Source organism: Bradyrhizobium sp. AUGA SZCCT0283, from assembly GCF_018130385.1.
Lineage (GTDB): Bacteria > Pseudomonadota > Alphaproteobacteria > Rhizobiales > Xanthobacteraceae > Bradyrhizobium.
The window spans coordinates 1-57,671 of record NZ_JAFCLU010000040.1 but is presented as its reverse complement, the minus strand read 5'-3'; the positions used below and the strand labels follow the sequence as shown (position 1 = coordinate 57,671).

Here is a 57,671-nt window from a genome sequence, read left to right as displayed (position 1 = left end):
TCTCCGCTCGCGTGCCGGGACCCGAGCACCATTTCCTCATCAATCCATACGGCTGGATGTTCGAGGAGATTACCGCGTCTTCGCTGGTCAAAGTTGATCTTGAAGGCCGCAAGGTGATGCCCTCGGAATATGATATTAATCCCGCCGGCTTTACCATTCACAGCGCGGTGCACGCTGCGCGCCTGGACGCATTATGCGTGATGCACACTCATACGCCCAATGGTGTCGCGGTATCCGCGCAGAAGAACGGCCTACTGCCGATCTCGCAACAGTCGTTACGCGTGCTTTCTAGACTCGGCTATCACGACTACGAGGGCCTCGCGCTCAACGAGGACGAAAAACCGCGCCTCGTGCGCGATCTCGGCGATAAGAACTTCCTGATGCTGCGCAATCACGGCCTGCTCACCGCGGCCGCCTCGATCGCCGACGCATTCGCATTCATGTACTTTTTTGAAGCGAGCTGCATGATTCAGGTCCGCGCGCAATCCGGTGGCAGCGAGCTGATCCCTATCCCGCAGCCCGTTCTCGACGGCTTTCTGATGGCTGCGAATAAAGCCAGTCGTGGGGCCGGCCCCGGCGCACTGGCCTGGCCAGCACTCCTTCGCAAGCTGGATCGGCTGGACCCGTCATTTAGGGATTAGCTATTGCGTGTCGGTGGCCAGACGAAAGGCCATAGCCGCGGGTCTGGCCAAACCCTCGCCACTGACCGGACTAATCCGGCTTGCTGCGGTGTGTGAGTCCGAAACTGGCACCTTTGAGACATGTCGGCACACGGCAACGATGTCTGTTTATGAGGGTAGAGCGAAAGTCGTCGGTATACAACTAGACAGGCTGTCTCGCTGGAGGGATCATGCAGCGCGAGGAGAATTGGGGCGCCGACCGCCCTTGGGCAGGCCCCAAACGGCCGTCACCCAATGCGTCCGCAAGCAAAATACCTTTGGTACCTTGATGATCATCGGGCATTCGCAGGCTGGTAAATGGCGATAGCCCATCGCCTGCCAGTTCGCTCCAACTGGAGTGACGAAACATGGATCCATCGGTCACTGATTTCATCGCGAGGGAAGCGCGCTTTGGCGCCCGGAACTACGAACCGCTCGGCGTCGTTCTGTCGCGCGGCGAGGGCGTCTTTGTTTGGGATACGCAGGGCCATCGCTACCTCGATTGCCTCTCCGCCTATTCCGCGGTGAATCAGGGCCACTGCCATCCGAAGATCTTGGCCGCGATGGTGGAGCAGGCGGGCCGGCTGACACTGACGTCGCGCGCCTTTCACAACGACCAACTGGCCCCCTTTTACGAAGAGATCGCGGCGCTGACCGGCTCCCACAAGGTGCTGCCGATGAACAGCGGCGCCGAAGCGGTGGAGAGTGCGATCAAGTCGGTGCGCAAATGGGGCTATGAGGTGAAGGGGGTGCCGGACGGGCAGGCCGAGATCATCGTCTGCGCCGATAATTTTCACGGCCGCACCCTTGGCATCATCGGCTTCAGCACCGACCCGGCGGCACGTGACCATTTCGGACCCTTCGCGGCGGGCTTCAAGATCATCGCCTTCGGCGATGCCACGGCGCTGAAGGAGGCAATCACGCCAAACACGGTCGCCTTTTTGGTCGAACCGATTCAGGGAGAAGCGGGCGTCGTCATCCCACCGCCAGATTACTTTACAGCAGTGCGCCAACTCTGCACTGCGCACGACGTGATGCTGATTCTAGACGAGATCCAGACCGGGCTCGGCCGCACCGGCAAGCTGCTCGCGGAACAGCACGAGGGCATCGAGGCGGATGTCACGCTGCTCGGCAAGGCGTTGTCCGGCGGCTTTTACCCAGTGTCGGCCGTGCTTTCGAACAACGCGGTGCTCGGCACCCTGAAACCTGGCCAGCACGGGTCGACCTTCGGCGGCAATCCGCTGGCCTGTGCGGTGGCTCGGGCCGCGCTGCGCGTGCTGGTCGAGGAAGGGATGATCGAGAACGCAGCCGCCCAGGGCAGCCGCTTTCTCGATGGCCTGAGCAGCATCCGCAGCAACACGATCCGGGAAGTGCGCGGACGCGGGCTGATGCTGGCCGTCGAGCTTCAGCCGGAAGCAGGCGGTGCACGTCGCTACTGTCAGGCCCTGCAGGCCCGAGGCATCCTCGCCAAGGACACACATGGGCACACGATTCGCATCGCCCCGCCGCTCGTTATCTCCAGCGATCAGGTCGACTGGGCGCTGGAACAGATCGCCGCCACTTTGTGGCAGGATTTCTCGTGACTGCTGGCCAGCGCCGCCGATTGCCGTCGTTCTGTTGGTCTCAATAGACGCCCGCATGCCTCATCTTCTGGGTATACCGAAAACCCATTTTAGAACTCACGTGCGGATGCACGCGCTTACTGAGCTATTTCCCTTCCCCGAGCTACTGGTGTCGAGTGCTTGCTGATGGAGGGATACAGCTCGGCGATCTCTCGCGCGGGGGATCGCTGATGACGAAACCGTCGGTCCGATGCGAAGCTGGTTCGAAACAGTCCTTCGGCCTTTAGCCGGTTCAGCCGGTCTGCGCGAATTTGATCGTTGAGACGGGCCACTTTCCATCGTGGCCCCTGATCGAAATTCGTAGGCCGTGCAACTCGTCAAGCCAAACGTTCTCTACTGTCCCGGCCTTTCCATCAGTGAGTACTACGGCCTTGCCGACAAGCTCTGACCGGGCCTCATCGAGCGCGCCAAGGATTGTAAGTGCATGGAGTTTCGCCGTAGGCATGGTGCCTCCGAAATCAGGCCATGCGGGGGCTGCGGATCTCGTCGTCGACGCTCTGGACGCGCGCCCTCACTCTCGCTCCGACACAGGACCGGGTCATCAAGAGTTTAAGCTATAGCTTAGGCCGATGGTGCGGGAGCTTTATTGGCCTTAGGGGAGGGTTGCGGGGCACAACGCTATCGATCTAGGCTGTCACCCTTGCTCAATGGGAGATCGTCAGTGGCAACAGGTACTGTGAAGTGGTTTAACCCAACGAAGGGATATGGATTCATTCAACCCGACAACGGTGGCAAGGATGTCTTCGTGCACATCTCGGCAGTCGAAAAAGCGGGACTGAGTAGTCTCAATGAGGGTGCTAAGGTGAGCTACGAAGAAATGAGCAACCGTGGCAAGACGTCTGCCGAAAATCTGAGAGTCGGATAAAATCAATTTCCTAGGTGACAAAGCGAACAGACTCTTGTGGCTATTCTGACCTAAGGTGTTCGCTTCATCACGTTCGGAATGTTTGCGAATCGCCCGGCCAAAAGCCGGGCTTTTCGTTTGGGAAAGAAACGGCCCCAGCTGGGAGATGGACTGGGGTCGTCACTCCAATGCGCCAGGCGGGACTGCCGGCGCCATGACCTGATCGCTTGCTGTCAGATGTCCGGCTTGTTTGCGCCGACCGCTGGCCGAGATGGTGTTCGCTACGCGCGCTCCAAGCACATGGGCGACATTGGTGGTGCCAGTGCAATCTTCGGAAGCTCGCGCCTATCGACCGATCGGTCCTTCCATCTACAGCGTCCCTGCAAGTTCGTGGGCTAGTCGCCGATACCTCAAGCTTTAAGCATCATAAGAAAAGAGCCGAAACCTGCACCGCGAAATGGATCTTCCAAAGTGGTGGAAAGAAGGTAAGCGAAATCCAGCGCTTCAGCCGCCCCATCGCCCCAGCGGTTCCGCTTCGGTTGGAGGAGCAAACGAAAACACTGGAAGTGACGCATCACTGGCGTGAGGGCCGTGCACGGGCCGACTTTTGGGAGCGCGACCCGACTGAAACCAGCGCAGGGAAACTAGTCAGTCGATTGGCACGAGCCGTTCGTCCCACTGCGCCGCAAGGTTCTTGATCTGCTCGAAATTCAGGATCGCCGGTTCACCCTCGCGGACGATTGTTGTCCGCTTGCGTTCCTTGGGCAGCAACGTCATCGCGCGCAATACGGCCGCGCGCAGTTTCATCGAGCCGTGATTTGTCAGGGTGACGAACTCTTCGGGGTCAAGGGCCATGGGTCCACGCCTACACTACCGGCCGGCCCGCAAGCCGGCACACGCGCCCCGAATGCCCAACTGTCCAGATAATCCAACTTGGTTAATAGCTAGTTATCATTCGGCTCTGTCATTTTGAATTGGCGCGCGCGGTACGCCCGTACTTGCACCTCGACCCATGCGCCTCCCGATTTCAAATGGTTGGCTTAAAGGAGGCGGCTGCCGTCAAGCTCACAGCAGGGGTGTTCGCTCGTGCCTGCCACGGTAGCACCCAGTGAGCCATGGCAATCGCAATGGATCAGGCTACCGCTGTCAACCTGCCATCAGCATCCGGGTTTGCGCAAAGCAGACGCTTGCGAATGGCCTCTTCAACGAGCGCGAGCGCCTCCTTGGCTTGTCGCGCTTCGGCTTCAGCAACTTCGGCACGAAACTCTACGGCCGTCAACTTATCCTTCTGAGCTTCAATACAGGACCGGGCTTGTTCCAGCGCTCGGCACGCATGTTGCAGCTTACGTTCGGCGGTGACGATGAGTTCACGTTGTGCCCGCTCGGCGGCCTCCGCTCGCATTTCGGCAAGCCGCAACCTTTCTAAGGCGCTTGTGCAAAGCGACTGGGCACGGGCTTCGGTATCGCGGGCGTGCTTCTCCATACCGCGGAACACATCGGCCGCTTGATATACCAGATCGAGGGCCGTTGCTCCCTTGTCTGGTGCTAGCGGTGAGGGAAAGCTCACGACGTCCTCCTCCCCTCCAACTGACGCTCTGGAATTACGCTGCGCCATGTCGTTCAAGCTCGTCGCGAACACACACGAGCAGCATCATGAATAGCTATGGTTAACGGATGGTTAAACAGTTGTACGCCGTACCTGTGAAGCCCGAAGGCCTCACCACAGTCCGTCATTTGCTTGAAGATCAAAGCGTGACCGGCAGTGGTGAGGGGGCCCGGCGTATGTCGTCCGGAACCGTCGTACGCCGGACCTTCGTTGCAGCTTGCGGTTAGGCTGTGCTCGTGAATCTCAGAATGGTCTTGTTGGCATCGTCGCAGAGAGCATTTCCAAGGCGGACAGCTCTTCCGCAAGCCGCTTGGAAACAAACTCGCGTTCGAAGTCGGTCAGGCTGGTTTCTAACAGGTGGCGATAGCGCTGAATGTTGCCGCGACGCGTTCGAAGCCGAGCAAAATTCTCGTCAATCATTTTGTACTCCTAATTACCATTCGAAAATTGATGGCCGAAAAACTGAAGTCTCCTGTGCTCACCCTCCGTGGTCAAGTATGAATCGGGCCACCTCCCTGACGTAATGCTTCAGGGCTACAGCTTCGCGACGATGAAACGAAATGGCGCTCGGGCGCTCACACGGTTTTGCCACTTTATCCTGGCATGGTGATTCGGCGCTCGAAAGAGAGCATCTTGAGGAACGGCTCTGGCACATTAGCCCCCAGCCCCGCCAGAGCCGTTTCATCAGGCCCGCACTACGGAAGTCCGGCCGCACGTCAGCCCCGCGCGCTATGCAGCGATCTCGTTTTGCGATCGTCTTGGAAGTCATCACCACGGCGGCAATGGTCGCGCTCGTGCTGTACGTGCTATTCCCGCCCAACTAGCCATCGATGCCAGACGCCCGCGCTGCGTTGGGCGAACAAAACTCTACCTATCGGGTGGCTCTAGGCGAACAGCTCGGCGTCGGCCGCAGTGAAGATGACGAAGGTTCCAGATTCGTGCATCACTAGCCAACCCCGCTCAATGACGAGTTTCATGCCGGCGCCATATTCCGCCGGACTGCCGCCATCGCGAAACAGAAACGTCTCGTTGACCTTCTCAATGTGGATGCGGCCCTGCAGTACCTCGACGGCGTTGGCGATCTCGAGGATCCGGCGCGCCGCCTTTTCGGGCTCGGCGTAGGGGCGGGTGGCGGCGTATTTCATGCGGCGGCTTTGTCTTCCTTTTCTGCTCCTCGAGCGACGATCCTGATCGCATTGTCCGGCAAGGGCCGCTGCAGCGCCTTGGCCTCATCCCACGGCGCGCATCCTTTGGCGCGGGAAAGTCTGCCGTCTCCTAACATTTTGGTGTAGGCTACAGTCGGACAGAGGGAAGCGCGGCGATGCCTAAAGAGAATTGCGCTGCCAAGCAGCAACGGATCGGCGAGCGCCTGACGCGTGCGATGGCCAAGGCCCACATGGATCGCCGCGAGCTTGCCGAACTGACGGGCTACAGTGAGGCACAGATCGTGAGCTGGGAGCGCGGGCGCGCGCGGCTGTACCCGATCGAGCTGATAAAGCTGTGTCATGCGCTCGACGTGATGCCGGAGTGGCTGCTGTGCTGGGAGCGCCGCCTCCATTGATCAGCAGCGCCAGCGTTTTCCACCGTTATCCGCCATGCTGCAGCCCTGTCTTCCTTGTCCCCGCCGCGCATCACCGACGTGAGCGCATCGTCCGGCAACGGCCGCTGCAGCGCTTTGGCCTCATCCCACGGGGCGCGCGTCCAAACATCGCAACGGCGGTTACGGCTGGCTGGAGATCGAATGCTGCCGATGCAAGACACGAGCAAGCATGCCGCTGGATGCGATCCGCGGGGCGCTCGACACGCCGATCTGGAAGCTAGAGCGGTCGTTCCGATGCCGATCCTGCGGCGTGCCGTTACAAGCCGCCCGTTCGCACGATCAAGTTGACCGAGCAGGGGGAGATTGCGCCGTACAAGTGGGTGCATCCTGATGAAGAGCGTTGAGGCCGTGTCGTAACGAAAGCGGACCTCGGCGTCGGTGCTTTGCCTGTCCGCTAATGACCCCTGAACCGACCTCGCGCTGCTTTGGCTTAGGTGCAAAATTCAAGCCATCTTGGCCATTAGAATTGCAGAAAACGCAACAACACTCGATGTCGGTTCGGCGGGCTTTCAATCGTCTTTAAGCAGGGACTAGCGCCCTTTGTGCCACTCGCTGGAGATTGGCATCCCAACAGGTAAAGGAAAGAGTGATGAGCAAGATGATTTTTGTGAGCCTGCCGGTCACCGACCTCAAGGCGTCCATGGCTTTCTACGAAGCCATCGGTTTCAAGAACAATCCTCAGTTCACCGACGAGACGGCTGCGTGCATGGTGTGGAGTGAAGCGATCAACTTCATGCTGCTCACCCATGCCAAATGGCGCACCTTTACAAGCCGCCCCATCCCACCAAAAACGTCGAGCGAAGTGATGCTTGCTCTGTCGTGCGACAGCCGCGACGCTGTCGATGCGATGAACGGCGCAGCCGCCGCAAATGGCGGCACCGCCGACATCAATCCAATAGAAGACCATGGCTTCATGTACACCCGCGACCTCGCTGATCCCGACGGCCATGCTTTGGGAGCGATGTGGATGGACATGTCCGCGATTCCTTCGGGCGACAAGGTGGGCTGACCGAGCTCACCCGATCCGCCTCTCAAAAGACCTGCGGCCCGGTGTGCAGAAATCAACAATTCTGCACCGAAAATTCGATCCATCAGTTCTAACGGGTTAGCCCGTGCAGAAATTAGGTGTAAGTCGCCGCCATGTCGCATGTTGACACCTTTGAGACATGGCGACCGGCCCTGAGGATGTCCGTTTCCAGGGGAGGACCGGAATAGTGTTTAAACCCCGGCCAGCGGCCGCGCGGTTGGTTCGCATCTGATATCCTGCTCGCGAGGGCTAGCCCATACTCCCACTCAGCTACGCGTTAGGGCATATTGATGTGTTGCATGCGCAGACATTGAACCAAACGATCATCGTTCGTTTATCGCGGGAGCGATCATGAATAGGTGTCTTCTGGTGATCATTCTTGTGGCTCTCACCGGCGGGGCGGCGGCAGCGCAGGCTCCCACCAGAGAGGTGCTCATCGCTCGCGCGAAATCATTCGAACTCGATACGCCCTATGTGCCGCCGCCAGGCGATCCCTTGACGCATCATGCCGCCGGATTTGCGAAGGTAATGTGCTCAGCCGTGTTCCTGACCGGCCTGGCACCCGATTTCGCGGCCGAAAATGTTGGGTTTTTCACTGCGCCCTACGGGCTACGTGCAAAGTTCGGTAAGCCCGTGATCGATCGCGCCAACAAGGAGGTCTATGTCACGCTTCCTAGCGGCGTGACCCGTACCGCCAAATATCTCGGGAGCCAGGGGTGCGTCACGCTTCCGATCGGCCAGAGCGCCGTGAATTTCGAGCCGGTCGCCGTCAAGAGCCGTTTGCCCGATCCCGCGACCCAAGCGTGGCCCATGGGCGACATGCTGCCGCAGGAGCCGCTGCCGACAGAGATCGATGCGGGAAAACTCAAAGCTGCTGTGAATGCCGCATTCCAACCGGCCGAGGCATTGACCGCGGCGTTCGTCGTGACGTGGAAAGGCCGCCTCATCGCCGAGCGTTACGCGGAGGGTCTTACGTCGCAGACGCCGCTCGAAAGCTGGTCGATGGGCAAGAGCGTTACGGCAGCACTCCTTGGCATTCTAGTCAAAGACGGCGTCTATGATTTGGACCAGCCAGCACCGATTCCTGAATGGCAAACGCCCGGCGACGCGCGCGCCAAAATACGCGTCGCCGATCTCCTCCGCATGTCGAGCGGGCTTCGGATCAGGGCGCCCCAAGACCCGGACTACGACCCGACGGGGCCTTACCCGGATCACGTTTACCTTTATACCGGCGGTATCGATGCCTTTCACTACGCGGCGACACGGCCATTGCAATGGCCTCCCAACACGGTCGGACGCTATCGCAACACCGATCCGGTCCTGATCAACTACCTGATCCGGCTCGGTGTCGAAAAACGCGGCGAGGAGTATCTCTCATTTCCTCAGCGGGCGCTGTTCGACAAGCTCGGCATCCGTACCATGGTCATCGAAACTGATCCGTTCGGAAATTTTCTGGGGCAAGGTTATGAGGTGAGCTCCGGGCGCGATTGGGCGCGGCTTGGCAATCTCTTTCTTCAGGGGGGCGTTTGGGACGGTGAGCGCATTCTCCCTGAGGGCTACACCACATTCGTCAGCACGCTTGCGCCCGCCTGGGCCGCGGACAATCGGCCGATCTATGGAGCCTTTTTCTGGCTCAACGGCGACGGGCAATATCCAATCCCACGCGATGCCTATTACATGGCGGGCGCTGGCGGGCAGATCACGCTGATCATTCCCTCGCACGATCTCGTCGTCGCGCGTCTCGGGCACTATCGGGGCGCATCTTACGCCGATTCAGGCTTCAGCAAAGCGCTCGCGCTGTTGATCGAGGCGGTGCCACAAGCACAAAAGGCCCGGGCCCAAGAATTGGACAACAGAGGGCACAACGAGCGGGGAAAGTAAAAATTTAGAATCGCGCCAACGAGTCTATCGGTCCACCTGTTGGGAAATGAGACATGCCAATCATGCTGTCCCGACATCCGGTCATCAACGAGCCGGCTGATCTGGCGAAGCATCAGATCGTTTCAATGACGCATTTCGGTCAGGACTCCTGGAGCTTTCCGCCTGTGGAAAACTCTTCAGTGCCGAGGACGGTGCAGTTCACGCCAAGGCTCATGCTCAATATGGTGCGCGCGGCGGTGGCCTCGGCCGCGGAAGGCAACGGTGTCACCCGCCTGTTTTCCTATCACATTGCCGAGCAGATCCGGGACGGACGGCTGAAAATCCTGCTCGACAAGGACGAGCATCCGCCGTTGCCGGTGCACGTGCTCGCGCCACAAGGACGCTTCTCCGTGCCGAAGGTGCGCGCCTTCGTCGATTTCGCCGTGCCGCGCTTCAAGCGCTATTTCAAGCAGTTGTCGCGCGAGGCCAAGGGAAACGTAAAGGGAAGCGCCAGCGCCGAAACTATTCGTTCGCGCCGCGGAAGAGTGACTGCCGAATAGCGTGTATTCGCTACGATCCGCGATCGATCTAGCCTCCATGGTGTCACGAGGCGGCGGTGGTCGCCGTCTCAGCATCATGGAGGCCCTCATAGGTGGAGAGCAGAAAGTCGCGATCATCACCGACGCATCGCAGGGTATCGGCGAAGCCCTGGTCAAGGGATATCGGGACCGCAACTACCGCGTTGTCGCGAGTTCCCGTTCGATCAAGCCGTCGTCCGATCCGGACGTCGTGACGGTTGCCGGCGATGTCGCCGACCCCAAGACCGCGGAACGTATCGTGTCGCAGGCGCTCGAGCGCTTCGGCCGCATCGACACGGTCGTGAACAATGCCGGCATCTTCATCGCCAAGCCGTTCACCGACTACACGGACGAGGATTACTCCAACATCCTCAGCACCAATCTTAATGGCTTCTTCAACGTCACCCGACGCGCAGCCAGGGAAATGGAAAAGCAGGGCTCGGGTCACATCGTGCAGATCACGACCAGCCTCGTCGATCAGGGCAACAGCAGCGTGCCGTCGGTGCTGGCGTCGTTGACCAAGGGTGGATTGAACGCGGCAACCAAGTCTCTTGCGATCGAATACGCAAAGAAGGGTATCCGCGTGAACGCCGTGTCGCCCGGCATCATCAAGACGCCGATGCACGGACCGGAGACGCACAAATTCTTGGCGAACCTGTATCCGGTCGGACGGATGGGCGAAATGCGCGATATCGTCGATGCGGTGCTTTATCTCGAAGGCGCGGGCTTCGTGACCGGCGAGATCCTGCATGTCGACGGCGGACAGAGCGCCGGGCACTAGCAAAGGATCACCACCATGCCGATCATCACCATTCAGGTCACGCGAGGGTACCGCGCCTGGGGGCAACCTCCGTTACGCCAGAGCAGAAGGCGGCTCTGATCAAGGGAGCAAGCCAGTTGCTGCTCGATGTCCTCAACAAGCCGCTGGAAGGGACCTTTGTTGTCATCGAGGAGGTCGAGATGGAGAACTGGGGCTGGGGCGGTCTGCCAGTCGCCGAATATTGAGAGAAGCTCGCAAAGGCATCCGGCGCCTAGTGTTTTTCAATTTGTTTGCAGCCGGCGGACGGTAGCGCGCCGGCTGACATGCATTCCAGTCGCCGCCCGGGGGGCCTTCTGGAAGGCGATCTTTGCGTCTGAAACGCACCTAAACTCTTGGTCCATCTCCGCAAGTCATTGAAATTACGACAAATGCGACCGCCCTCCGAGCGCACCAAACGCAATAACCCATTGATGCGAAAAGCGTTTTCGCAATCCTTTATTCCCGCATTGTTACCCGCAGCAGGTGCTGCAATGCTGATCCGCTAATCTCCGTGTTTGATCTCGCAGCCGAGTGTCGCTCTCGTGGTTGTGGCAGCCCTCTTTGGACCAATGCTCCGCCAGGGAAAACTGCTGTTTGGTGACGAGAGGGCAGTGGCGTAGCCCAAAGTAGAAATCGGCGGGCTAGCAACATTAGTGAGCGCCCCGCTATCGCATCTTACACAACCATTCATCGCGGTCCGGCACCTTCGGCGCGGCTCTCGAGCACGCTCCTTTCGCTAGTTCGTCGAGGTCAACAATGGCTGAACTGTATCAAGTGCGCCCTCTCGTCTCACCTAACGGTCCAGCAGGCCTCGGGCATGAACAATATAGTTTGCTGATCTGGATCAATTTTGCCCTCCAAGTCGGAGCATTTCGATTGCCGCACACCTGCGGACGGCTTGGCGGGTCTGATTGCCCATTCCGCAACGCTGGATTGACATAGCTCAAACGATTCTCTCGCGCTCTCGTTAGGCTGCGGCCGCCCAAACAAAGGGGGCTGGACATGCAAGCGCGGGACGTGATGGTAGGTGGGGTTATCTCGGTTGGCCCCGATATCCCCGTTCAAATCGCGGCGAATGCGATGGTCAGCAGCTGCGTCAGCGCGCTGCCGGTCATCGATATCTACGCGAAGCTGGTCGGCATCGTTTCGGAGGGCGATCTGATCCGGCGCGTCGAGATCGGTACCGAACGGCGCCGTTCCGGGGAAGGCGAAACACTCATCTCAAGCGACGCGCTGGCGAAGGAGTTCGTCAAGTCGCGCGCCAAACGGGTAAGCGATGTGATGACGCGTGAGGTGATAACGGCGCAGCCGGAAACACCGTTGCGGGAAATCGCGAACCTGATGGAGAAGCACAGCATCAAGCGGGTGCCGATCGTTCGGGGCGAACTGGTGGTCGGTATCGTCAGCCGTGTGAACCTGTTGCAAGTCCTGGCACGCGCCAACTACAATACTGGTTGGGTTGAAAGCGACCGCGTGCTGCATCAACGCTTCGTCGACAGCATCAAGGATCAGCCGTGGGCGGGCAGACCCTTCAATATCATCGTCAATGACCGCTGCGCCGATCTCTGGGGATTTGTCTACAGCGTGGATGAGAAAACCGCCGTTCGCGTTGCGGCCGAGGCAACGCCCGGGATCGAGTCGGTATCGGATCATCTGGGCATCGCGCCGCAAACTTCCGGGACCTAACTGCCCCACCGCCGAAGCCCGGTACGGTCGGGGCTTTCTGCTCTTGAACATGCGACCGCTGAACGCCTCGGGGACTACTCCGGTCTCGCGGCAATTCAAATTTGATCATGGCAATATTTCACTCGATGTCTTCGAGCCGGATGGCCGGCTGCCCGCAAGCTGAAGAAGCTTGGCTTCACCCCGCAAAAAGCGCACGAGCTGCTCGGCATCGGCCGCAGCTCGGCCTTCAAGTATAGTATGCGTCCGGCGAGAGCGAGATCCCCAAGAGCCATTCAGGTCGAGTGCCGCCGGCTGCCGCTCACGTTCTTGCCGACGACCTCGCGAATAATCGTCAGGGTTTCTTTGGCGGCTTCCTCCGGCGGCAGAGCGGTATCTGCGACATTGCTCACCAACCTTGTGATGTCGTGATCGATCTTCTTCTGCGCCCAGACGTTGCCCTGTGCCACCGTTATGTAGACCGAATAGGCGTGATGCATCGTTCCAGGCCGTTCGCCGATGATGTGAAGGACACCTCTGAAACTGTTGGGGTTCGCGCGCTCGAAAAGCGTCTCGCCGATCCGGTAGCCGACACGGACCCGCCCGCTGGTGACCAGGATGTTCTTGTCGGCGACCGAGACGCCCGCCGCGCGAAGAAGCCGGCGCATTTCCAATAGGTACGGCTCCAGGTGCCCCTTGTCCATGATGGCGTTGGCGTTCAAACCATCCGAGATGACGATCTGAGCTTTCGGGACATTGTCGCCCCACGAATCCCGGAGCCTGACAATCGCAGCAAGGGACTCTGGATCCAATATTTCGCCAGTCGGCGGATGAGCGATGTAATCGTTTCTGTCCTTGGACTGCGTCCGGACCGGCAGGACATCCGGAACCGCATTGATGAATCCGGGCGTCAGCTCGGTCCAGAGGGATTTCTTGGCGTCGTCGTAGAGACTGTTGACCTTGGCCTGAAGCGCCGGGTTGAGATCCCAGATCTCCCGGCCGTGACCCGTCGCGAGATCGACACCTCTTTGTTCGACCTCGGTCGTCATGCGCCGGCCTTCCGCATACACCGCCTCCTTCGGCCTCGAGTCGCCCTTGGCCAGCCGGTATTGATAGTATACCCAGACAGGATCGCCATAGTTGCTGGTGTAATTGTTGGCGTCATCGACAATCCCGATCCGCTTGTAGAAGTCCCACATCGCGTCGTTCACTTTGAACCCGAATTTCTTCCGCAGCCTTACGTGGTCTTGGAACGACGTTGTGAGGTAGCCCAGCATCGGATCATTCTTGGTAGGCAGCGCGATGAGATACACCGGGCTGGCCGGCATAATCTGATCCTGGCACCAATCCAGGTCTTCCAAGGTCACCGCCATGTGCAGCGTCGAGCAGATGTCCAGGCCGATGGTCAGACCGTGCAGCTTCCCCATGACGATGTCTTCGAGGCAGCATCGAACCAGCTGCTCACGGCTCCTGAAGACCTCGGGCCCTATGAACCCTGCGACATCGTTGATGTGTAGCCAGGCGCCGCTCGGTTGCACCTTCGCGAGCTCCTGCCCGACGGCGCGGCTGAAGCCATACTTCCGGGATTCGAGGATCATCATGTCGACGCCGTTCGCGGCGCCGTTGGTGAACTCGGATCCTTGTCCCGTCTCGAAATAGAGCCCGTAACGCTCGCCGGTCTTGGACTTTGCGTAGTTCAGGATCTTCTCGACGGTGATGTCGAAGGTCTTGTTGCAGTCATCGGTGCCCGCGAGGCTCTGAAACATCGTGGCGACCGTGCCAGGGTTGCTCTCAGCGACTGCCGCCTGGACATCGATATGGGCGAGCACGCACCACGGGACAGTGTCCTGAAGTCCGAAGGTGTCGACGATATCCTTGAGCGCGTGTTCCACGGCGGCGACGCTTTTCACCGTGCTGTCGACCGGGTTGGTACCGATGACAATGTCACCGGTTGCATAGGCGAAGGCGTTGAAGACCTGCCAGATAACGTCTTCTGGATGATCCGTCGGTGAGTTGGGTTGGATGCGGGCGCCCATATACCCCTGGGCGCCCATCTTCGTTCCTGGGAGGACGTTGAAGATCTTTTGGCCGACGATGATCAGCTCCTCGTTGCTCATCAGCTTCGGGACACAACCGATCACGTCGCTATTCAGGCCGTTCATGACGTCCTTGATCTGGTCCTCTGATCCGGTCAGGAGGAACTGCTTCAACCGGCCCATGGTCCAGTCCTGAACCTTTGCGTACCGGTCCTTGTCTGTGGTCTGCCAGATCAGTCTCTGCAGATCGTCCACGTGAAGCGGATGCTCATGAATATCGCGGATCCTGGTATTCACCAGCAGGGTGCGGGCATTCTTGCGAGAAGCCTCGTCCTTGGCGCCGACGCCAATCGCCTGATCGCCCTCCTTGAAGTCATTCGCGGCGCCGATGATCTGTTGGTAGAGGGATTGATCGAATTTGCCCTTGACCCGGCTGACATGGGCGAAGACGTCCTCGCTCGGCTTGACCTCCTCGATGGCGATGGCGCTTCTGTCCGACGCGGCCTTCGCGACAGTGCTGTAGCCTGCCGCAATGGCTCCGGAAGCAGCGCCCATTATCGCGATGACATCCCTCCTCGAGAGCCCCTGGTACCCTTCGGACCGTGCTTGGCTGCGCATGTTATCTCACCCCGGGTGGAGAGCCGCCGCCACATGTCCGCAGATGCGTGGGTGGCGGTCGGCCGGGATGGACCCAGACGGGCCCTATCTCGCCTAAATTTTCATAACCACACGACCGTCGATCTTGTTGTCGCGCATGCGGCCGAAGATGCTGTTGATGTCTTCCAGCCGCTCGGTCGAGTAGTGGACCTTCACCTTGCCTTCGCCGGCGAACTGCAGGCACTCGGCGAGATCAAGTCGCGTCCCCACAATCGATCCTCGAATGGTCTTGCGCATCAGAACGGTGTTAAAGATGTCCAGTTCGAAAGAACCCGGTGGAAGGCCAACGAGAGCCATGGTGCCCCCCTTGCCGAGCATTCCGAGAGCTTGGCTGAACGCTTTGGGTGAGACGGCGGTCACGAGCACGCCTCGCGCCCCGCCACAGAGCTTGTTCACCTCGGCCACCGCATCGGTCGTCATGGCGTTGACCGCCGCGTCGGCGCCCATCTTGCGGGCCAGGGACAGCTTCTCGTCCGAGATATCGACGGCGATGACCCCGAGGCCCATGGCCTTCGCATACTGGACGGCGACGTGGCCGAGTCCCCCGATGCCGGAAATGACCACCGTATCGCCGGGCTTGGCCTCAGTCTCCTTCAGCCCCTTGTAGACGGTCACACCGGCGCAGAGGATCGGAGCGGCTGGTTCGAAGTCCAGGCCGTTCGGCAAGTGGCCCACATAGTTCGGATCAGCGATGGCGTATTCCGCGAAGCCGCCATTGACGGAATAGCCCGTGTTCTGCTGCGAGTCACACAGGGTTTCCCAAGCAGCGAGGCAATGCCTGCAATGACCGCATGCCGTGTGCAGCCAGGGCACGCCGACCCGGTCGCCTTCCTTCACTGCGGTTACGCCCCCGCCCACGGCAGAGACAGTACCGACGCCTTCATGACCGGGAATGAAGGGCGGGTTGGGCTTGACCGGCCAGTCGCCATCTGCGGCATGCAGGTCTGTATGACAGACACCGCACGCTTCGATCTTCACGAGGATCTGGCCCCGTCCAACCTCGGGGACCGGCACCTCTTCGATTGACAGCGGCTCCTTGAACTTACGCACCATCGCCGCCTTCATCGTCGTTGCCATGGCGTCCTCCCTGATCCAGACGTTGATTTCGGATTTCGATAAGATGTCCGGTGTCTCGCCCCCTCTCGTTGCCTTGATGATCGCTTGACGTCACCCGGTCGGATTCAACCACTATGCACCGGCTGCACCAATGTCGCAGCCGCACATGCTGATTTAGGTCGCACCGCCGACGGTTATCCAGATTAACCGTTCTTAGTGACCGTTCCCCGAGCGCGCCCGGCAACCCTTGATCCAGATCAAAGTAGTCATTCGGTTGCGGGATGACCGTCGCGCGCGCGGACCAAGAGCCGGCGGTCCGCTGCGCGGGAAGATTGATGCTGGCGAGAAGACTAGCTGCAAGGCGGCCCCGATGAAGGTCCCAATCAAGCGCCCAAAAGAGGTCCTCGCCTATCGATTTTTCGCAGAGATCGTCGAGCTTGGCCGCGCTGCTATGTAGCGGGCCTGTTCGACGTGCCCAACACCGAGCCTCCGGTGCCTGCATTGGTGCCGGTCGGGCGTCGCTGTGAAGAGGAGAGGCAATGATGGCAAGCACGCTTTCCAATAAGGAGCGGGGATTGATGGATGCGTACTGGCGGGCGGCCAACTACCTGTCGGTCGGCCAAATCTATCTCTACGACAATCCGCTGCTCAAGCAATCGCTCACTAAGGATCACATCAAGCCGAGGCTTCTCGGCCACTGGGGAACGACGCCAGGCCTGAACTTCATCTACGTTCACCTCAACCGGGTGATCAAGAAGCACGACCTCGACGCGATCTACATCACCGGCCCCGGGCATGGTGGTCCCGGCCTGGTCGCGAATGCTTACCTCGAAGGGACTTACAGCGAGGTCTATCCGAACATTTCTCTCGATGAAGGGGGAATGAAGCGCCTGTTCACCCAATTCTCTTTTCCGGGCGGTATCCCGAGCCACGTTGCACCGGAGACGCCCGGCTCAATTCACGAAGGCGGCGAACTCGGCTACGCCCTCTCGCATGCCTACGGAGCGGTTTTCGACAACCCGGACTTGATCGCAGCCTGTGTGGTCGGCGACGGCGAAGCGGAGACAGGACCACTGGCAACGAGCTGGCATTCCAACAAGTTCCTGAACCCGGCGACCGACGGGGTGGTTTTGCCGATACTGCACTTGAACGGCTACAAGATTGCTAATCCCTGCATTCTTGCCCGCATCAGCCACGAGGAGCTGGATCAGTTATTCCGCGGTTACGGTTACACGCCGTATTTCGTCGAGGGGAATGAGCCGGAAAAAATGCACGAGCTGATGGCGACGACCATGGATAAGGTCGTCGGAGAAATTCAGCGCATCAAATCGGCTGCGCGTCGAGATGGTTTTAGGGAACGCCCCCGCTGGCCGATGATCGTGCTCCGCACACCCAAGGGCTGGACCTGTCCGAAAGAGATCGATGGCAAGCGCACCGAGGACTACTGGCGGTCGCACCAGGTCCCGATGGGCGAGATGCACGGGAACGAGGCCCACGTACGCCTCCTCGAAGCGTGGATGAAGAGCTACCGACCTGCAGAGCTGTTCGATGACATCGGCCGGCTCCGCCCCGAATTGGCCGACCTTGCGCCTCGAGGCACCCGTCGCATGAGCGCCAATCCGCACGGCAATGGCGGGTTGCTCCTGCGCGATCTGCGGCTGCCAAACTTCCGCGATTATGCTGTCGACGTGACCGCACCCGGCGCCGTAACCGCCGAATCTACCCGGGTCATGGGCCGGTTCCTGCGCGATGTAATGAAGCTAAATATGGAGGCACGAAATTTCCGGCTCTTCAGTCCGGACGAGAACAACTCGAACCGCTGGCAGGATGCACTCGAGGTCACCAATCGTGCCTGGGCCGCAAACACCTATCCCTGGGATGATCATCTGGCGCCCGACGGGAGGGTCATGGAGATGCTCAGCGAGCACCAATGCCAGGGCTGGCTCGAGGGCTATCTCCTGACCGGCCGGCACGGCTTTTTCTCTTGCTATGAAGCGTTCATCCACATCATCGATTCGATGTTCAATCAGCACGCCAAGTGGCTGAAGGTTTGCAATCACATTCCATGGCGACGGCCCATTGGCTCGCTGAACTACCTATTGTCGAGCCACGTCTGGCGCCAGGATCACAATGGCTTTAGCCATCAAGACCCGGGGTTCATTGACCACGTCATCAACAAGAAAGCTGAGGTCATCCGCGTCTATCTGCCGCCTGACGCCAATTGCTTGCTATCGGTCACCGACCATTGTCTGCGCAGCCGAAACTACGTCAACGTCGTCGTCGCAGGGAAGCAGCCTGCTCCTCAGTGGTTGACAATGGACGAGGCGGTCAAGCACTGCGAAGCCGGATTGGGTATTTGGGAGTGGGCCAGCAACGACTACGGTAGCGAGCCAGATGTCGTGATGGCTTGCTGTGGCGACGTGCCAACGCTGGAGACGCTCGCCGCTGTCGACCTTCTTCGAAGGTACGCGCCCGATCTAAAGGTCCGCGTCATCAATGTCGTTAATCTGATGAAGCTGCAGCCCCCGAGCGAGCATCCGCACGGTCTGTCCGATCACGATTTCGACGCGCTGTTCACGACCGACAAGCCGATCATCTTTGCCTTCCATGGCTACCCGTGGCTGGTTCACAGACTGACCTACCGGCGCACGGGCCACGACAACCTGCATGTGCGCGGCTACAAGGAAGAGGGCACCACCACGACACCGTTCGACATGTGCGTGCTCAACGATCTCGATCGCTTCCACCTCGTAAGCGACGTAATCGATCGCGTGCCGAAGCTCGGATCGCGGGCTGCCTATGCCAAGCAGGCCATCCGCGACAAGCTCATCGACCACAAGGCGTTCATCGCCCGGTATGGCGACGATATGCCGGAGATCACCGGCTGGAGGTGGGGGCAGGAGGCGGCTTCTACGGGCGTTCGCTCGACCGAGGCCGACAACATCTAAACCTGCTGGCGGAGCCGAACGTGAACGTGTTCGCGATTAGACATGGCGAGACCGCGTGGAGCCTCAACGGGCAGCACACCGGCAAGACGGACGTTCCGTTGACTGACAACGGTCGCCGGCTTGCGGCGCGGATGCGGCCGGTGCTCGCCGCCAACCCATTTGGCCTTGTTCTCTGCAGCCCGATGCGGCGGGCGCGAGAGACCTGCGAGTTGGCAGGCCTTGGCGATAGAGCCATCATTGACTCCGATTTGGTCGAATGGAACTACGGCAAGTACGAGGGATTGACGCCCAAGCAGATCGACGAGGTGGCGCCGGGCTGGTTGATCTTCCGGGATGGGTGCCCTGGCGGCGAGGCGCCGAAACAAGTTAGTGCGCGAGTAGACCGGGTGATAGCCCGCTCGCGCGACGTTTCCGGCGACACCGCGCTGTTCGCGCACGGACACCTGTTGCGCGTATTTGCGGCCCGCTGGATCGGATTGCCCGCGCGTGGCGGCCAGCACTTTCTGCTGAACACGGGCACCCTGTGCGTGCTCGGCTACTACCACGAAATACCGGCTGTTCGGATTTGGAACAGGCCTCTCCTCGACGAGGCTACGTGATGTCGGGCGATCAGAAGGCTGGAACACTATTGACCGGGAGCTTGAACAGTAAGGCTGCGATCCAGTCCTGTGGCAGCAACCCGGTGAATTGCTGAGGGCACACGAGCGGTTCAGGTGGGGCTGCAGCCGAGTGAGGATGTCCTTTGGTAAACCGGAGGGAGACCATGCGGCAGCACAGTAGGCGCGTCGGCCGCGAACAGTATGACGCCGTCCTCTTTGATCTCGACGGTGTGGTAACGGACACCGCCGGCCTCCACGCGAAGTGTTGGAAACAGATGTTCGACGAATATCTTCAGAAGCGTGCGAGGCAAAGAGGGGAAGCGTTTCGCCCCTTCGATCTCACCACAGACTACCGGCTGTACGTGGACGGCAAGCCTCGTTTCGACGGCGTTCGAGACTTTCTGAGCTCACGCGGTATCCAGCTTCCCGAAGGAAACCCTGACGATCCCGCAGAGGTCGAGACAGTGTGCGGACTCGGCAACCGTAAGAACGACCTGATCAACCAGATTATAGCGGATGTGGGCGTAGAACCCTACGAGGGAACCGTGCAATTCATCCATCAGCTTCGCCGCAATGGGTTCAAAATTGCCGTTGTCACCTCAAGTCAAAACTGCACGGCAGTGCTCAAGGCCGTAAAGCTAGACGAGTTCTTCGAGGTGCGGGTCGATGGCAACACGATCCAAGCGCAACGCCTTGCCGGGAAGCCCGCCCCGGATACGTTTTTGATTGCGGCAAGGCTACTGGGGGTCGAACCGATACGAACGGTTGTCATCGAGGATGCCATCTCGGGAGTGCAGGCCGGCATTAGTGGGAAATTCGGGCTTGTAATCGGTATCGCGCGCAAGGGGAATTTCGAGGAACTGAAGCATCATGGCGCTCATCTGGTAGTCGAAGATTTGGCCGAACTGCTGGACTGACCAACGCCTCGCGGTGCCTTTGGAGAAAAAAGCCCGATGCTGCATCATGAACGTCTCAGACCGCCATCCCATGATTATCCGGCCGACGAATGGAACGTCGTCGAAAAAGCGTTTCACCCCGAATTCCTGGCTCAGCTCGAAACTATGCTGGCGCTCGGCAATGGGTACCTCGGCATGCGCGGGTGCCCAGAGGAGGGCGGCCCCAACGCTGAAAACGGCACGTTCATTAATGGGTTCTATGAAGAGCGGCCGATCATCTACGGAGAAGAAGCTTACGGTTTCGCAAAAACTGGTCAAACGATCTGCAACGTGACCGATAGCAAAATCATCAAACTTTTCGTCGACGACGAGCCTTTCTGGCTGCCCAATGCGCATCTTTTGAATTACGACCGGCGGCTTAACATGAAGTCCGGAACACTAGACCGGGAGATCCTCTGGGAAACTCCATCTGGCAAACAGGTATCGATTACATCTCGACGTTTGGTCTCCTTCGTCAATAGGCACGTGGCCGCCATCTCCTATTGTGTGACAGTCCTTAATGCGCACGCTTTTGTCGTGATCTCTTCGGAGACGAAGACGAATGAATGCAGCACCCGCGGCAATGAGGACGATCCACGACTGGCGAGAGCTTTCCCGGGCCGCGTGCTGCATCTGCGGGCCAGCTATTCCAAAGACCGCCGCGTCGTGCTGTGCCATGCGACTGAAAAGAGCCGCTTCACGGTCGCATGTGCGACTGACAATGCGCTAGAGAGTTCTTGCCCGTACTCCTACAAGGCTGCCCACACTGGTGACTTCGGCCAAGTCGCCTTCACCATCGAGGCGCGGCCGGGCTGCTCCATCCAACTTACCAAATATTTGGTCTATCACACCTCGCAGACGGCCTCCTCCGAAGAGCTCTGCGGCCGTGCTGAGTGGACTATGGATCGCGTGGTGAGCCAGGGATTCCAGAAGCTGCTCGCCTCCCAAGAGCAGTACATGAACGATTTTTGGCGCCGAAGCGATGTCCGGATCAAGGATATCAGGGAAGACCGAACAAAGCGCAGCACCATCGAGATTCAACAGGCGATCCGTTTCAATCTGTTTCATATCCTGCAGGCCTCGGCGCGCGCCGAAGACACGGGTGTGCCGGCGAAGGGCCTAACCGGGCAGGCCTATGAAGGGCACTACTTCTGGGACACCGAAATCTACGTGCTGCCGTTTCTGACCTATACGTCTCCCCGCATCGCCAGGAACCTCTTGGTGTTCCGGTACAAGATGCTGCCTCAGGCACGAGCGCGCGCCAAGGAATTAGGCCACCGAGGAGCCATGTTTCCGTGGCGCACCATCAGCGGTGAGGAAGCATCGGCATACTACGCGGCCGGTACCGCACAATACCATATCAACGCAGACATCATGTACGCGCTTCGCAAGTATGTGCAGGCAACGGGCGACGAATCGTTCCTGCGGGACTACGGCGCCGAGATGCTCGTGGAAACCGCGCGCCTGTGGGTGGATCTAGGATTCTACTCGGAGGCAAAGAGGGGAAAGTTCTGCATCAACGGGGTCACCGGGCCCGACGAATACAATGCAGTCGTAAACAACAACGCATACACTAACTTGATGGCCCGCGAAAACCTGCGCTACGCAGCTCAGGTTGTCGAATTCTTGCGGGAAACGGAACCGGACGCATACAACGCGCTTGTGCACAAGACAGCGCTCGAGCCCTCTGAGGTGACAGCATGGATTCGCGCGGCGGAGAACATGTATGTCCCATATGACGAGAAGCTGGAGATTATCCCGCAGGACGACAATTTTTTGGACAGAGAGCCCTGGGATTTCCGGAACACGCCGCGCGACCGTTATCCGCTCCTCCTATTTTATCATCCGCTGAATATTTACCGGAAGCGAGTGATCAAACAGGCGGACGTGGTCTTGGCCATGTTCCTGCTGGGCGATGCTTTCCCACCCAAAATGAAGAAGCGTAACTTTAACTTCTACGATCCATTGACGACAGGCGACTCATCTTTGTCGTCGTGCGTCGAAGCGATCATCGCCGCACAGACGGGCGATATGGATAAAGCGATTCGGTACGGAATGGCGGCGCTCCTAATGGACTTGGCCGACGTGGGCGGCAACGTGAAAGACGGCTGCCATATCGCCTCGATGGGCGGCACCTGGATGATGCTCACCTATGGTTTCGGAGGTATGCGGGACTCTGACGGGATGTTGTCGTTCTGGCCCCGTCGTGCGCCCGAGGAGAATGCTATCCTTCGATTTCCCTTAATCTACCGCGGCCAGATGCTGGAAATCGAAATCGGCCTGGACAGGGTGGAGTACGCGCTGCGTGAAGGTGAGCGCCTCGTAATCCGGCATGAAATGGAAGAAGTCGAGTTGACTCGGGAAAATCCGCTCGCCGTCCGGCCGGTTAGTAGGGGACGGACGATCTGAATACCCAATGGGCGGAACGCAAGGGGCACTTATTGGAGCAAACTTGGATGGCGACCACACAGCGAACATGAATTTGGCGGAGAGGCCATGAGCGACAAGTCGTCGCTCGCCGGCAAACGCAAGCGTGCGGCAATGCGGCGAGATCAACCGAATGCAGTGAGGTCCTCCATCAAGCTCGCGGCTGTAGGTCGGCCCCGAGTGAAAGGCGTTCTGGTCATCGATGTGGGTGGCACTTCGGTAAAGATCCTTGCTACCGGGCAAACAGAAAGTCGGTCGTTTCGATCCGGACCGAAGCTCACTCCGAGGCAAATGGTGTCAAAAGTGAAGAAGCTTGCTGCGGACTGGACATATGATGTGATCTCGATCGGCTACCCCGGCCCAGTCTTGGGAGGCCGGCCGGCTGCTGAACCTGTGAACCTGGGGCGCGGTTGGGTCGCGTTTGATTTCGCGCAGGCGTTCGGCCTTCCCGCAAAAGTGCTGAACGACGCCGCCCTGCAGGCCTTGGGGAGCTATAAAGGAGGTAAGATGCTGTTCCTGGGCCTTGGGACAGGACTCGGCACCGCCTTGGTCGTCAACGGCGTAGTGAAGCCGATGGAGCTCGGCCATTTGCCGTACATGAAGGGCACCTACGAGGATTACGTCGGTCGGACCGGCCTGGAGCGCGACGGCAAGACGATGTGGCGCCGTCGTGTGGCCGACGTCGTCGAGCGTCTCATGGCGGCTATGCGGCCGGATGAAACGGTGATCGGCGGGGGCAACGTCAGGAACCTCGACGCACTACCACGGCGGTGTCGTGCGGGCGAAAATGCCAACGCCTTTCGCGGCGGATTTCGCTTGTGGGCGGGAGCCGTTGTTCGCCCGTCGAATATAGAAAGCAGAGGGGCTCGCTCCAGGCGAAAAAGCTGACAACTGAAAAGGGTGTGGCTCAGATTGCTGGATCGGAGAGCTTCGTCGACACAGTCGATGTGCTCCAGGATGGCCAAAAAAATGATCCGGCGTCTTGGGCCGGGATGCGGTTAGGCCAAGCATGGAGGAGGGACCTATGGGATCTGCAATCGCGAGTGATTCCGGAGCTAGCGCACCCAGCCCGATTGCTCTCACGAACGTTCGCACCGGCCTCGGAGCGGATGCGATCGCCGCAGCCCTGATCGAGAATCTGCACTGCCTGCTTGGAAAACTGCCACAGCACGCAACGCGAAACGACTGGTACATGTGCCTCGCCTACACCGTTCGCGACCGCATGATGGAGCGCTATGTAGCAACGTTATCATCCATTACCGAAACGAACACGGCCGCCAAGGCCGTTGCATATCTTTCGGCCGAGTTCCTGACCGGACCGCATCTTGGAAACAGCCTGGTCAGTCTCGGGATCTGGCAAGCAGTAGAGGAAGCGCTGCTGCGAGTGGGGCAAGATGATCTAGCCCGCCTTCTGGACCAGGAGGAGGAGCCCGGGTTAGGCAACGGCGGTCTTGGCCGGCTGGCCGCGTGTTACATGGACTCGCTTGCGACGCTCAACGTTCCTGCGATCGGCTACGGCATCCGTTATGAGTTCGGGATCTTCGATCAAGCGATCCGTGACGGCTGGCAGGTCGAATTGACGGACAAGTGGCTGCGCTTCGGCAATCCCTGGGAGATCGTTCGTTCCGAGATCACGTTCGATGTGAAGCTCGGCGGGCGCACCGAGCCCTATTACGACGAGGCCGGCCGCTATCGCATGCGCTGGCTTCCCGAGAAGGTGGTGAAGGGCATCGCCTATGACACGCCGGTCCCGGGCTACCGTGTGCCAACCACAAATCTGCTGCGCTTGTGGAAGGCCGAAGCTGCCGAATCTTTTGATTTCGAAGCGTTCAACGTCGGCGACTATTACCGGGCAGTGGACGAGAAGATCGTATCGGAAACCATCTCCAAGGTTCTCTATCCGAATGACGAACCGGAAGCAGGAAAGCAGCTGCGGCTGGCACAGCAATACTTCTTCGTGTCCTGCTCGCTCCAGGACATGATCCGGTTGCTCATAATGCGCGGCAAGCCGCTCCACGAGTTCCATTCATATTGGGCCGCACAGTTGAATGATACACATCCCTCCATTGCCGTCGCCGAGTTGATGCGGCTCCTCGTGGACGAGCATGCGATGGAGTGGGATCAGGCCTGGGCTATCACCCAGCAGACCTGCGGCTACACGAACCACACGCTTCTTGCCGAGGCGCTTGAGCGATGGCCGCTACCGTTGTTTGCCCGACTGCTGCCGCGCCATTTGGAGATCATTTACGAGATCAATCGTCGCTTCCTGGACGATATCCGGCTGCGCTATCCGGGTGACGATCAGCTCCTTCAGCGGCTTTCGCTGATTGATGAAGCAGGAGGCAAACATATACGCATGGCGCACCTTGCCAGCGTGGGCAGCCACGCGATTAATGGCGTCGCTGCCCTCCATACCGAGCTTCTGAAGCAGACGTTGCTCAGCGACTTCCATCGAGTGGCGCCGGAAAAATTTTTCAACGTGACCAATGGAGTGACGCCGCGCCGCTGGATCGCGCTGAGCAACCCGAACTTGAGCGCCCTGATCACCCGGAAAATCGGTGACCGATGGTTAGCGGACTTGGAACACGAGCTTGAACACCTCGAGCCGTTGGCCGTCGACGGCGAGTTCCAGAAAGATTGGCAAGCCATCAAGGCCGATAACAAACGTGTCCTGGCCGGTCTCGTCAAGGAGCGAACCGGAATCATTGTCGATCCGCACTCGCTCTTCGACATCCAGGTAAAGCGGCTGCACGAGTACAAGCGCCAGCACCTGAACGTTTTGTACCTGGTCACTCTTTTTAACAGGCTTAGACGTGCCTCCAGCGCGGCGGAAATACCCCGAACGATCATTTTCGGCGGCAAGGCCGCTCCCGGGTACCGCATGGCCAAGCTCATCATCAAGCTGATTAATTCCGTCGCCGGAGCCATCAATCAGGACCCGGCCGTCTCTCAGGTTCTCAAGGTGGTGTTCCTGCCGGACTTTAACGTCAAAACCAGTCACCGCGTGTACCCCGCCGCGGACCTGTCGGAACAGATCTCCACGGCAGGGAAGGAGGCGTCGGGCACGGGCAACATGAAATTCGCCATGAACGGGGCATTGACAATTGGCACCTTGGACGGCGCCAACGTCGAGATCCGCGACGCAGTAGGTCACGAAAATTTTTTCTTGTTCGGCCTGACGGCTGCGGAGGTCGAGCGATCGAAGGCTGAGGGCTACACGCCGCGCAGCATCTATGACTCAAATTCGGAGCTGCGCGAGGCGATCAATCTCATCGGTTCCGGGTTCTTCTCGAACGGCGATCGCGGACTCTTCCAACCCCTCGTCGAATCGCTGATCACCCGCGACGACTACATGCTTCTGGCAGACTATCAGGCCTACGTGGAATGCCAACAGCGCGTCAGTCGAGCGTACTCCGATCAGAACGCCTGGACGCGCATGTCCATTCTCAACAGCGCGCGAGTAGGTCGTTTCTCATCCGACCGCTCGATCCGGGAGTACTGCCGCGACATCTGGAACGTTAGGCCGATCGTTCCTGACGAAAGATGAGCATGATGCGGACGATGACCACCCGTGATGTCACATCGGGTGCGAGCGCTCCTCTCGGCGCGACGGTCCTCCCGGGCGGCGTCAATTTCAGCGTGTTCTCGAAGCATGCGGTCTTGCTTGAGCTGCTTCTGTTCGATGACGAGAATGCCTCCCAGCCGGCAAGGATCGTCCCTCTCGACGCGAGTAAACATCGTACGCATCACTACTGGCATGTCTTTGTGCCGGACCTTCAGCCGGGCCAGGTGTACGCCTATCGGGCGCACGGGGCCTTCGACCCGGACCGCGGATCTTGGTTTGACGCCGAGAAGGTACTCCTGGATCCTTACGGGCTTGCCGTAGTCCTCCCCGAGACATACGACCGCTGGGCTGCGGCGCGGCCCGGAGACAATGTCGCTGTGGCGATGAAGAGCGTCGTAGCCGATCCCGATCGTTACGATTGGCAGGACGATGTGCCGCTCAAGCGGGCTTTTGCGGAGACTGTGATTTACGAGCTGCATGTGCGCGGCTTTACTCGCCATCCCAGCTCGGGCGTCGCGGTCGAGAAACGCGGTACATACGCCGGACTGATCGAAAAGATCCCGTACCTCAAAGATCTGGGCGTCACAGCAGTGGAGCTACTGCCAGTATTCCAATTCGACGCACATGACTGCCCGCCGGGCAAGACGAACTACTGGGGCTATGCGCCCGTCTCGTTCTTCGCGCCGCATCAGGCGTACAGCTCACAGAAGAGCTCGCTCGCGGTCCTCGACGAATTTCGGGACATGGTCAAGGCGCTCCACCGCGCGGGCCTCGAAGTGATCCTGGATGTTGTATTCAATCACACAGCAGAAGGCGGGCGGACTGGGCCGACGTTGTCCTATCGCGGTCTGGCGAACGACGCCTATTACATCCTCGACGGGGACAAATCCCGTTACGCCGACTACACCGGCTGTGGCAACACGCTCAATGCCAACCAGCCGATCGTGCGCCGCCTGATCCAGGACAGCCTGCGTTACTGGGTGTCTCAGATGCATGTAGACGGATTCCGATTCGATCTCGCGTCGATCCTGTCGCGCGACGAGGAGGGCCGCCCGCTACCGAACCCGCCCATTCTCTGGGACATCGAATCGGACCCGTTACTGGCCGGCACTAAGCTGATTGCAGAGGCGTGGGATGCCGCAGGGCTCTATCAGGTGGGAAGCTTCATAGGGGACAGATGGCAGGAGTGGAACGGCCGGTTCCGCGACGACGTGCGGTGTTTCCTGAGGGGCGACAACGGCTCGGTGTCGGGCGTGGCCACACGGATCCTGGGCAGCCCCGACATTTACAGTCACGAGGAGCGCGAAGCCGAGCAAAGCATCAATTTCGTCACCTGCCATGATGGCTTCACGCTCAACGACCTGGTTTCGTACAATCACAAGCACAATGAGGCCAATGGCGAGAACAACCACGATGGTTCCGACAACAATTTGAGCTGGAACTGCGGCGAGGAGGGGCCGGCCAACGATCAGATGGTCGAGGCGGTGCGCAATCGCCAGGTCAAGAATTTCTTCGTACTGGAGCTGTTGGCGGCGGGGACGCCGATGCTGCTCATGGGTGACGAGGTGCGCCGTACCCAGAGAGGCAACAATAACGCCTATTGCCAAGACTCTGACATCAGCTGGTTCGACTGGAGTCTGCTGGAGCGGCATGGCGACATCCACCGTTTCGTCAAAGCGCTCAACAGATTTCGCCAACGCCGTGATGTCGTGGTGGAAGGGACTGCGCTCAGCCTCAATCAGCTTCTACGCCGGGCGCGCATCGAGTGGCATGGAGTGGCGCTCAAACGCCCGGACTGGAGCGACAACTCGCATTGTCTTGCCTTCACGCTGCGAAGCTTGGGCGCCCGCTTTCTGCTCCACGGGATGCTCAACGCCTATTGGGAACCACTGGCGTTCGAGTTACCGTCGGTGCCCGCCGAGCATCAGCAGGGGTGGCGACGCTGTATCGACACCTCGCTCGATTCACCCGATGACATTTCCCCCTGGGAGAGCGCACCAGCCGTAAGGCAGGCGACCTATCTGGCGCAGCCGCGGTCCATGGTCCTTCTCGCGCTGGCGCTCGAAAGAAGTGTTCCAGAGGTGGAATGATTTCAATGACCATCCGCTCGCCACCAGGCCCCCGCAGGAACTGCGATCAACGCCGGCAACCCTCCGACCGGAACTATGCGCGCAAGCCTGACTTCACGGACGGCGCCTAACCGGTCGGACGGCGCAAGCGGTCCCCGGCGCTCTTCGTTTGCGTGGCTCGTTCATACCTTGACCCGAATTTAGGGGTGGGGGATGCGCGGAGAACGGTCGCTACGGACTGTTGATCTAGATCAAAGTCGGCGATGCGAATCCTTAACCAACATGTGCAGTTGCGACGATGGCGCAGCCGGCCACCGCCGCGGGCGAAACTGCAATCGCGAAAGCGAGGCGAGCGATGCGCATCGCGATAGGTTCGGATCATGCCGGCTTTCCACTTAAGGAAGCCGTGAAAGCCTTCTTGACCGCGGAGCATAGCGAGGTCCTCGACCTGGGCACTCACAGCACAGATGCCGTGGACTATTCCGACTATGCGGGGGCCATGGGCCGGGTTTTGCGCGAGCACCGGGCCGAGCGCGGCATTCTGCTCTGTGGGAGCGGGGTTGGCGCGTCGATGGCCGCCAACAGAATTCCCGGGGTCCGCGCCGGATTGTGCCATGACACCTATTCGGCGCACCAGGGCGTTGAGCACGATGATATGAACGTGCTGGTGCTCGGCGGTCGTATCGTCGGTGTCGAACTCGCCCACGAGCTGATTGGCGCGTTCCTGAACGCTCGCTTCACCGGCGAGGCGCGGCACCGGCGCCGTCTTGCCAAGATGGTCGCGCTGGAAAACCCACTGCGCGCGCTCCAGGTCTTCGGCCAATCGGTGTGGCTGGATTATATCCGCCGCAGCTTGATCACCGGTGGTGAATTGAGCCGCCTGATCGACGAGGACGGCTTGCAGGGGGTGACTTCGAATCCGGCAATCTTCGAGAAGGCCATCACCGGAAGCTCCGACTACCGCGCGGTTCTCGAGCAGCCCGACGTCGTGGCGTTGGATGCAAAGTCAATTTACGAGCGACTAGCGGTTCAGGATATTCGCGACGCCGCCGATGCCCTCCGCGCCGTATACGACGATACGTCGAGGCGTGACGGGTACGTTAGTCTGGAGGTCTCGCCGCTTCTCGCGAACGAAACTGCGGGCACGCTTGACGAAGCCCGGCGATTGTGGCGGGCCGTAGACCGCGACAATCTGATGATCAAAGTCCCTGCGACGTCTGAAGGCATTCCCGCTATTTGCGAGCTCATCGGCGAGGGGATCAACGTCAACGTGACACTGCTGTTTGCTCAGGACTCGTACGAGCGGGTGGCAGAAGCTTACATTGCGGGCCTCGAGACATACGCAGGCCGGGGTGGCGACCTGAAGCAGGTTGCCAGCGTCGCCAGTTTCTTCATCAGCCGGATTGATACTGCGATTGATGCGCTCATCGAAGCACGTTTGCAGGCGGGGACAGATGCAAACCAGGCAAGCGTGCTGCGCGGCTTGATCGGCAAGGTCGCGATTGCCAACGCCAAGTTGACCTACCAGCGGTATCAGGAGCTCTTCAGCGGGCGACGTTGGCAGGCCCTGGCTAGTCAGGGCGCCCAAACACAGCGGCTGCTCTGGGCCAGCACGGGGACCAAGAACCCCAACTACCGCGACGTGCTCTACGTCGAGGAGCTGATTGGACCCGATACCGTGAATACGATGCCTCCTGCGACTTTCGACGCGTTTCGCGACCACGGACGGCCGCGCGCCAGCCTCGCGGAGGACGTGGAGTCCGCCGCTGACACAATGGCTACGCTCGCCGAAGTCGGGATTCCCTTGAAGGAAGTCACCGACAAGCTTCTCACGGACGGCGTGCAACTCTTCTCCGATGCCTTTGGGAAGCTGCTGAACGCAGTGGAGAAGCAAGCGAGGCAGGCAGCGGCGGCAAGCCTCAATCGCTTGACGTACATGCTGCCCGAGCCGCTCGCCGTTGCAATGAAAGCAGTGCTGGCGGAGTGGGGTGCTGAGGACAAGGTGAGAAAGCTTTGGGCTGGAGATGCGTCGCTTTGGAGCGGTAGGGACGAAGCGCAGTGGCTCGGATGGCTCGGCATTACGAACGACCAGCTGGCCCACATCGAGCGCCTGACGGCTATTAGAGAAGCCGCCAAGAGTGCGGGCTTTTCCCATGTCCTGTTGCTGGGGATGGGAGGATCAAGCCTCGGTCCGGAAGTAATCAAGACGACCTTTGGCCCGATCAGCGGGTTCCCAGAACTTCACGTGCTTGATTCAACCGATCCGGCTCAGGTGAAGGCTTTCGAGAACAAGGTTGATCTGAAGAACACGCTCTTCATTGTTTCAAGCAAGTCTGGCTCGACGCTCGAGCCTAATGTTTTCAAGCAGTATTTCTTCGACCGTATCGAACGACTCGTCGGCCCGAACGAAGCCGGCCGTCGCTTTATCGCCATCACGGATCCGGGATCGAAAATGCAGCAGGTTGCCGAACGCGACCAGTTTCGGCGCGTTTTTCTCGGCTGGCCCAACATCGGGGGGCGTTACTCGGTTCTCTCCGATTTCGGCCTGGTCCCGGCGGCCATTATGGGCGTGGATGTGGCGAAGTTCCTGGACCGGACTGAGGAGATGGTGTGTGCCTGCATGCCGTCCGTTCCCGTTGCAGAAAATCCAGGCGTCGTGCTCGGCACGATCCTGGGTGTGGCGGCGCGGGAATTTGACCGCGACAAAATCACGATCGTGGCGTCACCGCCGATTTTGAATCTTGGCGCTTGGTTAGAGCAGCTGGTGGCGGAGTCCACAGGCAAGGAAGGCAAAGGATTGATTCCAATCGATCGCGAGCCACTTGGCAAACCCGATGTCTATGGACGCGACCGCCTGTTTGTCTATCTGAGACTGTCGACGGCAGCCGATCCGGCGCAGGACGCGGCCGTGGAGGCGCTGGAACAGGCCCTTCACCCGGTGATTCGCATTGTGATAGACGGCGACCCGTATGATCTCGGGGAAGAGTTTTTCCGCTGGCAGTTCGCCACAGCAGTTGCTGGCTCGATTCTCGGCATCCATCCATTCGATCAGCCAGACGTGGAGGCTAGCAAGATCGCATCACGAAAGCTGACGGACGAGTATGAGAGAACCGGGGCGCTGCCCTCGGAGACGCCCATCTTTACGGCCGATGGGATCGCGCTGTTCACGGATGAGAAGAATTCTGCCGCACTAGCGAAAATGGCGAACGGCACGCCCTCTTTGGCGCAGTATATCGAGGCGCATCTCAACCGGCTCAACGAGGGGGATTATTTTGCGCTTCTAGCGTATGTCGAGATGAACGAGGCGCACGAGCGGGTATTGCAGGAGATCCGTCAGGCCGTCCGCGATGTCAGGCGGGTCGCGACGTGTCTCGAATTTGGACCGCGTTTCCTCCATTCAACTGGGCAGGCCTACAAGGGTGGTCCGAACACGGGGGTTTTCCTTCAGGTTACGTGCGATGACGCCGTTGATTTGCCCGTGCCGGGACGGCAATACACTTTCGGTGTGATCAAAGCGGCTCAGGCCCGAGGAGATTTCGACGTTCTGGTGGAGCGCGATCGCCGGGCGCTGCGCGTGCATCTCGGAACCGACGTGGCTGCTGGCCTGAGCACGCTGCGGAGCGCCATCCTGACGGCATTAGGCCTCGCGCCGGATCGCTCCTAGGACTTCTTGCAGAGCATGTGGCGCGCAAATACAGTTCCGGTTCTGGGAGGCGACATATGAGCGACGACGCCCCTCGCTGGGCCTCCTTCTCATCGGCTTTTTCAATAGTTTTGAGCTTGGCCAGCGACCGAATTGTCGAACTGGGTTGTGCTCCCATAGGCGAGGATCCAAAGGCGTTTGTAGATCGGGGAGGCTTGGCTCGCCTGGAAACTGAGGCTGCCGATGCGGCGATCAGGAGAGTTCGCGAGGCCGCCTACCCACTGATCTTCAAATTGTTTGGCGCCGAAATGCCTCGCGGCAAAGCGCGCAAACTTGTTTTAACTCGGCTGGGTCAAGACTTGAGACGCATTGAAAAGACCCTGGGATATCAAGGACCCGCTCGGGAAGATGTGCGCGAGCCAAAGTCCAACCGCGTGCGTCGTTACCAGCGCCGGAAGAGCGGAGTGACCAAGGCTCGAACGAAGTAATTATGCGAATTTCGGGTGTTGTCTCTCTTTGCCGGAAGACATTGAAGACGTCCATCGAGCGCTGGCAAGCCAGCTCGAGCAACGAGACTCCTAGTGAGACATCAATACCCAGCATGGCGGTTGTCCAACAACCGTATAGGTAGCGCCAGGCAGGAAGAACTCCCTTAGCCGGGAATGTCTATAGGCTCCTATCACCAAAAGATCGATTGCGTGATTTTTGACGTAAGCTTCGAAGATCTTTCCAGTCGAGGCTGTTCCCTTGGGAATAATTTCAAACTGGGCTTTGATGCCGTGCGCGGCCAGATGCCTGATGAGGGCTTCTCCGGATTCCCGCTCCGCCGGTGTTTCGTTATCTGTCGCCGTGAAGACCCGGACTGTTTTGACGCTCTGCAACAACCACATTGCATCCGCGACGGCTCTGGTGACTTGCTGACTGTGATCCCAGGCAATCGCCGCATGATCGAACGAATTGGGTAGCCGATCGGCCATTTCTGCTGAAAAAATCAGGAGCGGTCGTCCCGACTGGAAGATGAGTTCTTCGAGCACTTTTTCATGCAGAGCGTCGAATGGTCTGACCGGGACCAAGGATATGTCGAACGTGCGCGCGCAATATGCCAAATAGGAAGGAAACTCTTCCCGAACACAACGCGTGATTGTTTTGTGAAATCCGACGCCACAAGCACGCGCTGCGGTATCAAAAACCGCCATCATATGGTCAGCACTCAAAAGGCTCTGCTTTTGCTCAGGCGTCTCGAGGGTTAGACCGTTCGTTGGGAAGAGCGGTCTGTCACGCGAACGCACATCCACATCAAACGAAACGGCCGTAATTTGTGCTTCCAGATGCGCAGCGACCGACACGGATTTCTTTATCGCAGCGTCTTCGACTGCCAGCGGATAACTGACAAGCGGTAGCAGAATTTCTCGAATCGCCATGACCTTTCCTCCATGAGGTTTGCAGTCTGGGAGCCACCATCGAGACCCGTAGATCGGTCTGTCTCAAATGGTGAACTCGCCGCACTGCCGCGCGGCCAGCAGCAAAGGTAGGCTACCGAAGGAACGCATCATGACGCCCCTCCCGAAAAGACGGCTCACGGCTCGAAGGACGCTACGGGCGCGCCTAGCGACCCTTGACTTATCTCAAGGATCTTCTGTTACGCGCAGCGCGCGTTTGCCTTCTTGCGCGACGTTTCCTTCAATGACCAATGGGCGCGGTGTTCCATGGCTCGATGGCCGCGAAGACGTCACTGAGATGGAAATATCCAATACTTGGCCTCATCCGGATCGAGAGCTGCGATCACTTCCTCGCCGACGCCTACGACCAGATGAAGTAATTCTGAAGAAGGTGGGCGAGAGTTCCCTTCGAGGCGCTCGGAGTCTTGATCCATGTCAATCGGCATCGTTGCTGCCTCGTCTGAATGCGGTCCCAGCCTTGCTACCGGGAGGGCGAGCGACATGCGGTTCCTTAAAACGATCTGCTGGATGTGTGCCTTCCTTGGAATGCTGCACGTCAGCATTCCCGCACGAAGCCAGGGCACCGACACGACGCAGACGCCCAGCAGCACACCTGCTCAACCGCCAACCAGCGCGGCCTCGCCGGTTCCTGAGCAGCCGGCGCTGAAGCCGGCCGAACTCGATGGGCTGGTGGCGCCTATAGCATTGTATCCGGATGCGCTGTTGGCGAACGTGCTGATGGCATCGACCTATCCGCTCGAAGTAGTGCGCGCTGAGCGCTGGGTAAACCAAAACAAGAACCTCAAGGGAGATGCGCTCAAAGCCGCGGCGGAGAACCAGGCTTGGGACGCGAGCGTCAAGGCGCTCGTGGCAGCGCCCGCGGTTCTGGAGATGATGAGCGAGCGTCTCGATTGGACGCAGAAGCTCGGCGAGGCGTTCCTTGCGCAGGAGCAGGACGTCATGGACAGCGTGCAGCGGATGCGTGCGAGGGCTTACGACAGGAAGAAGCTCGAGACGACCAAGGAACAGGTCGTGAGCGTGAAGGAGGAGCAGAACCGGCAGGTCATCTCAATCGAACCCGCTGTGCCGGACGCCCTCTACGTTCCCTATTACGAACCGCAGGTGGTCTACGGCGATTGGCCATACGCCGACTATCCGGCTTACCCCTTCTACTGGGGCTATCCCGGCTATATCGCCGCCGGCGTGATCGCGACCGGTCTTGCGTTCGGCGGAGCCTACGCGCTTGGGCGATGGGCATCCGGCGGATATTGGGGCCGCGGTGGTTATTGGGGCGGCAGCCGCATCAACTGGGCCGGCGGAGGCATCAATGTCAATCGCGGCGCCCGCGTCGAGCACTGGCAGCACAATCCGGCGCACCGACAGGGCGCGCGGTACAACAATGCGAACCTGCAACAGCGGTTCGGTGCCGCCAACCGAGGGCCCGGTGCAGGTGTTGACCGGCAGCGGCTGGGGACTAGCGCCAACCGCCCGAACGTCGGCGATCGCGCTCAGCGCGCGGACCGCGGTGGTCGTACTGGCGTCGATCGCGGCCGGCCGAACAGGCAGGCGGGCGCGGGCAGGACGGCAGGCAACCGACAAGTTGCCCGAAACCGGTCGGCTGTCGCAAGGAACGTGAGATCGGGTCGCACGGCCGGTCATTTCCGGCCCTCTGCGGGCATGCGCTATGGTGGCGCCCGGTTCGCCGGCGGCGGACATCGAGCTGCCGCATTCCGGGGCGGCGGGGGCTTTCGCGGTGGTGGAGGCTTCCGCGGAGGTGGGGGCTTCCGCGGTGGCGGGCGCCGCTCGGACATCGAGCTGAAACACGATGTCGTACTGCTGGGCCGGCTAGACAACGGCCTCGGTTACTACCGCTTCGCCTATAACGGTAGCGAGAAGGCCTACGTCGGAGTGATTGCGCAAGAAGTCAGAGCCGTGCGACCCGATGCGGTCACTGTCGGCCGCGACGGCTATCTTCGGGTGTCCTACGAACGGCTCGGACTGCCTTTCCGATCCTATGACGCTTGGGCAGCATCCGGCGGCCGGCTGCCGAAGCCTGACGACACGCTGCACCGCGGCCATCCTTGAGCATCACCGCTCGTCGGAATTGCGCGCTGAAGCGACACAATGGTTTGTGCAGGTATTCAAGTTTTCGGAGTACGCATCATCCCTGGAGGGCAGGACGCATGAAATTTCTTACGGGGGCGCTCGTGGCAATGCTCTTGCTTGCGGGTGCAGGCGCAAGCCATGCGATGGTTCGGATTGCCAATGACCGAGGCGGGCAGATCGGGCGCTATGTAGATCGATTTGAAAAATTGCGCGCCTCCGGACAGACGATCATCATCGATGGCCTGTGCGCCTCAGCCTGCACAATTGTCCTTGGCACGATCCCTTACGACAGAATCTGTGTAACTCCGAATGCCAATCTCGCTTTCCACGCAGCTTGGGATTTCGGGGCTCGGGGACGTGCTATTCCGAACCCGGCGGCAACCAGCGATCTTTTTTCGATGTATCCAGCGCAGGTCCGACGCTGGATCGCCAGTCGCGGCGGCTTGACTCCGCGCATGATCTTTCTGCGAGGCAGCCAACTCGCAGCGATGTATCGCCCCTGCTACCTGGACGCCCAAGTTGCTGTAACGCGTAAACGCCTGAATTTCGCGAACGGGTCGGAAACAGTGGGAGCAAACGTCGGCTCGGGAAAGGCTCGCGGGGCGGCGGGCGCGAAAGCTCTTGGTCACTCATCGCGATGAGGTGGTCCGTTGGCTGCAAGTAGTAGCGCGGACAGCTCAATGCTTATCGACCATCAAGCCAATACCGGATAGCACGGCCTCCAAGCCAAACAATGATGCCCCAGGCGACGATCACCAATCCCAGGGGATCGTAGTTCGGTCGAGCAAAATAGAGCCAGACGACGATCCCACCAGCAATCAGGATCACTGCGATCCATGACGCAATCACAGCAGGTGTCCAAGACGTGGTGCCATCGTCGACTTTGCGACATGCAGCCTTAAAAGCTGCGACTTAGCGGTCGCCAATTGACGCCGCCTTACGTTCCTTCCGATTTCACGATGATCGCAAGACTCTCAAGTTGGTTCGCTAGTGCTGCCCAGCTACGGGAAATGTTCTTATGCACGGCAGACCGACGGGCTGAATTCCTCAGATCCGCTCCCAAGAGTTTGTGTTCCGCAGCATAGGTTCTGCATTGCTCGATTGTAGGCATTTGCGCTCCTACGCCGGACCCATTCGGTCCGCGGTATTGGAGGCAATCTTCTGCTCTCTTTGCAGTTCCTAGCTCCTCCGCCTCCAATGCAGGGACCAAGGGTCGTTCTGAGCGCGTGAAGAAATGGGGACCGCGCGACCGCACCTATTGAGAATATCTGGTGCGAGGGAATTCGTGGTTGCAGTTACAGCAGTGGTACCGTGCAACATCTCTTTTGTTCCATTCGATGGAACGCAATTGCAAGTTTGTAAAAGACCGGGGCGGGGTTATTCGGTTAGCAATCAATTTCGAGAAGCCCGACGCAGCCCGCAGAGCGCGAATGCTCTGCGGGATATTTTTTGCAATGAGCTGCCAGAGTTAGTTGTCGCTTGCGCGAGCCGGTCAACGGGGCGTGGCGGGAGTAGCAGCAGGTTGCTGGGCCGTAGGTGGCGCCACGGCAGGGGCCGCGGCAGGTCGCGCGGCAGGGGCGGCAGCAGGTCGGACGCGTGGTTCACAGCGACCATTCACCATGCGCATTTTTCGTGCGCTGCACTTGCGAACCGCGGCACGCACCGCGGAGTTCCGTACGCAGATGCCATCGACCAGTTGACGCCCCAGGCCACATCCTTGGCGAACTTGAATGACCGGATTGTTCGGCTGCTGAAGGTGGATGTACGGCATGCTCTCTGCTGAGGACGCAACGCACAGCGCGAGCGCAATGACGGTTGGCCTGATCATTTGCTTCCTCTCCAGTCGTCACAGAAAGCCATGCCGATGACTTCATCATCGGCTTCGAGCAGCCAAAGGCCAGGAGCGTCGCGCCGCTCAGTAGTTCGGGCAAACCCAGTTGCCGTAGGCGTCGTAGCCGCAGCCGCGGCGGTAGTAGGCCCCCGTCGCTGCTGCGCCGACTGCAGCCGCGCCCACTGCCGCCGCACCGACACCGTAGCCGCGATAGCCGTAGCGCCCGCCGCGCACAGCGACCGCGCCACCCCGATATCCACGAGCAGCGACAGCGCCGCCACGGGGTCCTCGAACTGCGACAGCGCCGCCACCTCCAGCGCGCATACCGCCGCCGCGTCGGGCGAACGCGTCATCGGGAGTGAAGGTGACCAGCAGCATGGCTGCGGCTGCCGAAGCGATGAGAATTCGACGCAACATTACCGTTCTCCTTCTTCGAGAGAGGAAAGCCGCGGACACCTGCAAGCCTCGCTCGCGGGAGCTTCGCGCCCTTGACTTGGATCAAACAAACCTCACGTTCATCTACGTGAACACACTCCATCACCCGCTCCATCGCGGATGCTTCCAGTAACTAGACCTTGATCCAACGCTGAACGCGGAACTGAGTATCACAACACTGGAAACCGCCTTCACACTGACGCTACAGTCCGAGGCATCCTACCGCGACGCAATAGGAGCGAAACACGATGGCTGAGACCGTCTCCATTGGATCGCCCGTCCGTCGCCAAGCCTGTCTCTCGACCGCGGTCCAGAAAGCCCGCGGTCGTCAGCGCGTCGGCATTAGCGCTGCACCTCGATTGCAGCAGGACCTATGTCGCCAAGCTCAGCCGACGAGTATGTCGCGCTTGTGACTGGCCGGGATGCGATCAAGATGCTGTGCGAACGAGCAAGCTATAAGAGGGAGAACACGATGAAATATCAAATCTGGTATATGAAGCCATCGTTTCTTCGCGGCGTCGTTGGAAGCTCGCCCGATCTCAACAACCTCTCGGCTACTCATGTTCACTTGAAGGATATCGAAGCTGATAATCACGAAGATGCTTTGTCTCGCATGCGAGCGGAGAACTGGTCGCCGAATGGTGAGGCTCTCGATTTGCTTCAGAGCAAGGGACTACAGCACACAACCATGACGATCGGCGACGTACTCGTGGATGAAAGCGATGCTATCTATCTCGTCACCGGCATTGGGTTCAGTTTGCTACCGAAACATGGGGAGCCGCATCGATGATTATCATGAGGGCTGAATAAACGCCGAGAGAAATCCCCTAACGGAAATGGCTGACCGGGCAGCCGCATCTTGTCTACGGCTTTCTGACAGCAGCGCCGAACGCCGTAGTCGAGCCGATCCATCGCATGGCGATGCCAGTGATCCTCACGATCGATGAGGAGCGCGATGTCTCTACATGCGCCCGTGCTTTCGTCTCAATCGTATAATTGACAAATCATGTTGGCGCGTGGAGCCCGAGTAATGACTCTCGGGTTATCGCATCGCGAAGGCTATTCAGTACGGTTCGAGCGCTAATGTCCTTTGATAGCATCCATACGCCGATCTCCATTTTTTAAGCAGGCAGAAGTCCATCAACCAGGCGCGGACACTGGCAAGGCCCGACGACCCGCAGCGTCCGCGACCTTGCCCTCGGCATGAATGTGCTTTCAGTGGGCGATCCCAGAGATCCCTGGTGGGTGCCCGTGCCGCCGCTGCAGCAACCGCGTTGCGCGCCGCTGAAGGTGGCGCTGTTCAAGAACCTTCCGGATACAAAACTCGATCCTGATGTCGCCGAGGCGCTTCGCAAGGCAGCGACGTGGTTAAGTGACGCGGGCTATCAGGTGGAAGAGGCGGAGCCACCGCATTTTGCCGAAGCTGCGCGCCTCTGGCGCGATCTCCTGATGACGGAAGCAGAGGAAGGGCTGCTGTCGTGGATCGAGAAAATGGGGGACGATCCGATAAAGTGTTCAGTTAACGCAATGAAACCGAACTCGTCGCGTCTGAATCTTCAAGCCTATGTGCGCGGCCAGGCGCGAAGAACCACGATCTTGCGTGAATGGCGCAATTTTTTCCAAACCTATCCTCTACTCCTGCTTCCGATATCGGGCGAGAAGCCGTTTGCGATTGATGCGGATCAGGCCGGTCCGGAAGCCATGCTTCGGACGTTGAACGCGCAAAGCCCAATGCTTGCGACGGCAGCCGGGAGCCCCCGGCCGGTTTGGGCGCGGGGGCCTTTTGGGGTACAGTCATAGCGGCACGTCTGAAAGACGCTGTTGGGTTCGAAATGCACCTTATAGTTTGACAAGCCTTGGTAACTTGTTGATATCGCAACAAATGCGACCGCCCTCCGAGCGCACCAAGCGGCATAAGTCATTGATGCGAAAAATGATTCGCCAAGACTTATTCCCACATTGTTACCCACAGCGAACGTTAGTATTTGGTCTGCGCAGACTTCCTTTTTTCTCGCACGTTTGTGCTTCTTACCTAGGGCGTCTTGTTGTGGTCGTCGCAATTTTGTTTGAACGACGCGCCCGCATCTGAAAACCCCTATTTGCTCAGGAGAGGGCAGGGGCGTAGCCCAGCGTAGACATCGGACGGGCCGGAACTCTTGCGGATTCACTATTGGCCCGAAGCAACATGGCGGCTGGGTCCATCAACGCCCGTTTTCGGAACGTAGGGCAGGTCTCGACTTCGGGTTTTGACTCAGGGTGTGTGAAAACGCGAAGACGGCTCAATCGCGATAAACACAGTCTGGGCAGTAGCGGCCGCTGTTCAAGCACTTGCCTGATGATCTCGCCACTCGGCGGGCCACATCTCGAATTCGCGCCTGAAGGCCCGCCGGAATCCCTCCTCGGATTCATATCCGACCGCCACAGCGATTTGGGGGACGCTCATGCGCGACTCGCGAAGGTGGCGCTTGGCAATCTCCAGACGCCATACCGTGAGATAGCGAATGGGCGGCATTCCAATCAGCTGTGCGAAGCGATCCATAAATGCGCTGCGGGAGAGGGCAACCTCCTTGGCAAGGATATCGGCTGACCATGGAGCGGCGATGTCGCCATGAATGAGCGCGAGTGCACGCCCGATATTGGGGTCACTCAGTCCCTTGAGCCATCCTTGCTCCCGATCGCCAAGCTTCGAGATGTACTCGCGAACGGCCTCCACCAGCAGCACCTCCGAGAGCCTCGACATCACTTCCGACGATGCCAACCGACCACGGGCCAGCTCGGCCGCGGCAAATCGCACCGATGTCTCGACCCAATCGCGGGAGGCGGCCTTGCTGATGTCGAGCCTCAGCATACGCGGCAATGTGGCAAGCAGCGGATTGAAATCGTCCTGAGTTCCGAGAAACCCGCATATGATGCTGGTCGGCTCGTGCCCGCCACCATACCGGATCTTCATCACGCCGCCCTCCGGCGACTGCTGGATCAGGTCGGCGGCGCTAACCGGAATGACGCCCGCAGCGCTCGCCATCGTGTGGATGTCGTTGCGGGGAAACAGGACGATCTCGCCGGCGCGCAGTTCGATCGGCGGTTCGCCGTCGAGGCCGACGAGCATGCGGCCTTCAAGGACAACGTGGTAGCCGATCACCTGCACCAAATCCGGCAAAAACGGCAGGCATTCCTTGAGACCAACCTGGGCGGCGACACTCCACGGTGCCGTGAGATTCGCCTCGAAGAAGACGCCGCCCGTGAGCCGAACCGACCGAAGAACATCGGACAGGGGATCTGGCATGGTCTGGGTCTCTCAGTTTTGCGCGAATGGTCCTCGCATCCGGCGCGTCCTCCACTGGCATCCAGCTCAAGTGTATCCGATCGACAACGACAAGCCACCGGATGCTCCCGATGCGGAACGCCTTGACGCTGCCGCGGCGAACACAAACGGCGTGCGCCAAAAGGGGTTGCGACTGGTGGTACTGCTGCTTTGGCCACCAGACGTCACTGTTTCAGAAAAAGCTCTATCTCCTCGAAAAACCGCTCGCAGGCGGCCTCATGCTTCAGAAAAAGATGATTTTGGCCGTGAAGTGGAATGAATCGGGCGCCCGGAATGCCGGCAGCCATTGAGCGTCCTAACTCGAAGGGCACTCTCGCATCTCCACGCGCGTGCATAACGAGTGTCGGCATAGTCACCTTACCAAGAAGCTCGGTGACATCAATCTCTCCGGCGGCTGTTAAGTAGCGCGCTGCGCACTCGGGTGAGGTCGTGCGGCGTTGTAGTTCATTGAAGAAGGCAGCTTGCTCTGGTGTGGCCCCGGGTATGAATTGCCCGGTGAACAGCTGTCGGAAGGCTGGATTATCTGATCCCCAGCCATGACGCATCAACGTCGCCATTGCAGCTCGAAGTTCCCTTTCCTCGGGTGACCTCTTTGCCGCCCCAAGCGCAAATCCCCCATAAAGAATGAGGTGGGAAACTCGTTCTGGATGTCGAACAGCATACGCAATCGACACCGCACATCCCTGGGACACTCCCAAGAGCGGAAATCGATTCACACCAGCCGCATTGACCACTGTTTCAAGGTCACTGACCCAGGCTTCGAGAGACAACGTCTCGACATCCCAGTCCGACATGCCAGTGCCCCGCGCATCGTACCGGATAAGGGTATGCTTTTGCGCCAGCCCGTGAACGACGTGCTGCCACACAGGGGTTTCCCAGTCATATTCGAGGTGGTTCAACCAATTTGCGGTTTTGACCAGCGGAGGTCCGCTGCCGGCGGTCGCATAGGCGAGACGAACCCCTTCAGATGTGCGGCAATATTTGATCTCCTGGTTGATTTGCGACGGATCGGCATTGAAATGGTTGGGTTCTTGCTCATTACGGCCCGATATAGTCTGCAGACCAATCAGTCGATACCCGCGGCCCGGGACCGTAACAACAAAGCTCTGCTCGCTCGGCCCTTCGTCGAGCGCTTTCCTCAGTGCTGAGATGTGAACGTGAATGTTGCTATCTTCTACTGACAGGCCCGGCCATACCCGTTCCAGCAAGTGGTCCTTGGAGACGACATTGCCTTTTGCAGAAGCCAGTTCGCAAAGGATATCCATCGCGCGGCTCCCCAACTGAACCCGAACGCCCTCGCGCGAAAGCTCGCGCCGTTCGGGATCAAGAAGGAATCGACCGAAGCCAACCATTTTGCCGCCCATCGGGCCCGCGTCACGATCGCCGATTCAGAACAATTAAGGTTCTAAACCAAGGACCTTAAGCGGCCATCGCCTTACCGTCCATAGAACGTACTGCCGCAGGCGCCAATCCGAAAGCCAGGCGCCAGAAATCAGGAGAAGGTCGTGACCACCTTTCTGACGGACACGCAAAGTACGACACCCTGGATCACCGCGAAACTTCGAGCAGTCGACGCCCGCGAGCCTGACAAACCGAAGAACGTCCGACCGAGGAATCTGTCGTGGCCCTTGTCTCGCAGTTTTGGATGAATGGTCCTCTCATCCGGACGCGCAGTCCTCCACTGGCATTTAGTTTAAGCGTATCTGATCGACAACAACAGGCCGCCCGGATGCAAAGTAACGCACGACAACCATCTGGGAAGTCTCGCCCAGCAGAACACATCACGAATGAGTGAGATGATAATGAGCGCCATACTGACTGAAAAAACACCAGCCGAGCCACGGTGGGCCGGGTTTCTCACCAAGATGCAGGAAACCCTCTCTGCTCTCCTCACGCGGCGCCTTCGCAGAGCGGAAGCGGAACTCGTCGCTCTCCACGACCGTGTGCTCGAAAATATTGGCCTTGATCGCAGCGAGATCGGATCCGCGCTGATGAACGACACACAGGCGCGCACAAACGGCGTGTGGCTGAAGCGTGGACACGACGTAAGCGGCGATTAGCCGGTTCACCGACGAAACAACGGAATCCACGACCGGCGCGCCACCCCGTCGCGCGCCGGAGGGATACGGCCTTGCCGATGGAAGGGCCGGGCAATGTCACGTCCTCAATTTTGAGGCCACTCACCTACTCACAACACAGGAGACAAAGACAATGACCACGACTACGAGCATCTCGCCCCTCGCGAAGGTCGACAATGGCGTTAATGTGACTGCACTGCTCGGAGCACGCGAGTCCTTGGAGCAGGTGCCGGAGGCGGCGCAGTTCAAGTGGCGTGCAAGCTGCGAGTGGTTGAACGGCACGCACAGCCGCTCCGCTATCGGCAACTTCTTCGGGCTCGGAGCTGAGCAGTCCCGCAATAAAACGTTCACGGTCGAGGCTGACCACCCCCAGGTCTTTGCGGCCGAGGACAACGCTCCTACCCCGGTTGAACTCGTCCTCTCCGGTCTTGCGAGCTGCCTGACGGCGGGCGTTGCCGCGGTCGCCCAGCGGCGCGGCATACAGCTCCATTCCGTCAAGGCTTCGCTTGAGGCGGACATGGACATTCAGGGCATCCTCGGCATGGACGACGAGGTGCGCAATGGCTTCGGTGCCATCCGCGTTCATTTCGAGATTCGCGCCGATGCGAGCGAGGACGACATCAAGGCGGTAGTCGCTCAATCGCAGAAGCGGTCGGCCGTATTCGACATCATCACCAACCCGACGAACGTCTTCGTCACCGTCAACTGACGGCGGCGGCTGGATCAAGGAGCGAGTGTCGTGAGGTTCGCGACCACCATCATCATCGGCGCCGGCCAATCCGGATTGGCCATGAGCAGGCATTTGACCGCCCGCTCGATCGACCACGTGGTCCTCGAGCGCGGCGAGGTGGCTAACTCATGGCGGACGGAGCGGTGGGACTCGCTTCGCCTTCTGACGCCGAATTGGCAAAGCCGTCTGCCGGGCTACGCCTACACCGGCGATGATCCAGACGGCTTCATGACGATGCCGGAAGTCGTCCGCTTCCTGCAGCGGTATGCCGCGCTTTCGCCCGCTCCAATCGTGACTGGAGCGCGCGTGACACGCGTGAGGCAGGAGGATGGAGGTTACCAGCTCTCGACCAGCCAGGGTCCGTGGCGCTGCCGCAAGCTTGTGATAGCGAGTGGAGCTTGCAACCTTGCCTCGATTCCATCGCTCAGTGCCGGTCTGCCTGGCAAGGTGGCCAGCCTCACGCCGCTGCAATACAGGAATCCCAGTCTCCTGCCGGATGGCGGCGTGATGATTGTCGGCGCCTCGGCGAGCGGCATTCAGCTCGCTCGGGAGATCCACGCAGCCGGCCGTCGCGTCGTGCTTTCGGTCGGAGAGCACGTCCGGCTGCCGCGGACCTACCGTGGACGCGATATCCAGTGGTGGATGGACGCCATCGGCGCCATGGATGTTCGATACGACTCCATGGTCGAGGACATCGAAAGAGCGCGACGGCTGCCGTCGCTCCAGCTCATCGGAACGCCGGAACGCGTGACAGTCGACCTCAACAGCTTGTGCAAGGCTGGCGTCGAGCTCGTGGGTCGCCTTGTCGGCCTTTGTGACGGCAAGGCGCAGTTTTCGGGATCGCTCGCCAACCACTGCGCGCTGGCCGATCTCAAGATGAACCGGCTTCTCGCCAGCATCGATGATTGGGTAAACGCGAACGGGCTTACGCGGCAGTTTCCCGCACCTCATCGTTTTGAGCCGACGGATGTCGGATCGGAAACCAGGCTCAGCCTGGACCTGATCGACGCCGGTATTGGTTCTGTGATTTGGGCGACGGGATATCGCCCCGACTACTCCTGGCTGGACGTCCCCGTGCTCGATCGCAAGGGACGCATCCGTCACGATGGCGGGATTGTTGCCGCACCGGGAATGTACGTCATGGGCCTGCAATTCATGCGCCGGCGCAAATCGTCATTCATTGACGGAGCGGGCGACGACGCTGCAGATCTCGCCGCTCATCTGAGCCAGAACCTCAATCGCGCTGCTGCCTGAGAGCAAAACGCCATGATTGGCCTCCACAGTCTCGACTCACATTATGACGCAGTAGTCGTCGGCGCACGCTGTGCGGGCGCTGCCACGGCATTCCTCTTAGCGCGGTCGGGAGCAAAAGTCCTGATGGTCGACCGGCAGCCCTATGGCTCCGATACGATGTCGACGCACGCCCTGATGCGTTCCGCGGTTATGCAGCTCACGCGCTGGGGATTGACTCCGGATATTGTAGCGGCGGGAACGCCTGCGATTCGATCGACCACGTTTCACTATGGCGACGAGGCCGTTCGAGTGGACATCAAGCCGGATCACGGCGTCGATTTTCTGTTGGCGCCACGACGCACCGTGCTCGATCCGTTGCTGGTTGACGCGGCCTGGCATGCAGGCGCAGCCGTTCGCCACGGGGTTGCTCTTTCCGAGTTGCAATTTGCATCGAACGGCCGGGTTATTGGCGCCTCCTTGAGAGACGGCAGCGGTGCGTGCAGGACCGTCCGCTCGGATATCGTCATCGGTGCGGACGGCCGCCAATCGACCGTCGCGCAGTTCGTCAATTCAAGAGTCATCGTCGAAGGCTTCAACGCCTCTGGCGTCGTATTTGGCTACTTTGCAGACTTGGACCGGGATGGTCTGCACTGGCATTTCGCAAGAAACGCCGCGGCAGGAGTGATTCCAACGAACGCTGGTCACTGCGTCTTCGCAGCCGTTCCGGCTTCGCAATTTGTCGCGACATTTCGCGGCGACGTGACGCGGGGCTTTCTCCAGGTGCTGACATCGAGCTTTCCCGAACTGCGCGCCGACATTGGGAGGGCCACGTTGATCGGCCGCCTACGCAGCTTTGCAGGAGCAACGAGCTACCTTCGACAATGCCATGGCGCAGGGTGGGCTCTCGTTGGTGATGCCGGCTATTTCAAGGACCCCCTGACCGCACACGGGATCACGGACGCCCTTCGCGATGCGCAATTGCTGTCACGCGGAATCGCCGATGGCAGCTTCCGCGGGCTCGAAGCCTACCAGCGCCAGCGCGACGAACTGTCCTTGCCGCTCATTCGCGCCACCGACGCGATCGCCTCGTTCATGTGGGACCTCGACGAGGTCAAGCAGCTTCATGCTGATCTGAGTGCAGCCATGAAAGCCGAGGCCAATCACATCGCGAACTTGTCCCAAGAGCCGTCCCTCGCAGCATAGGAGCACGAAAATGTCGATCGACTCACCCTGGACTCGAACGTTGGCCGGCCGACCCGTGCCAGGTCGCCGCGCGGAAAGGAGCCGCACGACCACAATGCGCGATGTCGAAATGTTCACCGAGATGACAGGCGACAAGAACCCCATCCATTACGACGTCGAGCTGGCGACCAATTCGCCCTTCGGCGGGCTTATCGTACAGGGCGGGGTCACGACCGGTCTCATGAACGCCGTCGTTGCGGAGGATCTCCCGGGACCAGGCACGGTGTTTCTCGAAACCAACTGGCGCTTCATCAAGGCCGTCCAGGTCGGAGAGACGATTACCGCAAGCGTCAAGGTCGAGCACGTCCGGGATGACAAGCCGATCTGCAAGCTGGAGACCGTTGTACGCAACGCAAGCGGGGAAAGCTGCGTCGTCGGAACCGCGACGACTTACACGATGCCGCTGTTGCAGCGTGCGGCCGGCCAGGCGAAGCGCGCCATGGCAAAGTGACGGGTTGTCGTGCGGACCTGCGCGTGCCGAATGGCGGCACGAGACGGGCTGCGACCGGTCCGGTTCAACTTTCGAAATGGCGCTCTCGCGTAGCTGGAAAGTCCAATGACCAGGCGAATGACGAATGAAGCAGCACAACATCAAGATCAGGACAATTGCCTTGACCGGCTTGGCGATGGCTGCATTGGCGGCAAATTCGGTGCTTTGCAGACTCGGCCTGTCCCAGGCTGCGATTGATCCGGTTACTTTTACCCTTCTACGAATTGCGTCGGGCACTTGCGTACTGTGCCTTATTTTGTCGCTTCGCCGGAAGCCTGAGCAGCCCGGGGGATCGTGGCGTGCAGCTGTAGCACTATTCGCTTATGCGGCCACGTTCTCCTTTGCATACGTGTCCCTTCCAGCCGGAACTGGATCGCTTCTCTTGTTTGGCGCCGTCCAGACAACAATGGTCGGCTATGGGCTCGTCCGCGGTGAACGCTTATCCGCCTTGCAATGGTCCGGACTAACAATTGCCGTCGCAGGACTGGCGTTGCTCGTTGCTCCCGGTGCATCGGCGCCGTCCGTGACGGGCGCGTGTCTCATGCTGACGGCCGGCATTGCATGGGGCGCTTACTCCTTGCTCGGCCGTAGCATTGCGGATCCCCTCAGCGCGACGGCCGGCAATTTCGCGCGTTCGCTGCCAATCGCAATTTGTCTTTTTTTGTGCGCTTTGTTGTTCGGCACTAACCTCACCGCTAGCGGGCTCGCCTATGCAATTCTTTCTGGCGCAGTTGCATCCGGGCTCGGCTATACGATCTGGTACGCTACTCTCCCCGGGCTGACGCCTGCGCAAGGCGCCTCAGTGCAACTGAGTGTTCCGGTCATTACGGCGTTAGGAGGTGCCGTTGTGCTTGAAGAAGCAATTTCTCTTCGCCTCTCCGTATCGTCGCTTGCGATACTCGGCGGAATTGCACTGGTCATGGGTAGTCGACAGCGATCGCTATCCCGGATCAGTTGAATGGTTATCGATCAAATCGGCCTTATGAACGCAAAGCCAGCTGAATTACCGGCTTGCAGCCGACGAAATTCGAATTGATCGTTCGCCAATCCCAATCCGCAAACGCGCTGTGATGTACCGGCTCGGCCTGTCGGAGACGGTGCTGGTCTTTCCCGAACACCATGAATTTCTTCGAGATGTGCCGCTTAATGAGGTCGTCGGGCGATTGCGGCGCGCTGCCCCGGAAAAGAAGCTGGTGATCGAGGTGACCAACTCGGAAACGGCGGTTGCGGCCGCCGTCGCGGGCTTCGACGTGGTTCAGGCCGAGAAGTTTGCGCCAGCCCAGATCGTTTCGCTTGTGGCGCAGTTGAAGACGCTGGCACGTGCAGTCGCGGCGGCCGATGGTTGCGGCTGCTGGAAGTGTCAACGCCGGAAATGTCGCGGCCTATGCCCGGGCGGGGACGGACATCACGGTGACGTCGTCGCCGTATCTGGCCAGGCCTTGCGATGTTCAGGACCAGATCGCGCCGGCAGGCGTCGGTGCGCAATTGGTTTCGGAAGCAACGTAGGTGCGCCCCGCAAGTCAGGCTAAGGCACCGCTCAAGCAAGCTGTATGGGTTGGAGTGCACAGTGCGAGCGAAGTGCCGCTCACATGAACGGCACTTCCCGCCATCCAAAGATGTCACAGAAGCCCTTCCATGCGGCCTTGTCACAATAACCCTGGCACTCGGGGCGGCTTGATCACCATCGAATTGAAACGCACCCCACAGGCTTGAAAGGCACCTTACCGATTGCTGAGATCGGATAAGTTATTGAAATTGCGCCAAATGCGACCGCCCTCCGAGCGCACCACAAATCCACGTTTAGCGTTGAAATCACTGCACTTTTTTGCAGAAATTGCCTGGCTACGTTACCGCTCCGTTCCCGCCTGGCATTCTACCGCCGTTCGCCTCCCGCAGTCGCAGAAATCATCGAGTGACAGCGGCTGATCGAACGCGACGATCTTGTCCATCCGAGGTTCTGTCGATTCGCTTGCGCGATGTCATGCGGGGGCAGCTTCAGCAACAACGCCTTGCGAGCTAAGAGCACCAATCGGCAGCTCGGATATGTGTATAACGCTCGTGCCGCATTGAAGCTAAACCGCCGAACGTGTCGTGTGATGTGCCATCCAAGACAGGGATCACAGACTAAGCACTTTGGATAGCCAATAGTTTTCGGCTAAGAAGTCAGGTCTTATTGACTTGGGCAGGAATTTCAAAACGGTCTCTCGCAAAACTGTTCTGGCCAGAGGCGCGATCTCATGAAGGGCCATCTCTTTCCCGTCGATCTTTTCTTTGCCTCTCGGTTCGCCGCCATGAGCGATTTTGCTCCGAAGATCATATAAGTCACGCGCTCGATAGAATGCGCTTTTCCGCTCGCTAGCGGGGAAAAGTGAGGCATAGTTCAGAGAAAAGCGAAATCGCGTTTCTCCCCGCTGCCTTTCACCGACTTCGACTAGCAAGATGCTTTCAAGGCCTATGATAGAGTCCACGATACTGTCGCGGGGTTTAGTCCGCCGACCAGAATCGACAAGACGCTGACAAGCCATTTCCAACGTTGGATGAATCTCTTCAAACAGCTTTGCGTAAGCCTCGAGCTGAGGCGCTTCATCTGCGGTCAGCTCGTAGTGACCAACGGGGACATGGTCGCCACCCCAGTAGTGCTGACCACCAAGTCCAAAGCCAAAGGCGAGCTCAGCGAGCGTGATATGCACGCCATCGTATCCTACAGCACCTCCCTCTTTGAAAGACGATAGCGCGAGGATACCCCGATCAAGCGCCTCCTGTGTTTGCTTCCAGAACGGTTCCTGAACTGGTGTGAAGGGAGTCCAGAAAACCTCTGGCACCTCAAGCTCGTGCACAAACACAAAATCCGGAAAAGCGAACATGCGTCCGCTAGATTGAAAAATCGGGTTGCCGCCATAGAAGCGTGTAACTTCCTCGTCGGTAATTGGTCGCATGATAACGCCGCCGCCGAACGCAACAGTTGGCACCTCTGTCGATCCGTGCACGTTTAGGACAGGGGCTAGCAGTCGGACACGCACGGTTGGACGATCGAAGAAGCTGGCTGTCTCATCCAGCAAGTTGTCCATTTGCTCGGTGCTGAGATTCCACCCACCGAACCGCTTTAAGCTCTCGTGTGCGAGGGCCCCGAGAATCATGCGCGGCTGGAATTTGCCACCGCCAGCGCCAGGCAATCCGACCAGCTTCGTCATGTATTCGGGATAATCCGCCCTCAGAAGCGGTGAGAATTCATTCGAGAGCTGCTCGATGAGTTTCTCATGTGGTGTGATGAGGCTATACGTGCCGGGCCTTTCAACGAAGGAGCCCTGCCACCCCCCGGTTTGATTGCGCTGATAGACCCAGTGTCCTTCTTGCGGAACGGGTGTTTGTTGAAGCTCTGCGAACAGTGCGCCGAGGGCCTTTCGGATCGCCTCACGAATTGGTTGCTTCATGGCTTCACTCTACGCCATGCATTCTAACAACTCCACGGAATCGCAAATCGAATTTCGTGCACTCCTTGCCGATGGTGTTCATGGGCTTCCAATCATCCGGCTCGGACCCACGCTGCACGCAATCGAGGCGTGGGGGTTCGAGTCCCTCCGAGCGCACCACCTCGATAAATCAGCCTGGTTTTGTTGGGTTTTTGGCTCTGCGGCCCCCAACCTGTCATTGGGGCGAAATGGATTTTTCCATTTCGGTCCTCGATCGCTTGCCATGAAGCCCGCGACTCCGGCACCGATTACGGCTGCTTGTTCGAGGAACGAGGTGAGAGCGGTACTCGAAAGATCCTCAATCGCGCAAGCTCAGGAAAGCTGTCCGCGGCGCTGGCAGAGACTAACCCGACGACCGCGGCCGGAACGTCTTTGTTGACCAGCCGATTGATCGCAGTGGTTTGACCTTTGTTCAGTTGGACTTCGGGCGCGCCCGCCGCCGCCATCGCAGTCCTGACGCGGCTGATCGATGACTCGGAATATCTATCGTCGATCGCAATTGTCTTACCGGCCAGGTCGGAGACCGACTTGACGTCGGGAGCCGCCACGAGAACGGCCACGAGCGCGTCCAGCGACGCATCCAGCGTCGGGACCGACATTCGTTCCGCGACCGCGGAGGCGGCCGCCACCTGCTCCTGTGTCGTTCGGGTCTGCGGAACGTCGGCCGTTGAACTGGGACCGGTAACGCTGGCGAGAGCGGCTTCGGAAGCGCGCGCAGCTTCGGAGGCAACGGCATTGCCCGTCGTCTGCTGGTTCGGTTGCGGAGAAGGAAGCGGTATGGGAATGGCAGGTGCGGCTTTCGCTGCGACCTTGATCGGCTTGGGTATTCGACGGACGGCGTGGTGTGCGTGAGATCGGGGTGGCCTGTCGCCGCGCCAGGCGACGAGGGACACTGGTTCCGCTGCGGCGGAATCGCTGGCATGTGATTCAGGTTCAATCGGCACATGAACCGCAGTCAGGCAGGCGAGCGGGTTCAGGCCAACGCATGATGGCTGTGCCGATTGTTGGCTACTGCAACCGACCAGGGTCGTAGCCAGCGCGCAAATAAGAAGCGTCCTCAATCGATCCTCCTAAAGAGAGGTTGAGTGCGGCCCGCAATTCTTGCGGCTTGAAGGATGTTGCGCTGGATCGTCAATCAATGATGCAAAACTGTTAAATGCGCCTTAACCGTAGGCCACGCGCTGCCTGATGCGCCGGCATGGTTAATGCGTTGGCCGGTGCGGCTTCGAGTGAATGGAAGCGCCTCGGCGCCATCCCACGGCGCCTGCATTCACACATCCGCCTTCTCGTTGCTTCCTTCGCTGCAGGATTCCGCCACGAATCGGTCGCTATGCTTGCGTGCTGGGGGTTGTTCATCGAGTGATGGAGAATGGCCTATGGCGAGTATCGAACGACTTCACAGAACTGCGCCGCTGGATTTAGCCAAGCTGGAAGAAGATGTCGTAGGGGGTCTTCCCGCGATCAGGGCGGCGCCATCGGGGCCGATGCCGGACTACGTCGAGCATGAAGAGGGCGTGACCCGCGTCGGCGCGCTCACGGCCGAGGCCGTGGTGCGCGACTATGAAGCCGCCGCCAGGGAAATCGAAGCGATGGGAGCAGAGCTGATCAGCGCGGCGAAAAAATGCGAGGCGATGACCGCCGAAGTGCATAATGCCATTGCCTTCATGCGCGATACCGCAGCCTCGTATCGTGAGGAAGCCAAGAAGATCTTCAAGCGCATCGAAGAATGCGCGATCTTTACCGAGCACGTTCGGAAGACCTGCGAGACCGTCAAACTCAAGATGATCGAAGGCAAAGTGTAGCCGCCGTGAGATATCCGGAGCGTCGGTCAGGTCTGTTTTTCGAATAGCGTGTGTGAATTGCGGTACACGCTGGTGCCGCGAATCAGCTTAGTTTGTAGTCTTCTCCCTAGACTCGCACCCGCCGCAAATGGCGGGTCCTCTTTGCGGTATCCGACAGTCAGAATAGCTTCACAGCCGCGCTGTGGCAGCCGCAGCGGCTGATCAGGCAGGTCTGCTCCCGTTTGTAACAGCTTCGTATAATTGGGTGATCCGACGTCCTCCGGGCGCACCACGATGTTGCAGTTTGGGCCTGACACAATCGGTATTCGCGTGTCCGCAATGCCACGGCGCGCGAATCGTTTGGCGCGGCATGCGGGCTGATGTCCCTATAGCCGTACCGTTCGCGTAAACTGAACGCGCCGGCCGGCTGCCGATTCCGGCCGGCTCCGCCGCGTTCGGCGCTTCCAGGAAGTTCGACGCTACCAAGACCACCCGGAGCATCTTCATGCTGTTTCTGAGCTACGCCTATCGATTCCTCTCCAACTTCGTGTTCCTGGCCCTGGTCTATTTCGCGCTGAATTTCCTCGAAAAGTACCAGCACCGCGTGGTGGTCGCGATTCTCGTGCTGGTCTATGCCGGCATGCATGCGGCATCCGCGCTGCGGTCGTTTCACTTCTTCCAGCGCATCGAACGGCTGGAGCTGGAGGCACGCCGCCTGGTGGCGGCGCTGGGCGAGGGGCCGAATTCGACGTCGACGCGCAAGCAGGTTATCACCGAGGTCGGCGCGCTGCGCCATGCCGGCGAGATCAAGGCCTATATCGACCTGCTGTTCCTCGCCATCGTCATCCTGCTCTGCATCGCCAAGATCGTGACGAACTGAGCCTTTGTGCCGATCGCGGAGAGGCCTTGGGATCAGGAAAAGCCATCAAAACAAATAATTAGGCGGCGGTCCTGATCCATTCGATCAGAACCGGCCGATCAGCGCTTCTTCAGACCGGCGACCCGAACCGATCGCCCATTCCGTTTGGCTTGCGCCGCAGGCTGGGGGGCGACGGTCCCGCCAGCGCTTTGCGGCGCCTGCGCAGTCTGTCCGGCGGCCGCGCCGGCGGCTGGGCCGCCGCCTCGCGGCCGTGGCGGCGAGATTTGCCGGCAAGCTTTGCGGAGGAGACTTCCGTTGAACGCGCCTGCGCAGTCGTTGCCGTCCGGCGCGCGGACGCAGCCAGCAGGGTCATGCGCGCTGATTCCGGGATTTTGAAAAGGCTCGCCGCCGGAACCGGCAGCGCGGCCACCGCGCCGGCTGGCGGCAACGTCGTTTGCCGCGGCCACCGCGCCGCCGGTGGCAGGGGAACGCCGCGTCCACGCCGCGCGGTGCGGACGCCAAGATCGGTCGTGCGCCAATCGAGATCGGACAACGCCGGGACGGGGAGTGCCGCAGGGCCGGCAGAAGCGAATTTCGGGACCTTCGGCCAGCGCGAAACCGCCACCATCTCCGACGGCGGATGCAACTGCCATTGCTGTGGCTCGGTCGGCGTTGCCGGCCGATCAGGCGTCGCCGGCACGACATGGACGATGCGATAGCCGCGCGTCTTCAGTTCGCGCAGGATCCTCGGCAGTGCCGCAACCGTGCGCGGCTGAATGTCGTGCAGCAGCAGGATGCCTTTTCCCTTGGCCTCCAGCCGCTGGATCGCGAGCTCATAGACGCGCGCGGCGGACACGTTGCGCCAGTCGTCGGCGGGAAAATCGGCGCTCCAGACCTGAAGTCCTTTGGAGGCGGCAAATGCCTCGATACCGTCGTTGGTGCGCAGGCCGGGAATGCGGAGGAACGGCGCGGGCGCGGTGCCGTCGCCCAGCGCCGCAGTCACCGACGCGATACCCTGCTCGATCTCCAGCCTGGAGCGGTCGAGCGGCAGGCGATCCATGCCGACCGGATGGTTCTGGCTGTGGGTGGCCACCGTGTGGCCGGCATCGCGCACCTTGCGCACGCCTTCCGGATTGGCGTTGGCCTGGCGTCCGACCAGGAAGAAGGTTGCCTTGGCGCAATGCGCGGCGAGAATGTCGAGGATCTCGTTGCTGTATTTCGGCAGCGGACCGTCATCAAAGGTCAGCACCACCTCATGGTCTTCGAGCGGCAGCGTCTTGCCATATTGCATGGTGCCGATGATGGGATGGGCGCGCGGGTCGACCACGATGGTGCGCGACGTTCCGATGGCGTCGGGATGGCCTGGGCAATCGGCGGCCAACGCAGTCTGCGCAGTGACAGAGGTCAGCAGGCCCACGCACAAGACGGTCCAAGGCCGCCGCCGAAGCCCCCCAAATACGCTAGCGATCATAGAACCCCGGCTTCATTCCAAGAGCACGCAACGGCTTACATCTGGCGCCATGAATGCCGCCTTAATCATCTGAATTCTACACCTAATTTGGCTTTGGCGCCTGATCCGGGCAGGAGAACGGCGCCAATCAAACAGATCGTGATCTAATGTGCCTTGTCGGACACGGTTTTGGCACCTGCCGGCACCAAATGGACCACGCGGTATCGGTTGTCGCGGAGGTAGCGCAGGAAGGCCGGCAGCATGGCAGCGGTCTGCGCCTTGGGATCGTGCAACAGGATGATGCCCTTGCGCGCAATTTGCAGCCGCTCGGTGAGCAGTTTCAACTGCTGTGCCGGCGTCATCGGATTCCAGTCGCTGGCCCAGAGGTCGGCGCCGAACACAGCGATGCCGCGCTTCTGCAAGGCTTCCAGCGTCGCGGGCGTCATTTCAAAAAAAGGAAAGCGAAAGAACGGCGTGCTCGGGGTCGTGGTGGCCTTTCCGTGCAGCGCCGTTTCGACCGCCGCGATGCCCTTGTCGATCTCGCCGACGGCCGCCTCCGGCTTCATGTATTTCAGATTGCGGTGGGTCCAGGTGTGATGCGCGATGGTATGGCCCTGCGCCGCTATTCTCCGCACCAGTTCGGGATGTTCGGAGGCCGGCTTTCCGATCAGGAAGAAGGTGGCGCGCACGCATTCATGCGCCAGCGCCGCCAGTATCTTCTGGTTCGTCGCCGGCCACGGTCCGTCGTCGAAGGTCAGCACCACCTCGTGGTCATCAAGCGGAAGCGTCTGTGGAAAGCTTTTGCGGCCGACGCGCGGGGTGGCAGCGGCGTCCACCGCGAGAACGCGTGAGGTGCCGAGCGCGTCCTTGCGGCTGCATTCGGCGGCCGGCGCCGCCGCAACGAAGGTCATCCATGCCGCGACCGCCGAGCACAGCGCCGCGCTGAAATTTCGGGTCATTTGGCCTTGGTGATATTTGGCATTGCGCATGGCGCAGCCGATTGGGTAATGCGTGCAGCTATAGCTCAGACGAGTTCTCTCATTCTGTCAAACCGGCGAGGCGCGGCATGGCCGAGAATATCGACGTTGCCCAAGCCGCCGAAGCTCTGTCCGCCCAGGGTTCGGTACTCGACCATCTTTTGATGCGGGATGAAGAGGGGCAGCTCCGCCACGAATTTGTCGAAGAGATCACGCGCGCCATCCACGCCGCCGACCGGCCGCTGTTGTGCGAAGTGGTCGCGGAACTTCACGAGGCCGATCTCGGCGATTTGATCGCAGCCCTCGAAGCCGAGGACCGCGTCACGCTGGTTGAACTGACCGGCACCGATTTCGATTTCTCCGCGCTGAACGAGGTCGACGATTCCGTCCGCGAGGAAATCCTCGAGGAACTCGAACCGGAGACGGTCGCGGAGGGCGTGCGCGAACTGGAATCCGACGACGCCGTCGAATTGCTCCAGGGCCTCGATGAGGAGGACCAGGAAGAGATCCTCGAAAAGCTGCCGCCGGCCGAGCGCGAGCCGCTGGAGCGCAGCCTGCTCTATCCGGAGAATTCCGCCGGCCGGCGGATGCAATCCGAGTTCATCGCGGTGCCGCCGGACTGGACCGTAGGTCAGGCGATCGACTACATGCGCGACACCCCCGATCTGCCGGACCGGTTTTACGAGATCTACGCGGTGGATTCCGAAAAGCACTGGCAGGGCGCCGTCTCGCTGGACACGCTACTGCGGGCGCGCCGGCCGGTGCCGATCGCCGACCTGATCGAAGAAGACCGCCGCCGCGTCTCGGTGCTGGACGACCAGGAAGAGGTCGCGCGGATGTTCGGCAAGTACAATCTGGTCGCGGCCCCTGTCGTCGACACCACCAACCGGCTGGTCGGCGTCATCACCATCGACGACGTCGTCGACGTCATCGAGGAAGAGGCCGACGAGGACCTGAAGGCACTCGGCGGCGTCACCAGCGACGAAGAACTGTCCGACAATGTCTGGACCATCGCGCGCGCCCGCTTTAACTGGCTCCTGGTCAATCTGGCGACCGCGTTTCTGGCGTCCTCCGTGCTCGGCCTGTTCGAGGGCCAACTCGAACAGATGGTGGCGCTCGCGGTGCTGGCGCCGATCGTGGCGAGCCAGGGCGGCAACGCCGCGACCCAGACCATGACGGTGGCGGTGCGGGCGCTGGCCACCCGCGAACTCGGTTCCAACAACGCTTTCCGCGTCGTCATGCGCGAGGCGATGGTCGGCCTCGTCAACGGGCTCGCCTTTGCGGTGATCACGGGCGTCGCCGCGGTGGCGTGGTTCAAGATCCCGGGGCTGGGCGTCGTGATCGGCCTTGCCATCATCTGCAACCTAGTGGCCGGCGCGCTCGGCGGCATCCTGATCCCGATGGTGCTGGACCGGGTGCGCGCCGATCCGGCGGTGGCGTCGGGAACCTTCGTCACGACAATCACCGACGTGGTCGGCTTTTTCTCGTTTCTCGGCATCGCCACGCTGTGGTTCGGGCTGAAATAGCTGCGCCTTTGCTGCCCCTTTTATCGTTAATCGGGCCTTAACGTGCTTGGCCGATGATGTTGGCTCACGGGGTCAACATGCAGCGTTTGCGGCTGAAAGCGGACGGACGGATCGTCGAACTGCGGGACGGGCAGGAGTTCCCGCTCGCGCCGACGATGCCCGGGCTCGCGCTTGCGACGCCTTCAGCTTCGCCCGTCATGCCTGACGCCACGCCGGACGAAGCCGGCACGCTGCCGGCGGTGCGTGACCTGCGCCGTCGCGCCTGCCTAACGCAGATCGAATTCGCGGCACGGCTCGGCGTGCCCGTCGAAACCATCCGGAACTGGGAGCAGGGCAAGCGTGTCCCCCGAGGGCCGGCGCGGGCGCTGCTCGCCGTGATCGCCCATTCGCCGGAAACCGTTTTCGCAGCGCTTGCCACGGAATCGTCGCCCGCCTAAAGCGGGATGGGGTTAGGTTGAATCGATTTGGGATTCCCAAATCAGCGGGCTTCTGATTCACCATGCTGGCTGG

47 protein-coding genes and 5 pseudogenes (1 of these 52 running past the window's edge) are annotated in these 57,671 nt (G+C 59.9%); 35 read left to right on the top strand and 17 right to left on the bottom strand.

Annotated features, from left to right (window positions below; translation table 11 throughout):
- Together JQ624_RS33585 and rocD are read left to right on the top strand one after the other, a co-directional pair.
- Positions 1-641 carry the 3' portion of a class II aldolase/adducin family protein gene (locus tag JQ624_RS33585; RefSeq protein ID WP_212423179.1) on the top strand. The gene continues 139 nt to the left of window position 1, outside the view, so the window shows 641 of its 780 coding nt (coding positions 140-780); its start codon lies beyond the left edge, outside the window; the stop codon is at positions 639-641.
- 386 nt (positions 642-1,027) lie between these two features.
- Entirely contained in the window at positions 1,028-2,242 is a 1,215-nt protein-coding gene (rocD, locus tag JQ624_RS33580; RefSeq protein WP_212423178.1) for an ornithine--oxo-acid transaminase, read from the top strand.
- A 271-nt stretch (positions 2,243-2,513) separates the two neighbouring features.
- Here the strand turns inward: rocD and JQ624_RS38925 are convergent, their stop codons facing one another.
- Positions 2,514-2,726, bottom strand: coding sequence for a PRC-barrel domain-containing protein (locus tag JQ624_RS38925; RefSeq protein WP_249130269.1), 213 nt, complete (start codon positions 2,724-2,726; stop codon positions 2,514-2,516).
- A 216-nt stretch (positions 2,727-2,942) separates the two neighbouring features.
- Here JQ624_RS38925 and JQ624_RS33575 point away from each other — a divergent pair, with 216 nt between their 5' ends.
- A complete protein-coding gene (locus JQ624_RS33575) occupies positions 2,943-3,146 on the top strand; it encodes a cold-shock protein (RefSeq protein WP_212423177.1) in 204 nt (67 codons plus the stop codon).
- A gap of 627 nt (positions 3,147-3,773) precedes the next feature.
- Here JQ624_RS33575 and JQ624_RS33570 read toward each other — a convergent pair.
- The 5 genes and pseudogenes from JQ624_RS33570 to JQ624_RS38920 form a co-directional block, all read right to left on the bottom strand.
- Positions 3,774-3,980 carry a hypothetical protein gene (locus JQ624_RS33570; protein WP_212423176.1) on the bottom strand — a complete coding sequence of 69 codons (207 nt, stop codon included), beginning with the start codon at positions 3,978-3,980 and terminating at the stop codon, positions 3,774-3,776.
- A 277-nt stretch (positions 3,981-4,257) separates the two neighbouring features.
- Positions 4,258-4,692 carry a hypothetical protein gene (locus tag JQ624_RS33565; protein WP_312014533.1) on the bottom strand — a complete coding sequence of 145 codons (435 nt, stop codon included), beginning with the start codon at positions 4,690-4,692 and terminating at the stop codon, positions 4,258-4,260.
- Between the two features lie 282 nt (positions 4,693-4,974).
- Positions 4,975-5,151: a hypothetical protein gene (locus tag JQ624_RS33560; RefSeq protein ID WP_212423174.1), complete on the bottom strand. Its 177-nt coding sequence runs from the start codon at positions 5,149-5,151 to the stop codon at positions 4,975-4,977.
- Between the two features lie 464 nt (positions 5,152-5,615).
- A complete protein-coding gene (locus tag JQ624_RS33555) occupies positions 5,616-5,876 on the bottom strand; it encodes a hypothetical protein (protein WP_212423173.1) in 261 nt (86 codons plus the stop codon).
- Positions 5,873-5,974 (bottom strand): annotated as a pseudogene (locus tag JQ624_RS38920) (SOS response-associated peptidase); the annotation flags it as partial. The gene JQ624_RS33555 and the pseudogene JQ624_RS38920, both read right to left, overlap by 4 nt.
- A gap of 78 nt (positions 5,975-6,052) precedes the next feature.
- On the opposite strand from JQ624_RS38920, the gene JQ624_RS33550 reads away from it, so the two are divergent.
- On the top strand, positions 6,053-6,292 hold the full coding sequence (locus JQ624_RS33550) for a helix-turn-helix domain-containing protein (protein ID WP_212423172.1): 240 nt from the start codon (positions 6,053-6,055) through the stop codon (positions 6,290-6,292).
- Here JQ624_RS33550 and JQ624_RS38915 read toward each other — a convergent pair.
- A pseudogene (locus tag JQ624_RS38915) lies at positions 6,235-6,441 on the bottom strand (hypothetical protein); the annotation flags it as partial. The gene JQ624_RS33550 and the pseudogene JQ624_RS38915 overlap by 58 nt on opposite strands.
- Positions 6,442-6,920: 479 nt before the next feature.
- On the opposite strand from JQ624_RS38915, the gene JQ624_RS33545 reads away from it, so the two are divergent.
- From JQ624_RS33545 to JQ624_RS33520, 6 genes and pseudogenes are all read left to right on the top strand, one after another.
- Complete coding sequence (locus JQ624_RS33545) at positions 6,921-7,340, top strand: VOC family protein (protein WP_212423171.1); 420 nt, start codon at positions 6,921-6,923, stop codon at positions 7,338-7,340.
- Between the two features lie 387 nt (positions 7,341-7,727).
- Positions 7,728-9,239: a serine hydrolase gene (locus JQ624_RS33540; protein ID WP_212423170.1), complete on the top strand. Its 1,512-nt coding sequence runs from the start codon at positions 7,728-7,730 to the stop codon at positions 9,237-9,239.
- Between the two features lie 56 nt (positions 9,240-9,295).
- Positions 9,296-9,778 (top strand): annotated as a pseudogene (locus JQ624_RS33535) (LysR substrate-binding domain-containing protein); the annotation flags it as partial.
- A gap of 88 nt (positions 9,779-9,866) precedes the next feature.
- Entirely contained in the window at positions 9,867-10,577 is a 711-nt protein-coding gene (locus JQ624_RS33530) for an SDR family NAD(P)-dependent oxidoreductase (RefSeq protein WP_212423184.1), read from the top strand.
- Between the two features lie 116 nt (positions 10,578-10,693).
- The gene (locus JQ624_RS39815; RefSeq protein ID WP_409334404.1) at positions 10,694-10,801 is read left to right on the top strand and encodes a tautomerase family protein; all 108 of its coding nucleotides are present in this window, start codon (positions 10,694-10,696) and stop codon (positions 10,799-10,801) included.
- Between the two features lie 796 nt (positions 10,802-11,597).
- Positions 11,598-12,281: a CBS domain-containing protein gene (locus JQ624_RS33520; protein ID WP_212423168.1), complete on the top strand. Its 684-nt coding sequence runs from the start codon at positions 11,598-11,600 to the stop codon at positions 12,279-12,281.
- A 272-nt stretch (positions 12,282-12,553) separates the two neighbouring features.
- Here JQ624_RS33520 and eutB read toward each other — a convergent pair whose 3' ends face one another.
- Positions 12,554-14,848: an ethanolamine ammonia-lyase subunit EutB gene (gene eutB / locus JQ624_RS33515; protein WP_212423167.1), complete on the bottom strand. Its 2,295-nt coding sequence runs from the start codon at positions 14,846-14,848 to the stop codon at positions 12,554-12,556.
- Positions 14,849-15,004: 156 nt separating this feature from the next.
- Positions 15,005-16,027: an alcohol dehydrogenase AdhP gene (adhP, locus tag JQ624_RS33510; RefSeq protein ID WP_212423166.1), complete on the bottom strand. Its 1,023-nt coding sequence runs from the start codon at positions 16,025-16,027 to the stop codon at positions 15,005-15,007.
- A gap of 518 nt (positions 16,028-16,545) precedes the next feature.
- Between adhP and JQ624_RS33505 the strand changes: the two genes are divergently transcribed.
- The 9 genes from JQ624_RS33505 to JQ624_RS33460 all read left to right on the top strand — a co-directional run bounded on the left by JQ624_RS33505 (position 16,546) and on the right by JQ624_RS33460 (position 32,680).
- On the top strand, positions 16,546-18,954 hold the full coding sequence (locus JQ624_RS33505) for a phosphoketolase (protein ID WP_212423165.1): 2,409 nt from the start codon (positions 16,546-16,548) through the stop codon (positions 18,952-18,954).
- A 20-nt stretch (positions 18,955-18,974) separates the two neighbouring features.
- Positions 18,975-19,553, top strand: coding sequence for a histidine phosphatase family protein (locus tag JQ624_RS33500; RefSeq protein WP_212423164.1), 579 nt, complete (start codon positions 18,975-18,977; stop codon positions 19,551-19,553).
- A gap of 164 nt (positions 19,554-19,717) precedes the next feature.
- Positions 19,718-20,470: an HAD family phosphatase gene (locus JQ624_RS33495; protein ID WP_212423163.1), complete on the top strand. Its 753-nt coding sequence runs from the start codon at positions 19,718-19,720 to the stop codon at positions 20,468-20,470.
- A 36-nt stretch (positions 20,471-20,506) separates the two neighbouring features.
- Positions 20,507-22,897: a glycoside hydrolase family 65 protein gene (locus tag JQ624_RS33490; RefSeq protein ID WP_212423162.1), complete on the top strand. Its 2,391-nt coding sequence runs from the start codon at positions 20,507-20,509 to the stop codon at positions 22,895-22,897.
- Positions 22,898-22,984: 87 nt separating this feature from the next.
- Complete coding sequence (locus JQ624_RS33485) at positions 22,985-23,803, top strand: ROK family protein (protein WP_249130266.1); 819 nt, start codon at positions 22,985-22,987, stop codon at positions 23,801-23,803.
- 136 nt (positions 23,804-23,939) lie between these two features.
- On the top strand, positions 23,940-26,462 hold the full coding sequence (locus tag JQ624_RS33480) for a glycogen/starch/alpha-glucan phosphorylase (protein WP_212423161.1): 2,523 nt from the start codon (positions 23,940-23,942) through the stop codon (positions 26,460-26,462).
- Positions 26,463-26,476: 14 nt separating this feature from the next.
- Positions 26,477-28,570 (top strand): glycogen debranching protein GlgX, encoded by a 2,094-nt coding sequence (gene glgX, locus JQ624_RS33475; RefSeq protein WP_212423160.1) that lies wholly within the window; start codon positions 26,477-26,479, stop codon positions 28,568-28,570.
- A 277-nt stretch (positions 28,571-28,847) separates the two neighbouring features.
- On the top strand, positions 28,848-32,213 hold the full coding sequence (locus JQ624_RS33465) for a bifunctional transaldolase/phosoglucose isomerase (RefSeq protein WP_249130265.1): 3,366 nt from the start codon (positions 28,848-28,850) through the stop codon (positions 32,211-32,213).
- 56 nt (positions 32,214-32,269) lie between these two features.
- On the top strand, positions 32,270-32,680 hold the full coding sequence (locus JQ624_RS33460) for a hypothetical protein (protein ID WP_212423159.1): 411 nt from the start codon (positions 32,270-32,272) through the stop codon (positions 32,678-32,680).
- Between the two features lie 90 nt (positions 32,681-32,770).
- Here JQ624_RS33460 and JQ624_RS33455 read toward each other — a convergent pair whose 3' ends face one another.
- The gene (locus JQ624_RS33455) at positions 32,771-33,613 is read right to left on the bottom strand and encodes a universal stress protein (RefSeq protein WP_212423158.1); all 843 of its coding nucleotides are present in this window, start codon (positions 33,611-33,613) and stop codon (positions 32,771-32,773) included.
- A gap of 269 nt (positions 33,614-33,882) precedes the next feature.
- Here JQ624_RS33455 and JQ624_RS39425 point away from each other — a divergent pair, with 269 nt between their 5' ends.
- The 3 genes from JQ624_RS39425 to JQ624_RS33445 all read left to right on the top strand — a co-directional run bounded on the left by JQ624_RS39425 (position 33,883) and on the right by JQ624_RS33445 (position 36,378).
- The gene (locus JQ624_RS39425) at positions 33,883-34,011 is read left to right on the top strand and encodes a hypothetical protein (RefSeq protein WP_283816994.1); all 129 of its coding nucleotides are present in this window, start codon (positions 33,883-33,885) and stop codon (positions 34,009-34,011) included.
- Between the two features lie 121 nt (positions 34,012-34,132).
- Positions 34,133-35,716 (top strand): DUF3300 domain-containing protein, encoded by a 1,584-nt coding sequence (locus tag JQ624_RS33450; protein WP_212423157.1) that lies wholly within the window; start codon positions 34,133-34,135, stop codon positions 35,714-35,716.
- A 98-nt stretch (positions 35,717-35,814) separates the two neighbouring features.
- On the top strand, positions 35,815-36,378 hold the full coding sequence (locus tag JQ624_RS33445; protein ID WP_249130264.1) for a hypothetical protein: 564 nt from the start codon (positions 35,815-35,817) through the stop codon (positions 36,376-36,378).
- Positions 36,379-37,652: 1,274 nt separating this feature from the next.
- On the opposite strand, the gene JQ624_RS33440 is transcribed toward JQ624_RS33445, so the two are convergent.
- Positions 37,653-37,985, bottom strand: a complete 333-nt coding sequence (locus JQ624_RS33440) for a hypothetical protein (protein ID WP_212423156.1) — start codon at positions 37,983-37,985, stop codon at positions 37,653-37,655.
- A 490-nt stretch (positions 37,986-38,475) separates the two neighbouring features.
- On the opposite strand from JQ624_RS33440, the gene JQ624_RS33435 reads away from it, so the two are divergent.
- Positions 38,476-38,793: a hypothetical protein gene (locus JQ624_RS33435; protein WP_212423155.1), complete on the top strand. Its 318-nt coding sequence runs from the start codon at positions 38,476-38,478 to the stop codon at positions 38,791-38,793.
- 383 nt (positions 38,794-39,176) lie between these two features.
- Positions 39,177-39,803: pseudogene (locus tag JQ624_RS33430) on the top strand (amidase family protein); the annotation flags it as partial.
- A gap of 520 nt (positions 39,804-40,323) precedes the next feature.
- On the opposite strand, the gene JQ624_RS33425 reads toward JQ624_RS33430, so the two are convergent.
- Both JQ624_RS33425 and JQ624_RS33420 read right to left on the bottom strand, forming a co-directional pair.
- Positions 40,324-41,286, bottom strand: a complete 963-nt coding sequence (locus tag JQ624_RS33425) for a cupin domain-containing protein (RefSeq protein ID WP_212423154.1) — start codon at positions 41,284-41,286, stop codon at positions 40,324-40,326.
- A 203-nt stretch (positions 41,287-41,489) separates the two neighbouring features.
- Positions 41,490-42,689, bottom strand: coding sequence for an alpha/beta fold hydrolase (locus JQ624_RS33420; RefSeq protein WP_212423153.1), 1,200 nt, complete (start codon positions 42,687-42,689; stop codon positions 41,490-41,492).
- Positions 42,690-43,127: 438 nt separating this feature from the next.
- Between JQ624_RS33420 and JQ624_RS33415 the strand changes: the two genes are divergently transcribed.
- From JQ624_RS33415 to JQ624_RS33385, 7 genes and pseudogenes are all read left to right on the top strand, one after another.
- The gene (locus JQ624_RS33415) at positions 43,128-43,385 is read left to right on the top strand and encodes a hypothetical protein (RefSeq protein WP_212423152.1); all 258 of its coding nucleotides are present in this window, start codon (positions 43,128-43,130) and stop codon (positions 43,383-43,385) included.
- A gap of 151 nt (positions 43,386-43,536) precedes the next feature.
- Positions 43,537-44,112, top strand: coding sequence for an OsmC family protein (locus tag JQ624_RS33410; protein ID WP_212423151.1), 576 nt, complete (start codon positions 43,537-43,539; stop codon positions 44,110-44,112).
- A gap of 30 nt (positions 44,113-44,142) precedes the next feature.
- Positions 44,143-45,387 (top strand): NAD(P)-binding domain-containing protein, encoded by a 1,245-nt coding sequence (locus JQ624_RS33405; protein WP_212423150.1) that lies wholly within the window; start codon positions 44,143-44,145, stop codon positions 45,385-45,387.
- A 12-nt stretch (positions 45,388-45,399) separates the two neighbouring features.
- Positions 45,400-46,569, top strand: coding sequence for an NAD(P)/FAD-dependent oxidoreductase (locus JQ624_RS33400; RefSeq protein ID WP_212423149.1), 1,170 nt, complete (start codon positions 45,400-45,402; stop codon positions 46,567-46,569).
- 10 nt (positions 46,570-46,579) lie between these two features.
- Positions 46,580-47,059 carry a MaoC family dehydratase gene (locus JQ624_RS33395; protein WP_212423148.1) on the top strand — a complete coding sequence of 160 codons (480 nt, stop codon included), beginning with the start codon at positions 46,580-46,582 and terminating at the stop codon, positions 47,057-47,059.
- A 124-nt stretch (positions 47,060-47,183) separates the two neighbouring features.
- Positions 47,184-48,056 (top strand): DMT family transporter, encoded by an 873-nt coding sequence (locus tag JQ624_RS33390; RefSeq protein ID WP_212423147.1) that lies wholly within the window; start codon positions 47,184-47,186, stop codon positions 48,054-48,056.
- Positions 48,057-48,162: 106 nt separating this feature from the next.
- Positions 48,163-48,604, top strand: a pseudogene (locus JQ624_RS33385) (ModD protein); the annotation flags it as partial.
- A gap of 611 nt (positions 48,605-49,215) precedes the next feature.
- Here the strand turns inward: JQ624_RS33385 and JQ624_RS33380 are convergent.
- Together JQ624_RS33380 and JQ624_RS38905 are read right to left on the bottom strand one after the other, a co-directional pair.
- Entirely contained in the window at positions 49,216-50,529 is a 1,314-nt protein-coding gene (locus tag JQ624_RS33380; RefSeq protein WP_212423146.1) for a HEPN domain-containing protein, read from the bottom strand.
- A gap of 287 nt (positions 50,530-50,816) precedes the next feature.
- On the bottom strand, positions 50,817-51,629 hold the full coding sequence (locus JQ624_RS38905; RefSeq protein ID WP_249130261.1) for a hypothetical protein: 813 nt from the start codon (positions 51,627-51,629) through the stop codon (positions 50,817-50,819).
- A gap of 315 nt (positions 51,630-51,944) precedes the next feature.
- Between JQ624_RS38905 and JQ624_RS33370 the strand changes: the two genes are divergently transcribed.
- Positions 51,945-52,370: a hypothetical protein gene (locus JQ624_RS33370; protein ID WP_212423145.1), complete on the top strand. Its 426-nt coding sequence runs from the start codon at positions 51,945-51,947 to the stop codon at positions 52,368-52,370.
- A 484-nt stretch (positions 52,371-52,854) separates the two neighbouring features.
- A complete protein-coding gene (locus tag JQ624_RS33365; protein ID WP_212423144.1) occupies positions 52,855-53,229 on the top strand; it encodes a hypothetical protein in 375 nt (124 codons plus the stop codon).
- A gap of 109 nt (positions 53,230-53,338) precedes the next feature.
- On the opposite strand, the gene JQ624_RS33360 is transcribed toward JQ624_RS33365, so the two are convergent.
- Together JQ624_RS33360 and JQ624_RS33355 are read right to left on the bottom strand one after the other, a co-directional pair.
- A complete protein-coding gene (locus tag JQ624_RS33360; RefSeq protein ID WP_249130260.1) occupies positions 53,339-54,589 on the bottom strand; it encodes a polysaccharide deacetylase family protein in 1,251 nt (416 codons plus the stop codon).
- Positions 54,590-54,822: 233 nt separating this feature from the next.
- Positions 54,823-55,569: a polysaccharide deacetylase family protein gene (locus tag JQ624_RS33355; protein WP_249130270.1), complete on the bottom strand. Its 747-nt coding sequence runs from the start codon at positions 55,567-55,569 to the stop codon at positions 54,823-54,825.
- 155 nt (positions 55,570-55,724) lie between these two features.
- Between JQ624_RS33355 and mgtE the strand changes: the two genes are divergently transcribed.
- Together mgtE and JQ624_RS33345 are read left to right on the top strand one after the other, a co-directional pair.
- Complete coding sequence (gene mgtE / locus JQ624_RS33350; RefSeq protein ID WP_212423141.1) at positions 55,725-57,161, top strand: magnesium transporter; 1,437 nt, start codon at positions 55,725-55,727, stop codon at positions 57,159-57,161.
- A 77-nt stretch (positions 57,162-57,238) separates the two neighbouring features.
- Positions 57,239-57,598 (top strand): DNA-binding transcriptional regulator, encoded by a 360-nt coding sequence (locus JQ624_RS33345; RefSeq protein WP_212423140.1) that lies wholly within the window; start codon positions 57,239-57,241, stop codon positions 57,596-57,598.
- The last annotated feature ends 73 nt before the right edge of the window (positions 57,599-57,671 follow it).

Coding starts and splice junctions, on each gene's coding strand:
- JQ624_RS33465 (WP_249130265.1), top strand. CDS start 28,848: ATGGCGCAGCCGGCCACCGCCGCGGGCGAAACTGCAATCGCGAAAGCG.
- JQ624_RS33425 (WP_212423154.1), bottom strand. CDS start 41,286: ATGCCAGATCCCCTGTCCGATGTTCTTCGGTCGGTTCGGCTCACGGGC.
- JQ624_RS33395 (WP_212423148.1), top strand. CDS start 46,580: ATGTCGATCGACTCACCCTGGACTCGAACGTTGGCCGGCCGACCCGTG.
- JQ624_RS33370 (WP_212423145.1), top strand. CDS start 51,945: ATGGCGAGTATCGAACGACTTCACAGAACTGCGCCGCTGGATTTAGCC.
- JQ624_RS33560 (WP_212423174.1), bottom strand. CDS start 5,151: ATGATTGACGAGAATTTTGCTCGGCTTCGAACGCGTCGCGGCAACATT.
- eutB (WP_212423167.1), bottom strand. CDS start 14,848: ATGGGCGCTGCTTCCGGAGCCATTGCGGCAGGCTACAGCACTGTCGCG.
- JQ624_RS33520 (WP_212423168.1), top strand. CDS start 11,598: ATGCAAGCGCGGGACGTGATGGTAGGTGGGGTTATCTCGGTTGGCCCC.
- JQ624_RS33490 (WP_212423162.1), top strand. CDS start 20,507: ATGCTGCATCATGAACGTCTCAGACCGCCATCCCATGATTATCCGGCC.
- JQ624_RS33485 (WP_249130266.1), top strand. CDS start 22,985: ATGAGCGACAAGTCGTCGCTCGCCGGCAAACGCAAGCGTGCGGCAATG.
- JQ624_RS33455 (WP_212423158.1), bottom strand. CDS start 33,613: ATGGCGATTCGAGAAATTCTGCTACCGCTTGTCAGTTATCCGCTGGCA.
- JQ624_RS33420 (WP_212423153.1), bottom strand. CDS start 42,689: ATGGGCGGCAAAATGGTTGGCTTCGGTCGATTCCTTCTTGATCCCGAA.
- JQ624_RS33440 (WP_212423156.1), bottom strand. CDS start 37,985: ATGTTGCGTCGAATTCTCATCGCTTCGGCAGCCGCAGCCATGCTGCTG.
- JQ624_RS33365 (WP_212423144.1), top strand. CDS start 52,855: ATGCTGTTTCTGAGCTACGCCTATCGATTCCTCTCCAACTTCGTGTTC.
- adhP (WP_212423166.1), bottom strand. CDS start 16,027: ATGGCAACGACGATGAAGGCGGCGATGGTGCGTAAGTTCAAGGAGCCG.
- JQ624_RS33380 (WP_212423146.1), bottom strand. CDS start 50,529: ATGAAGCAACCAATTCGTGAGGCGATCCGAAAGGCCCTCGGCGCACTG.
- JQ624_RS33480 (WP_212423161.1), top strand. CDS start 23,940: ATGGGATCTGCAATCGCGAGTGATTCCGGAGCTAGCGCACCCAGCCCG.
- mgtE (WP_212423141.1), top strand. CDS start 55,725: ATGGCCGAGAATATCGACGTTGCCCAAGCCGCCGAAGCTCTGTCCGCC.
- JQ624_RS33400 (WP_212423149.1), top strand. CDS start 45,400: ATGATTGGCCTCCACAGTCTCGACTCACATTATGACGCAGTAGTCGTC.
- JQ624_RS38925 (WP_249130269.1), bottom strand. CDS start 2,726: ATGCCTACGGCGAAACTCCATGCACTTACAATCCTTGGCGCGCTCGAT.
- JQ624_RS33415 (WP_212423152.1), top strand. CDS start 43,128: ATGAGCGCCATACTGACTGAAAAAACACCAGCCGAGCCACGGTGGGCC.
- JQ624_RS33345 (WP_212423140.1), top strand. CDS start 57,239: ATGCAGCGTTTGCGGCTGAAAGCGGACGGACGGATCGTCGAACTGCGG.
- JQ624_RS33450 (WP_212423157.1), top strand. CDS start 34,133: ATGCGGTTCCTTAAAACGATCTGCTGGATGTGTGCCTTCCTTGGAATG.
- JQ624_RS33390 (WP_212423147.1), top strand. CDS start 47,184: ATGAAGCAGCACAACATCAAGATCAGGACAATTGCCTTGACCGGCTTG.
- glgX (WP_212423160.1), top strand. CDS start 26,477: ATGACCACCCGTGATGTCACATCGGGTGCGAGCGCTCCTCTCGGCGCG.
- JQ624_RS33435 (WP_212423155.1), top strand. CDS start 38,476: ATGAAATATCAAATCTGGTATATGAAGCCATCGTTTCTTCGCGGCGTC.
- JQ624_RS33545 (WP_212423171.1), top strand. CDS start 6,921: ATGAGCAAGATGATTTTTGTGAGCCTGCCGGTCACCGACCTCAAGGCG.
- JQ624_RS33410 (WP_212423151.1), top strand. CDS start 43,537: ATGACCACGACTACGAGCATCTCGCCCCTCGCGAAGGTCGACAATGGC.
- JQ624_RS39425 (WP_283816994.1), top strand. CDS start 33,883: ATGGGCGCGGTGTTCCATGGCTCGATGGCCGCGAAGACGTCACTGAGA.
- JQ624_RS33495 (WP_212423163.1), top strand. CDS start 19,718: ATGCGGCAGCACAGTAGGCGCGTCGGCCGCGAACAGTATGACGCCGTC.
- JQ624_RS33445 (WP_249130264.1), top strand. CDS start 35,815: ATGAAATTTCTTACGGGGGCGCTCGTGGCAATGCTCTTGCTTGCGGGT.
- JQ624_RS33550 (WP_212423172.1), top strand. CDS start 6,053: ATGCCTAAAGAGAATTGCGCTGCCAAGCAGCAACGGATCGGCGAGCGC.
- JQ624_RS33460 (WP_212423159.1), top strand. CDS start 32,270: ATGAGCGACGACGCCCCTCGCTGGGCCTCCTTCTCATCGGCTTTTTCA.
- JQ624_RS33505 (WP_212423165.1), top strand. CDS start 16,546: ATGATGGCAAGCACGCTTTCCAATAAGGAGCGGGGATTGATGGATGCG.
- JQ624_RS33570 (WP_212423176.1), bottom strand. CDS start 3,980: ATGGCCCTTGACCCCGAAGAGTTCGTCACCCTGACAAATCACGGCTCG.
- rocD (WP_212423178.1), top strand. CDS start 1,028: ATGGATCCATCGGTCACTGATTTCATCGCGAGGGAAGCGCGCTTTGGC.
- JQ624_RS33355 (WP_249130270.1), bottom strand. CDS start 55,569: ATGACCTTCGTTGCGGCGGCGCCGGCCGCCGAATGCAGCCGCAAGGAC.
- JQ624_RS33555 (WP_212423173.1), bottom strand. CDS start 5,876: ATGAAATACGCCGCCACCCGCCCCTACGCCGAGCCCGAAAAGGCGGCG.